Raw genomic sequence first — 57,671 nt, 5'->3', positions numbered from 1 at the left:
CTGATGCTGCGCCGCACCAAGGAGCAGGTCGCGATCGACCTGCCGCCCAAGCAGATCCAGGTCATGGCCCTCGACCCGCACCCGGTCCACCGGCACATCTACGACCAGCACCTCCAGCGCGAGCGGCAGCGCGTCCTCGGCCTGCTCGACGACGCCGAGTCCAACCGCGTCGCGATCCTCGCCGCGCTCACCCGCCTGCGTCAGCTCGCCCTCGACCCGGTCCTCGTCGACGAGGTCCACGCCGGCAAGGCGACCGCTGCCAAGATCGAGTTCCTCGTCGACCAGCTGCGCGAGCTCGCCGCCGAGGGCCACCGGGCCCTCGTCTTCAGCCAGTTCACCGGCTTCCTGCGCCTCGTCGAGGCCGCGCTGACACGCGCGGGGCTCGACACGGCATACCTCGACGGGTCGACGACCGACCGTCAGGCGGTCGTGCGCGGCTTCCGCGAAGGCGACGCCGTCGCCTTCCTCATCAGCCTCAAGGCCGGCGGCTTCGGGCTGACGCTCACCGAGGCCGACTACGTCTACGTCCTCGACCCGTGGTGGAACCCCGCCGCTGAGGCCCAGGCGATCGACCGCGCGCACCGCATCGGCCAGAGCCGCCCGGTCACCGTCTACCGCCTCGTCTCGACGGGCACCATCGAGGAGAAGGTCGTCGCCCTCCAGGAGCGCAAGCGCGACCTCTTCCAGCGCGTCGTCGACGAGGGCGGCTCGCTGTCCGGTGCGATCACGGCCGACGACGTGCGCGACCTGCTCGGACTCGCCTGAACCGAAACATGATTCGCATCCGGCCCCGCGTCCGGGGCTGAGGCCCTAGCGTGGACGTGAGCCGCTTCGGATGGGCGGCGCGTGCACGGCTCGAGACAACTCACCCCCTCGGAGGTCCGCATGAGCACCGTCAGCCCCAGCATCACCGCCACGTCCGACCGACTCCGCTCGGTCGCCCTCATCGGGACGATCATCATCGTCATCGGCGTCATCATGGCCTTGGCCGGGGGCATCACCTGGTTCCAGGTGCAGTCCCAGCTCGCCAGCGAGAAGATCACTGTCTCGGAGGACGCCGCGAGGTTCGCCGGGCAGCCCGTGAACTCGCCCTGGACCGCGTACTCGGAGGCCGAGACCATCGAGAAGCACGCCCTCGCGGCGAGTGGCGGCAAGACGTACGCCGAGCTGCCCAAGGATGACCCGAACCGTCAGGTCGTCATGACCGGCTCGTTCCTGCGCGCCTCGCTCTTCACGTCGGTCCTGGCCTTCGGCGTCGCGTTCATGGCGTTCGGCGTGGGCATCGTCCTCGTCCTGGTCGGCTTCGCGTTCCGGCGGATCGCCCGCGCGTGACCGAGCACCCGGTGCTCGACGAGCTGGCCGCCCAGGAGGCGCGACTCGTCTTCGACCGCTTCGACGACGACACGGCATGGGCGTTGGGCGTCGCGCTGCGCGACGCGGCCCGGGCCGCAGGGTCGCCCGTGGCGATCTCGATCCGCCGCAACGGGCAGCGCCTCTTCCACGCGGCGCTGCCCGGGGCGACGGCCGACAACGACGGGTGGCTCGAGCGCAAGAGCGCCGTCGTCGACCGCTACGGCCACTCGTCCCTCTACGTCGGCGAGGAGTTCCGCGCCGCCGGCAAGACCTTCGAGGAGAGCTCGCGCCTCGACCCGGCAGGGTATGCCGCCCACGGTGGTGCCTTCCCGGTCATCGTCCGCGACGTGGGCTGCGTCGGCACCATCGCCGTGTCCGGCCTGCCGCAGCGCGAGGACCACCGGCTCGTGGTCGAGACGCTCGAGGCCTTCCTCGGACGTGCGTGACCTGCGCCGTTTGACCTCAAGTCGGGTTGAAGTCGGAGGGTGGGCCAAGTGGGTACGTGACCCACAGCCCGTGCTCACGGACACCCTGTCGACGCCGTTCCGGTGCGGCATAGAGTGGTCGGAGCCGGATGGTCTCCAGAAAGGAACGACAAGTGGCTTACACGCTTCCCGAGCTCGACTACGACTACGCCGCCCTCGAGCCCCACATCAGCGCCCGCATCATGGAGCTGCACCACAGCAAGCACCACAAGGCCTACGTCGACGGCGCCAACGCCGCCGTCGCCAAGCTTGAGGAGCTGCGCGATTCGGGTGACTACGCCGCGGTGAACGGTGTGGAGAAGAACCTCGCGTTCCACCTCGGCGGTCACACCAACCACTCGGTGTTCTGGAAGAACATGAGCCCCGACGGTGGTGGCCAGCCCGAGGGTGAGGTCGCCGCGGCGATCACCGAGTACTTCGGTGGCTTCGAGAAGTTCCAGGCGCACTTCAACGCCAACGCCAACGCGATCCAGGGCTCCGGCTGGTCGATCCTCGCGTGGGACACCCTCGCCGAGCGGCCGCACATCATGCAGCTGTTCGACCAGCAGGGCAACATCCCCGTCGGCCAGATCCCGCTGCTCCAGCTCGACATGTGGGAGCACGCCTTCTACCTTCAGTACGAGAACGTCAAGGCCGACTACGTCAAGGCCTGGTGGAACCTCGTCAACTGGGAGGACGTCGCCGCCCGCCTCGAGCGCGCCAAGGCCACCAAGGGACTCATCATCCCCGCCTGATCTCCAGCACCGCACGAGAGGCGGTCATCCCTGCCCGGGGTGGCCGCCTCCGTTGTCCCCGGTCGGACGGGCCAGCCGGTCGACGACCCCGAGCAGGAGCACCTCGCGCAGGGCCGTCGGCAGGGCGTCGAGCAGCGCGTTGACCGGCGCCATCCGCTCGGGCAGCACGAGCCCGCCGTCGCCACCCGCGAGACCCGCGGCGGCGAGCAGCCCCGCGAACGTGGCCTCGTCGAGGGTCGCGGGGTCGATGGCGGCGGCCATCGCGACGAGCTCGGCCGGCGGGGTGGCCGGGCCGGCAGCGCGGGCCGCCTCGGTCGCGGCGGCGAGGTCGGTCGCGATGAGGTCGGACGACGACGCCGTCGCCGCGCTGAAGGTGAGGTGCAGCGTGGCCGGCAGGTCCCGGAAGCGCATCTGCGGCTGGACGAACCAGCCACGGTCGAGCATCTCGTCGCTGATCGTGAAGACGTCGCACGAGCCGTCGGTGACGAGGGAGAGCAGCGTCGAGTCCGGGGGAGCCGCCACCGACAGGCCGGGTATGCCGTCTACCGCGGCTGCGAGGTCGAGCGTGGCCGTGCGCGCGTCATGGGCGAGCGACGTGTAGCGGTCCGCGCCGATGTGGTGCACGACCGCCCAGGCCGCGGCCACCGGGCCGCCCGACTTCGTCGACTGGGCCGTCGTGTTGAGCATCGTGTAGCCCGGCCAGCGGGCCGACGCGAAGAGGTGCGCGCGGCGCAGGTCGGCTGACGCATGGAGCAGCACCGAGACGCCCTTGGGGGTGTAGGCGTACTTGTGCAGGTCGAGCGACAGGCTCGTCACGCCCTCGACGGCGAACGTCCACGGAGGCTGCCCGGGCTCGGAGTCGCGCAGGTGTGGCAGCACCCAGCCGCCGATGCACGCGTCGACGTGGCAGCGCACCCCGGCGGCCGCGGCTGCTGCGGCGATCGGCGCGACGGGGTCGATGACGCCGTGCGCGTAGGACGGGGCCGAGGCGACGACGAGGACCGTCCGGTCGTCGATCGCGGCCGCCATCGCCTCGGGGTCGGCGCGCTTCGTCACGGGGTCGACGTCGACGAGGACGGGCTCGACCCGCAGCCAGTGCGCAGCCTTGTGGAAGGCCGCGTGCGCCGTCGTCGGCAGGACCATCCGTGGAGCGGTGACGTCGGGCCGCGCGTCGCGGGCGGCGAGGACCGCGAGCAGGATCGACTCGGTGCCGCCAGAGGTGACCACACCTGCGAATCGCGCCGGCGCGTCGACCAGTCGGCCGGCGATGCCGACGAGGTCGTTCTCCATCTGCAGCAGCGACGGGAAGGCGGTCGGGTCGAGGCCGTTCGTCGACGCGAACGCCGCGAGGGCCTCGCGGCCGATGGCGTCGGCGGAGGCCAGGCCGGAGTCGTAGACGTAGGCGAGGGTGCGCCCGCCGTGGGTCGGCAGGTCGCGGGCGCGCATCGTCTGCAGGGCGTCCCGGATCTCGTCGTGGTCCATCGTCACAGGGATCCATCTCCTTCGGATCGATGTATCTGGCTGTCACCTGTGATCGCGGAATACATCGAACCAGGGGAGGGGAAGGCTCGGAGGGAGAGGAACGAGAGCGCGACGAGGACGGCGGGCACGAGGGAGAAGCCGATCCCGATCGCGACCAGGGCCGACTCCGACTGCGGGACGGTCGATCCCGTGGAGGACACGTAGCCTCCGAGGGCCAGCACGGCGGCATACGTGGCCGGTCCGAGCGCCAGGCCGAGCGTCTCTCCCGCGGTCCACACTCCGGTGTAGAGGCCGACGCGCGTGCGCGCCTCCTCCGTGCGGCTCGCGACGTCGGCGAGCATCGCGAGCGGAAACATCTGGGCGCCGGCGTAGCCGACGCCCACGACGGCCACGCACGCGTAGACGAGGCCCTCGGGCAGTGAGCGCAGCAGCACGAGGGCGAGGGCGCCGCCGCCGAGCAGGAGCGAGGCGACGAGGTAGCCCGGCTTCTTGCCCCGGCTCGTCCCGAGGCGCTGCCACAGCGGGGTCACGACGAGGGCGGGGGCGACGAAGCAGACGAAGAGCAGCGTCGCGGACAGCGGGGTGCCGATGATCCAGCGGGAGACGTAGTCGACTCCCGCGAGCATCGCCCCGGTGGCGAGCGCCTGGAGGACGAACGTCGTCAGCAGCAGCCGGAACGGCTTGTCGGAGCGGATGATCCGCAGCTGGTCGCCGAAGGTGGCGCTCGTCGTCGCGCCCATGCGGACCGGCGCCGACCGGGTGCCCCGCCACGCGCCGAACGCCCCGAGGGCGATGAGGGAGGCGACGAAGAAGCCGACGACGCGGTAGCCCCAGTCGGGACCGAACGCGTCCCGGATGGCGGGTGACGCCCCGCCGCTGACGAGGATCGCGAGGGCGAGGATCGCGACTCGCCACGTCATGAGCCGGGTGCGCTCGTCGTAGTCGTCGGTGATCTCGGCCGGCATCGCGACGTAGGGCACCTGGAAGAAGCTGTAGGCCGTCGCGCAGGCGAGATAGGCCACGGCGACCCACCCGGCCGCGAGCCACTGCGGCGCGGTCGGACCGAGGAAGAGCAGGGCGAAGGCCGCGGCGAGCAGCAGGCCGGCGCGGATGAGGAAGGGCCGGCGCCGCCCGTCGGGATGGGTCGACCGGTCGCTGATGCGGCCGGCGACGGGGTTGAGCACGACGTCCCAGGCCTTGGGGGCGAAGACGATGACCCCGGCGGCTGCGGCCGGCACGCCGAGCCGGTCGGTGAGGTAGGGGAGCAGGAGCAGCCCCGGCACCGTGCCGAAGGACCCCGTCGCCACCGAACCGAGGCCGTAGCCCCGCCGCACGGCAGCGGGCAGGGCGGGGCTCGTCGCGGGCGGCGTCGCCGAGGTCATGGACGCACCCTAGTGAGCGCGCAGCCTCAGCGGTCGCGGTCGGCCGAACTCGACGCGGTCACCGTGAACGACACCGGGGGCGTGAAGCCCTCGGCCTCGAAGGCTGCCGTGACCGCCGCGGTCACGGCGTCGGCGTCGGAGGCGCGGACGATGGCGATGCACGAGCCGCCGAAGCCGCCCCCGGTCATCCGGGCACCCAGTGCACCGTGCGAGCGGGCCGTCTGCGTCGCGACGTCGAGCTCCTCGCACGACACCTCGTAGTCGTCGCGCAGCGACGCGTGCGAGGCGTCGAAGAGCCGCCCGACCTCGTCGAGGTCGCCGCGCTCGAGAGCCGCCACGGTGAGCGTGACGCGCTCGATCTCGGTGACGACGTGGCGCACCCGGCGCCGCACCTCGTCGGACCCGAGCCGCCCCAGGGCGGCCTCGAGCCCGGCGGGGTCGATCTCGCGCAGCGTCTCGACGCCGAGGTCCTCGGCGGCGGCTTCGCAGGCCTCGCGCCGGGCGGCGTACTGCCCGTCGACGAGCGCGTGCTCGGCCCTGGTGTCGGTGACGAGCAGGACGTAGCCCGCCGAGTCGAGGTCGAAGGGGACCTGGCGCGTCTCGCCCGACCGGCAGTCGAGCAGGAGCGCGGCGGCGGCGGCGCAGAGCAGCGAGGCCGACTGGTCCATGCCGCCCGTCGGGGCGCCGGCGATGACGTTCTCGGCCTCGACGCAGCGTGCGGCGAGGCGTGCGCGGCCCTCGGCCGAGCCGAGCAGGTCGAGGTCGAAGAGGTCGCTCGCCGCCGCGGCGACGGCGCACTCGAGGGCCGCGGAGCTCGAGAGGCCCGCACCGAGCGGCACGGTGGAGTCGACGAGGACGTCGAGACCGTCGACGTCGAGGCCGTCGCGGCGCAGGGCCCAGAGGACGCCCGCGACGTAGGAGCCCCAGCCACCGGGCTGCTCGGGCGAGATGTCGTCGAGGGCGACCTCGACGACGCCGTCCTGCTGGGCGGAAGCCATCCGGAGGACGCCGTCGTCGCGTCGGGACACGGCGGCATACGTCCGGTGCGGCAGGGCGATCGGCAGGCACAGGCCGCCGTTGTAGTCCGTGTGCTCGCCGATCAGGTTGACCCGGCCCGGCGCCGACCACACGCCCGCGGGGGCGTCGCCGAACCTCCGCTCGAACGCGCGCGACACCGACTCGACGACCTCGTCGGGGGTGCGCTCGCTCATCGGGCGACCTCGCGGAGGCGGGCGGCCGCCTTCTCGGGCGCCACGTCGTTGACCCAGCCACCGACGCCGGACTCGGAGCCGGCGAGGAACTTCAGCCGCCCCGGGCCGCGCAGCACCGACATGAGCTGCAGGTGCAGCCGCGAGACGTCCCGTCCGGTCCTGGCCGGGGCCTGCTGCCACGCGGCGATGTAGGGCAGCGTGACGGGCGAGCCGTCCTCGGCGACGTAGTAGCGGTCGAGGCGACCGAGCAGGTCGCGGTAGATGACGGCCAGCTCGTCGCGCTCGTCGTCGTCGAGCGCGACGAGGTCGGGCACGTCGCGGTGGGGGGCGAGGTGCACCTCGACCGGCCAGCGCGCCGCGAAGGGGACGTATGCCGTCCAGTGCGTCCCCGAGACGACGACCCTCGAGCCGTCGGCGCGCTCGGCGGCGAGGATGTCGGCGCCGAGGAGCCGGCCCGTGCGCTCGTGGTGACGGCGGGCCGCGTCGAGCAGCGCCTTGGTGCGGTCGGGCAGGTAGGGGTAGGCGTAGATCTGGCCGTGCGGGTGCGGGAGCGTCACGCCGATCTCGCGGCCACGGTTCTCGAAGGCGAAGACGTGCTCGACGTCGGGCAGGGCGCCGAGGGCCGCGGTGCGCTGCGCCCACGTGTCGATGACGGTGCGCACCCGGTCGACGGGGAGGTCTTTGAACGACGACTCGTGGTTGCTCGTGAAGCACACGACCTCGCAGCGGCCGACAGCCGGACGGGTGCCGAAGATCCCCGTCGGGTCGGGGACGTCGGCACCGAGGGAGGTGACGGCATACGACGGGAAGCGGTTCTCGAAGACGACGACCTGGTAGTCGCGCTCGGGGATCTCGGACGGCGCCGAGCCGTGCCCGGCGGGGCAGAGCGGGCACTCGTCCTTGGGCGGCATGAAGGTGCGGTGCTGGCGGTGCGCGGCCACCGCCACCGAGTCGTCGACGAGGGCGTCGTGGCGCAGCTCGCCCGACTGGACGCGCGGCTCGACCGGGCGCGGGTCCACGGCGGTGCGCTCGGGCGTGCCGGGCTCGTCGACGTAGATGATCTCGCGCCCGTCGGCGAGGTGCCTCGTCGTGAAGCGGGCGGCCGTCCGGCTGTCGGTGGGCATCATGCCTCCACGATCTCGAGGGAGCCGACGCTCTCGCGCGCAGCGTCTCGCGCGCGCTCCGGGAAGGCGTTGTCGGTGACGAACAGGTCGACGTCGGCGAGGTCGGCGAAGGTGCTGAGGCCGATGGTGCCCCACTTCGAGGAGTCCGCGAGCAGGCAGACGTGCCGGGCCGACGCGACGAGGGCGCGGTTGGTCTCGGCCTCGACGAGGTTGGGTGTGGTCAGGCCCGTGCGGCCGTCGACGCCGTGCGCGCCGAGGAAGAGCAGGTCGACGTGGAGGTTGCGCAGGGCCGACACCGCGACCGGGCCGACGAGGGCGTCGGAGGGCGTGCGCACTCCACCGGTCAGCACGACCGTCTGGCCGGGCGCTCCCGACTCGTGGAGCAGCTGGGCCACCGGCACGGAGTTGGTGACCACGGTCAGCTGCGGGATGTCCTTGACGGCGCGGGCGAGCTCGTAGGTCGTCGTGCCGGCCGAGATGCCGATGGCGCTGCCGACCTCGACCCGCTGCGCGGCAGCGCGGGCGATGGCCTGCTTCTGCGCGAGCTGGAGCAGGGACTTCGCCGAGAAGCCGGGCTCCTCGCTGCTCCGGGTGCCGCCGAGCGCCAGGGCGCCGCCGTGGACCCGCTCGAGGAGGCCGTCGGTCGACAGGCGCTCGATGTCGCGACGGATCGTCATGTCCGAGACACCGAGGCGCTCGACGAGGTCCGAGACCTTGACGGCACCCGACTCCTCGACGAGCTCGAGGATGACGGACCGCCGCTGGCTGGCGAGCATCGTCAGTCCTCCCTGAGCACGGCCACGCCACCGGGGGCGAGGCGGACGCTGCCGTCGACAGGGGCGTCCGCGACGAGGTCGTACCCACTTGCGGTGATGGTCTGCTCGGCACCGGTGTGGTTGAGCAGGAAGAGCCACGAGCTGCCGCCGCCGCGGCGCCGGGTCGTCTCGACGCCGCGGGGGAGGTCCGCGACCGTCGGCTCGACGCCGGCTGCGTCCAGGACGTCGTCGAGAAGGGCGCCCAGGGTGGTGTCGTCCGGGAGTGTGCTGACGTACCAAGCGGATCCGGCGCTGCCCGTGCCCGCGCGACGGGTGACCGCGGGTCGGCCGGTGAGCGGCCCGGCGGCATACGTCGCCAGCACGTCGGTGCCGGGGAGGGCGGTGACGTCCTCGCTCCACCACGTGCCGGTGCCGTGGGCGAGGGCGACGCTCTCGTCGGGGCCGAGCGGGAAGAACTCCTCGACGCGCACCCCGAGCAGGTCGCGGAACGCGCCCGGGTAGCCGCCGAGCCGGACGTGGTCGTTGTCGTCGCTGATGCCGGAGAAGTACGTGACGAGGACCTCCGCGCCGGCCTCGGCGGCCGCGGAGACGGCGGCCGCGTGCGCGTCGGTGACGAGGTAGAGCTGCGGCACGACGACGAGGGCGTATGCCGTGAGGTCGGCCGACGGGTGCACGACGTCCGCCGTGACCCCGCGGTCGTGGAGCGCCCGGTGGATCGCCTGCGCGGCGGTCAGGGCGTCGAGCTCGGAGCTCGGCATGCAGGGCCCCTCGGCGGCCCAGATCGCTTGGTAGTCATGGAGGATCGCGACGCGGGAGTCGACGCGGCTGCCGACGAGCTCGCCGAGGCGACCGGCGATGCGGCCGAGCTCCTCGACCTCGCGGAAGCGGGCGCTGTCGGGGCCGGCGTGCGGCACGAGGGCGCTGTGGAACTTCTCGGAGCCGGCGCGCGACTGGCGCCACTGGAACCAGCCGATGGTGTCGGCGCCGCGGGCCACGTGGGCGAGGGCGTCGCGGATCGTCTGGCCGAAGTCCTTGGCGTGGTTGGTCGGCTGCCAGTTGACGGCGCTCGTCGAGTGCTCCATCAGCATCCACGGCGCGCCGTCCGCGAGGCCGCGGGTCAGGTCGCCGCTGTAGGCGAGCTCGGCGCGCGGGTGCTCGAGGGCGTCGACGATGTAGTGGTCGGTGCTGACGACGTCGACGGTGGGGGTCCACTGCGAGTAGTCGAGGTGGCGGAAGTGGTCGAGCGTCATGAAGTTCGTCGTCACGGGGACGCCGGGGGAGAGCTCGTCGAGGACGGCCCGCTCGGCCCACATGTGGTCGAGGAGGGCATCGGAGCTGAAGCGCTTGTAGTCGAGCACGTGGGTCGGGTTGTTGAACGTCGTCGACCGGCGCGGCGGGAGGATCTGCTCCCAGTCGGTGTAGCGCTGGCTCCAGAAGGCCGTGCCCCACGCGTCGTTGAGCACCTCGAGCGTGGTGTAGCGACGTCGGAGCCAGGTGCGGAAGTGCCGGGCGCACTCGTCGCAGTAGCACGGCAGGTTGTGGCACGCGTACTCGTTGGACACGTGCCACATCGCGAGGGCCGGGTGCTCGTGGTAGCGGGTCGCCAGCTGCCGCGTGAGGGCGACGGCGTACTCGCGGAAGACCGGCGAGGTGGGGCACCACGTCTGCCGGCTGCCCGGCCACAGGGTGTGGCCGTCGACGTCCACCGGCAGGATCTCCGGGTGTGCGGCCGAGAGCCACGGCGGCGGGGTCGCGGTCGCGGTCGCGAGGTCGACGGCGATGCCGCCGGCGTGGAGCTTGTCCATGATCGTGTCGAGCCACTCGAACGCGTACTCGCCCTTGGCCGGCTCGAGCCAGCTCCACGAGAAGATGCCGAGGCTGACGAACGACACGTTGGCGCGCCGCATCAGCTCGATGTCCTCGTCCCAGACGTGGCGGGGCCACTGCTCGGGGTTGTAGTCGCCACCGAGTGCCAGGGTCTTCGTCGGCCATGAGCGCATGGGACACAGGGTGTCTCCTCGTTCGACGCGATGTCAACAATTTCAAACACATCGGACGTGGCGATGTTCGGACGTCGCGTGGCGGTCTCGCGCTGTGGGACGCCGCAGGGGCCGATGTCCGCCGTCCGGCGACGTGGCCTCGCAGAGGGCGCGAATCCCTTTACAACGGTGTAAAACCGGAGGTCAGCGCTGTTTCGAGGTCTCGGTTCGGTCGCGGACGTCTGTGGGTCTGGACGAATCCCTTGACAGCGCCACCGGGCGCCGACATCCTCTGTTTGTTGTTGAAGGTTTCTGGTGGCAGATGTTCGACTCTGTCGCCTCCTGTCGACAACGAACCCGGCACAGCGTCAAAGGAGACCGCAATGACCCGCCCCTCGAGCGAGGCCGAGTACCTGGCCCGCATGGTTCCCCCCTCCGTCCGCGGCGTCGACCGTCGGACCCTGCTGCGCGGCGCCCTCGGCGTCGGCACCCTGCTCGGAGCGGGCGGCCTCGCCGCGTGCAGCTCCGACAGCACGGGCAGCACCGGCGTGCCGACGGGGGCCGTCACCGGCACCGTCACCGTCGGCTCCAACCAGTCGGACGCCGTGCCGAAGGCCGCCGTCCAGTCCTACATGGACGCCTTCTCCAAGGCGAACCCCGGCACGACGGTCAAGATCAACACCGTCGACCACAACTCCTTCCAGGAGAACATCAACAACTACCTGCAGGGCTCGCCCGACGACGTCTTCACGTGGTTCGCCGGCTACCGCATGCAGTTCTTCGCGGAGAAGGGCCTCGTCGGCGACATCTCCGACGTGTGGAAGAACATCACCGGCATGCCCGACGCCCTCAAGAAGGCCTCGACCGCCGCCGACGGCAAGCAGTACTTCGTGCCGATCACCAACTACCCGTGGGCGGTCTTCTACCGCAAGAGCGTCTTCCAGGAGAAGGGCTACGAGGTCCCCAAGACCCTCGACGACCTCAACGCCCTCGGCGCCCAGATGAAGAAGGACGGCCTCGCCCCGATCGCCTTCGGCGACAAGGACGGCTGGCCCGCCATGGGCACGTTCGACCAGATCAACCTGCGCGTCAACGGCTACGACTTCCACGTCAGCCTGATGGCCGGCAAGGAGGCCTGGACCGACCCCAAGGTCAAGAAGGTCTTCGACACCTGGGCCGGCATCCTGCCCCTCCACCAGGCCGACTCGCTCGGTCGCACGTGGCAGGAGGCGGCGCAGTCGCTCCAGCAGAAGAAGTCCGGCATGTACGTCCTCGGCTCCTTCCTCGCCCAGCAGTTCAGCAAGGGCGCCGAGCAGGACGACCTCGACTTCTTCACCTTCCCGGAGATCGACTCGACGATCGGCACCGACGCCATCGAGGCGCCCATCGACGGCTACATGATGAGCGCCAAGCCGAAGAACGAGGGCGCCGCCAAGAAGCTGCTCAAGTACATCTCTGAGCCCGAGGCCCAGCTGCTCGCGCTCAAGGCCGACCCGAGCGTCATCGCCACGAACCAGACGGCCGACACGAGCGGCTACACGGCCCTGCAGAAGAAGTCGCTGGAGTACGTGAAGTCGGCCAAGTCGATCGCGCAGTTCATGGACCGCGACACCCGCCCCGACTTCGCCTCGACGGTGATGATCCCGGCGATTCAGAGCTTCATCAAGAACCCGAAGGACATCGACGGTCTCCTCACCAGCATCGAGGCCCAGAAGAAGAGCATCTTCGGTTCCTGACGGGAGGCGAGCCGCCATGGCGAGCAAGCGCAAGTACAGAGGTATCGACCAGCTGTCGACACGCGACAAGGTCGTCGTGTCGTTCATGGTCATCGTGCCGACCCTCATCGTCCTGTGGCTCGTCTGGCTGCCGGCGATCGGCTCGGTCCTGCTCTCCTTCACCAACTGGGACGGGATCGGGCCGCTCTCCGGCATCAAGTCGGTGGGCCTGCAGAACTACCGGGACATCGCGACGATCTACCCGCCGTTCTGGCCGGCGATCCAGCACAACCTGATCTGGCTCGCCGTGATGTTCCTCGTCGCGACCCCGCTCGGCATGCTCTTCGCGGTGCTCGTCGACCGAGGCGTGGCCGGCACGCGGTTCTACCAGACGAGCATCTACCTCCCGGTGGTGCTGTCCCTGGCCCTCATCGGCTTCATCTGGCAGCTGATCTACTCGCGTGACCAGGGCCTGATCAACGCGATCACGGGTGGCACGACGGACTGGTACGGCGACCCGAACGTCAACCTGTGGGCCGCGCTCGTGGCCGCGAGCTGGCGCCACGCGGGCTACATCATGCTGCTCTACCTGGCCGGCCTCAAGGGCGTCGACCCGTCGTTGCGCGAGGCGGCCAAGATCGACGGTGCCAGCGAGTCGCAGACGTTCTTCAAGGTCGTCTTCCCGGTCATGCGGCCGATCAACATCATCGTCCTCGTCGTGACCTTCATCGAGTCGCTGCGTGCCTTCGACCTCGTGTGGGTCATCAACAAGGGCCGCAACGGCCTCGAGCTCATCTCGACCCTCGTGACCCAGAACGTCGTCGGCGAGGCGAGCCGCATCGGCTTCGGGTCGGCGCTCGCGACGATCATGCTGCTCATCTCGAGCGTGCTCGTCTTCGTCTACCTGCGCATCGCCATGAAGGAGGACTGACATGTCCGTCACCGCCGACCCGGTCCAGGAGCGCAGCGAGGCACTGCTCAAGCCGCGCGAGGGGGGCCCGCAGTCCGGCCGTCGCTGGCTGCTGCCGGTCATGCTCACCCTGATCTCGCTGATCTGGCTGTTCCCGCTGCTCCTCGCCCTCGTCAACTCGTTCCGCGACTACGCCTTCACGGCGAAGAACGGCTACGTCTCGTGGGGCGGCTTCACATTCGACAACTACACGAACGCGTGGCAGCAGGCCGACTTCGGCCTGCACTTCATGAACTCGGCGATCATCACGATCCCCGCGGTCATCCTCACCCTGTTCCTGTCGTGCTGCGTGGCGTTCGTCGTGGCGCGCTTCTCGTACAGGTTCAACCTCGCGCTGCTGGGCTTCTTCCTCGCGGCGAACCTGCTGCCGCCCCAGGCGCTCCTCATCCCGGTCTACCGGATGTTCCGCGCCATCGAGGTGCCGCTGTGGATCAGCGACTCGGGCACCCTGCTCAACAGCTTCGTCGGCCTGATCCTCGTCAACATGGCCTTCCAGATCGGCTTCTGCGCCTTCGTGCTGAGCAACTACATGAAGGCGCTGCCGAAGGAGCTCTACGAGTCGGCCGTCATCGACGGTGCGAGCGTGAGCCGGCAGTTCTTCCAGATCACGCTGCCGCTCTGCCGTCCGGCCCTGGCTGCGCTCGCGGTGCTGCAGACGACGTGGATCTACAACGAGTTCTTCTGGGCCACGGTGCTGCTCCAGCAGGGTGACAAGTTCCCGGTGACGAGCTCGCTCAACAACCTCCGGGGCCAGTTCTTCACCGACAACAACCTCGTGGCCGCCGGGTCGATGATCGTCGCGATCCCGACCCTGGTCATCTTCTTCGTGCTCCAACGACACTTCGTGGCCGGCCTGACGCTCGGCGCGACCAAGGGATGACGTGACCGACCTGACCGACCAGTCCGCACCGTCCACCGTCCACCTGGAGTCCGCCGGGACCGCGCTCGTGCTCGAGCCGCGTCCCGGCGGCTCGGGGCTGCCCGAGGTGGTCCACTGGGGCCCCGCGCTCGAGGGCGGGGCGAGCACGTATGCCGCCCTGTCCGCCGTGACGAGGGCCCCCGTCACCCACAGCGCGCTCGACGTGCCGTGGCCGCTCACCGTGCTGCCCGGCGAGGCCGACGGCTGGTCGGGCACGCCCGGCTGGTCCGGGCACCGGGCCGGCGCCGCGGGCGCCGTGCGCTGGGGCGACGTGACGTGCGTGGCCGCGGACGGCGCCGTCGTGACGCGTGCGAGCTCGCCGGACGGCATACGCCTGGAGGTGCGGCACGCGCTCGACGAGCACGGCGTGCTCCGCGTCGACGCGTCGGTGACCAACACGAGCGACGAGACCACACCCCTCGACGTGTCGGCGCTGCGGGCGATCCTGCCGCTGCCCGTGCGCGCCGACGAGGTGCTCGACCTCACCGGCCGCTGGTGCCGCGAGCGCTCACCGCAGCGCAGCCGACTCGACCACGGCACCCACCTGCGTGCGTCACGCCGCGGGCGCACCGGGCACGACGCGACCCTGCTGATGATGGCCGGGACGTCCGGCTTCGACTGGCGCTCCGGTGAGGTCTGGGCCGTGCACACCGCGTGGAGCGGCAACCACGAGCACCTCGTCGAGGCGCTGCCCGAGGGCGCCGGGCGCCACCACGCCGTCATCGGCGGCGGCGAGCTGCTTGCTCCCGGCGAGGTGCGCCTCGCGCCGGGGGAGTCGTATGCCGCCCCGACCGTCGTCTTCGTCCACTCGACCGACGGCCTCGACGGCCTGTCCCGACGGCTGCACCGCAGCCTGCGCGCCCGTCCCGGTCACCCGTCGCGCCCGCGCCCCGTCGTGCTCAACACGTGGGAGGCCGTCTACTTCGAGACCGACCTCGAGCAGCTGAAGTCCCTGGCCGACACGGCCGCCCGCATCGGGGTCGAGCGCTTCGTCCTCGACGACGGCTGGTTCGGCGGCCGGCGGCACGACCGCGCCGGGCTCGGCGACTGGGTCGTCTCGACCGACGTGTGGCCCGACGGCATGGGCCCGCTCGTCGACCACGTCAAGGGCCTCGGTCTCGAGTTCGGGCTGTGGTTCGAGCCCGAGATGGTCAACGAGGACAGCGACCTCGTCCGCGAGCACCCCGAGTGGGTGCTGCGCCCGGCTGCCGGCTCGCCGCGCGAGTGGCGCTGGCAGCAGCTGCTCGACCTCACCGACGACGACGCCTCCGCCCAGCTGCTCGAGCGGATCAGCGGCCTCGTCGCCGACATCGGCATCGACTACATCAAGTGGGACCACAACCGCGACCTCCTCGAGGCCGTGCACACCGTCGACGGCCCGTCCGGTCGGCTCGTCGACGCCCCCGCCGTGCACGCGCACACGCTCGCCTTCTACCGGCTCCTCGACGACCTGCGGGCCCGCCACCCGCGGCTCGAGATCGAGTCGTGCAGCAGTGGCGGCGCGCGCGTCGACCTCGCCGTGCTCGACCGCACCGACCGCATCTGGACGAGCGACTGCAACGACGCCCTCGAGCGTGCGAGCATCCAGCGCTGGACGAGCCTGCTCGTGCCGGCGGAGCTCATGGGCACCCACGTCGGCCCGGCGACCGCGCACACGACTCACCGCACGGTCGACCTCGGCTTCCGCATGCTCATGGCCCTCCAGGGCCACGCGGGCCTCGAGTGGGACATCACGCAGTGCTCCGACGACGAGCTCGAGGCGCTGACGGCGTGGACGGCGCTCGCACGCGAGCTGCGGCCGCTGCTGCACACCGGTGACCTCGTGCGGTCCGAGAGCCCCGACGGGACCGTGCTCGTGACGGGCACGGTCGACGCGGACCGCCGCCGGGCGGCCTACACGGTCGCCAGGCTGGTGACCGGTCGCGACGCGGTGACCGGGGCGCTGCCCCTGCCGGGCCTCGACCCCAGCCGGTCGTATGCCGTCCGCGTCCGTCCCGAGGCCGGGCTCCCTGCCGTCGTGCAGAACACGCCGCCGTCCTGGTGGGACGGGGCGCTCGGCGACGACGGCGTCGTCGTGCCCGGTGCCATCCTGAGCCGGGTCGGGCTGCCGGTCCCGGTGATGGGCCCTGCCCAGGGCTACCTCCTCGACCTCCGGGCCGTCTGACGGTCGGTCAGGGGGTCCGGCAGTCGCGGCAGGTGCCGAGCAGCGCGGCGTGGCCGGTGTCGAGGACGAAGCCGAGGTCGTCGCGCAGCCGCGCTGCGACCCCGTCGAACACGTCCGGTGCCACGTCGAGCACACGCCCGCAGACGTGGCACTGGACGTGGGCGTGCCCGTGCTCGTGGTGGTGCTCGGGCTCCGGGTCGGCGAGGTGGTAGACCGTGGCCGACCCGCCGAGGTGGACGTGCGAGAGCACGCCGGTCTCGGCGAGCGAGGTCAGCGTGCGGTAGACGGTGGCCCGGTGGACGCTCGGCTCGACGTCGGCCACCCGCGTGCCGATCTGCTCGGCCGTGAGGTGCTCGTCGGCGAGGCCGGCGGCGTCGAGGACGTGCAGGACGGCATACCTCGCCGGGGTGACGCGCTCACCGGCGGACCGCAGCCGCGCGACGGCGGCGGCCACCCGGGGGCTCAGTGCGGGGCTCGGTGCGGGGCCCGGTGCGGGGCTCGGTGCGGGGCTCTCGGCGGAGGGGGGCACGCTCCCATTATCGGCAGTGGCAGACTCTCCCCGTGCGCGCACTCACGAAGCTGACCGCAGGCCCCGGCCTCTCGCTCGTCGACCGTCCCGAGCCCGAGTGCGGGCCCGCCGACGTCAAGATCCGCGTCCTGCGGGCGGGCCTGTGCGGCACCGACCTGCACCTCGCGGGCTGGGACGACTGGGCCCAGTCCACCGTCAAGCCGCCGCTCGTCATCGGCCACGAGTTCTACGGCGAGGTCGTCGAGGTCGGCGAGGACGTCACGGGCGTCGCCATCGGTGACCGCGCGTCGGGCGAGGGCCACATCGTGTGCGGCCGCTGCCGCAACTGCCGGGCCGGCCGACGCCACCTCTGCATCCGCACCGAGGGCATCGGCGTCAACCGCGACGGCGCCTTCGCCGACTACGTCGTCATCCCGGCGAGCAACGCGTGGATCCAGCCCGCCGACCTCGACCCCGACCTCGGCGCCGTCTTCGACCCGCTCGGCAACGCGACCCACACCGCCCTGCAGTGGCCGATGGTCGGCGAGGACGTCGTCATCACCGGCGCCGGCCCGATCGGCGTCATGGCCGCCGCGATCGCGCGCCACGCGGGCGCCCGCTACGTCGTCGTCACCGACGCGAGCGACTACCGCCTCGCGCTCGCCGAGCACGCCGGCGCCGACCTCACGATCAACGTGACGCGCGAGAGCCTCGCCGACGCGCAGGCCCACCTCGGCATGAAGGAGGGCTTCGACATCGGGCTCGAGATGTCGGGTGCCGCGCCGGCCGTCACCGACATGATCGCCAACATGAACCACGGCGGCCGCATCGCGCTGCTCGGCCTGCCGCACCAGTCCTACGAGCTCGACTGGGGCAAGGTGATCACCCACATGATCACGCTCAAGGGCATCTACGGCCGCGAGATGTACGACACCTGGTACGCCATGTCGCAGATGATCGCGACGTCCGAGCGCTTCCGGTCGGCCGTCGCGCAGGTCATCACGCACCGCTTCCCCGCCGAGCAGTGGGAGGAGGCCTTCGAGACCGCCCGGTCCGGCCAGTGCGGCAAGGTCGTCCTCGACTGGAGCTGAAGGGCTCTCGTATGCCGTCCGCTCCCGACCCGGGTGACCGTCCCCGTCCGCTCGTCCTCCTCCACGGCCTCGGCCAGTCGCCGATCGCGTGGCAGGACTTCGTGTCGGCCTACGGCGCCGGACGCCCGATGACGGCGCCGTGGATGAAGGGCCTCAAGCCCAAGGACCCCGTCGGCTTCGACCTCGGGGCGGCAGCGTCCGGCGTCGCCGACGAGCTCGAGCTGCAGGGCGTGCGGCAGGCCGACTTCGTCGGGGTGTCGGTCGGCGCGAGCGTCGCGCTGCGCCTCGCCGTCGAGCGGCCTGAGCTCGTCGGACGGCTCGTCCTCGGCGGCGCGCTCGTACGGCCCGGCAGGGGTGCGCTGCGGATGCAGCGCCTCGCCATGCGGCTCGTGCCGGAGGGCCGGCTCGTGGACGCGGGGGTCTCGCGTCCGCGGATGCTCGCCGTGCTCGACGCGCTCAAGGGCTTCGACGGCACCGAGTCGCTGCGCACGGTCACGGCGCCCGTGCTCGTCGTCGCCGGGTCGAGGGACAAGGCCGGGATCGCCGCCGCGCAGGAGCTGTCGCGGCACCTGCCGACCGCCCACCTCCAGGTCATCGACGGCGCCGGAGCCCTCGTCAACACCGAGTCGGCGCGCGAGCTCGCGGACCTCACGCACGCCTTCCTCGACGAGCCGGACCCGTGACCGCGCGCTCCGTCGCCGGCGTCAACGCGAATGACGTCGTGGCCTTCGGCGTCGAGGTGCTGGCCGTCGTCCTGCTCGCGGTCTGGGGAGCCACGCTCGGGACCACCACCGTCGCCCACGTGCTCGGCGGGGTCCTCGTACCGACGGCCGCCGTCACCCTCTGGGGACTCTTCGCGGCGCCACGGGCCGTCGTGCAGGTGCCCGTGCTCGGCGTCCTGACGAAGGTCGTCGTGCTCGGTGGCGCGGTGGGTGCGGCCTTCGTGGTCCTGCCGGTCGCGTGGGCGCTGGTCGTGGCTGGACTCGTCGTCGTCAACACCGTGCTCACGTGGTTCGGTCCCTTCGCGCACCGGGGCGCGGGTCCGTCCTCGTTCTAGGGTGCGAGGGTGGACGGACGTGTGCTGGCCCTCGTGGTGGTGGTTGGCATCATCGTGCTCACTCCGTTGGCCGACCGGATCCGGGTGCCGCAGCCGGTCCTGCTGACGATCTTCGGCCTGCTCCTGGCGTGGGTGACGCCGGCCAACCCGCTGTCCTTCGACCCCGCTCTCATCCTCCCCGTCGTCCTGCCCCCGCTGCTCTTCGCCGCGACCCAGCGCACGACCGTCAACGAGTTCAGGGAGCACGCCGGTGCCGTCTTCGTGCTCGCGGTCGGCCTGACCCTGGCCACGGTGGCCGTCGTGGCCGTCGTGGCCCACGCGGCGGGGCTGCCCTGGGCGGTGGCCTGGGTGCTGGGTGCCATCGTGTCCCCACCCGACCCGGTCGCGGCGACGGCCGTGGCTCGTCGGCTTCGTCTGCCGCACCGGCTGGTCACCATCCTCGAGGGCGAGGGGATGTTCAACGACGCGACGGCCCTCGTCGCCTACAAGGTCGCCATCGCGGCCGCGGTGACGGGCGACATCACGGGGGCTGACATCGCGATCGATCTCGTCGAGGCGGTCGTGCTCGGCGTGCTGGTCGGGCTCGTGCTCGGACATCTCTCCACCATCGTGCTGGGCCGCATCCACGACGGCTACACCGAGACGACGGTGACCGTGCTCGTGCCCTTCGTCGCCTACGTGGGTGCGGAGCACCTCAACGGGTCAGGCGTGCTGGCCGTCCTCGTGCTCGGTCTTTACCTGCGCACCTTCGGACACGACGCCACCACCTCGGCGGGCTGGCTCCTCGGCCGCGCCGTCTGGTCGTTCTCCGACTTCCTCATCACCAGCCTCGTCTTCGCGCTGCTGGGCTTCGAGCTCGTCGCGGTGATCCGCTCCACCGAGACGAGCTCGGGAACCATGGGTCTGGCCGCCCTCGTGGTCGGCACGATCATCGTCTTCCGGGCGGCCTGGATCTATCCGGCCGCGTGGCTGGCCCGCTTTCGGGCCCGGCGTCGCGACTCCCCCCTGCCCACCGGCTGGCGGGAGTCGACGGTCGTCGCCTGGGCGGGCATGCGCGGTGTCGTCACCGTGGCCACGGCCGTCGCGCTGCCGACCGTCGTCGCGACGGGTGAGCCGCTGCCCGCCCGCGACGAGGTGGTCACCGTCGCACTCGTGGTGGTGCTGGTCACCCTCGTCGTGCAGGGCCTGACGCTGACCCCTCTGACGACGTACCTCCGCGTCGGCAGCGACGTCGACGAGACGGCCGAGATCGCGCAGCTGCGGATGCGCGCCACCACGGCAGGTCTGGCCCGGATCAGGCAGGAGGAGGCGTCCCTCGACGAGGACGTCCGTCGTGCCGCGATCGCGCAGTACGAGGGGTACCTCTCGGCGCAGGAGACGATCGCCTCCGCCCGGGCGCGCGACGACGAGCACGCCCGACGGGGAAGGGCACTCGAGTCCGTCCTGCGACGTGCCAGCGATGCCGAGCGCCGGCACGTGCTCGACGCGCGTCGACGCGGTGACGTGAGCGCGGCGAGTGCCGACGAGGTCCTGCGCGACATCGAGAACCGGGCGTTGCGGGATTTCGACTGACCGGCTCTCAGCAGAGGTTGATGCCACCGGCGTCGAGCAGCTTGGCCACGACCTGCTCGTCGCTGACGGCCGGGACCATCCAGTCCTTGCCGGCCACCGACTTCACGCCGGGCTTGCACTCGAAGGTGCTGACGCGACGGTCGAGCTCGACGGACTGGTCGTAGAACGCGGCCTCCACAGGCTTGCCCTGGGCGCCCGTGCACGTGATCCGGTGGTCGGCCAGCGACCCCTCGGAGTCACCGCTCGACGGGCAGACGAGCTCGGCGACGACGGCCCAGCCGGGGTGCGCGGCGGCCTCGGGCGACGAGGCCGGAGTGCTGCCACCGCAGGCGGCGAGGGGGAGGGCGAGGGCGGCCGTGGCGCAGGCGAGGGTCAGGCGTCGGAGCACGAGAGCGTTCCCTGAGGGTGGGGGATGGAGGGGGGTCGCGCCCGGGGTGGCCGGACGCAAACCCCGGTCATGCTAGACCTCGGTCCGGCCCCGGACCCACTCGAACCGGGTGCCCTGAGCGTGCACGAGTGACAGAGTCAACACATGGCTCGCCTCATCTACACGACCATCGCCTCCCTCGACGGCTACGTGAACGACGCGAGCGGAGGATTCGAGTGGGCGGCCCCCGACGCCGAGGTGCACGCCTTCGTCAACGACCTCGAGCGCGACGTCGGCACCTACCTGTGTGGCCGTCGCCTCTACGAGGTGATGGTCTACTGGGAGACCGCCCCGACCGACGACCCCGACGGCGACATCGGGCACGACTACGCCCGCATCTGGCAGGCCGCCGACAAGGTCGTCCACTCCCGCACGCTCGGCGCCGTGACGAGCGCGCGCACCACGCTCGTGCGCGAATTCGACCCCGAGTCGGTCGCCCGGTTCGTCGCCTCGGCCGACCGCGACGTCAGCATCGGAGGGCCCACCCTCGCGGCCGTCGCCCTGCGAGCCGGCATCGTCGACGAGCTGCGGTTGCTGACGGTGCCCGTCGTCGTGGGCGGTGGCACGCGGAGCCTGCCGGACGGCATACGCCTCGACCTCGAGCTGCTCGACCAGCGCCGTTTCGCCGCGGGCGCGACGTACACGAGGTATGCCGTCAGGCGGTGACCGTGCCCGCCGTGTCGTCCGTGCCGGTCGGGGGTGCGTCGAGCGCCACGAGGCCGTCGCGCAGGGTCTGGAGGAACTCGACCCGGCGCTGCGCCTCGGTGCCGGCCATGACGATGAGGAAGTCGACCTGGTCGCGGACCTGGCGCAGCTGCTCCTCGCTGCCGAGGTCGCTCGCGCGCCGGTAGAGGTCGAGGGCGTCCTGCGCCTCCTCGGCCGTGGCCCGCGGGCTCCACAGCGCGTCGAGGACGAGCAGGTCGGCGTAGACCGTGACCGTCCAGAACGTCGGGGCGAGGTAGGCCTCCTCACGTGCGGGGCCGAGCGACTCGCCGATGAGCCGTCGCGCCTCGGCCCGGTCGAGCATCGCGCGACCCTCGACCGGCCGCCAGCGCAGGGCGAGCTCGGCAGCGAGCCAGTTGGCGAGGGCGCCGTGCCGACGCCGGTCGGTCGCACCCGACGCGGTGCGCGCCGCGGCGTACCACCCGGACATCTTCGTCAGGGCGTCGTGGGTCTGCGACCAGTCGCCCGCCCGCGTCGAGCCGGGCCGGTCGGGACACGTGACGAGGGCGAGCCGCTTGTAGGCGCTCGCGACCCGCCAGAGCCGGTCGATGCCGACGCCGCCGGACGGCTCGTGGGCGTCGCCGGGCAGGAAGGCCGCGCGTTCGGGCGCGTGCTGACCCAGGACGAGCGACGCCGGGTTGTCGAGGAGCGAGCGCAGCCGGTCGATGGCCGACTCGATCGTCGCGACCGCGTCGTCGACGGCGTCCTCACTCGCGGCGGCCGCCCGGACCACCTGGTCGATCCAGACCTCGAAGTCGCGCACGGTCAGGGCCGCCCCGCCCCGCTCGAGGGTCTGCTCGAAGTACTGCGTGGCGTGGGCGAAGTCGCCGAACTTGTTGTACGTCCGGGCGATGAGCACCTGGAGCGCGTCGTCCTCGCGGTCCTCGGGGGACAGCGCCTCGTAGAGCTCGCGCAGGCGGTCGAGCCCGAAGCGGGTGTTGCGGCTGACGTCCACCGACTGGCCGAGGTTCTCGATCTCGACCCGCGCCTGCTCGGCGCTCGCGGGTGCGCGGCGCACCGTCGTGGCGCGGTGCACGGCCGCGTCGGGCGCGAGCCGGTAGTCCGGGTCGCCGTAGCACTGGTAGGCACCCCACGTGTTCACGGCGGGGTGGTCGTTCCACGTCTGCCAGCGCGCGGCGGCGATCGCCTCGCCGAACGTCAGGCCGGAAAGCAGCCGGTCGTAGAGCGTCGCCGCGAAGGTCGACGCGGCCGCGTCGTCGACGGCCCAGCCGCACGCGACGACGGCTCGCACGCCGATGTCGATGAGCTCGGTCGCGAAGCTCGCCGCGAGCCGGTGGTAGTTGCCGGTGTGCTCCGTCGGAACTCCCGGGCCGCCCGTGCCCCCCGGACCGACGGGCCCGCTCGGGCCCATCGACCCGAGGTGGCAGCAGTTGACGACGACGAGCTCGGGCACCTGCCGCATCTGGCCGACCTCGCCGGCGGTGAGGTACATCCCGTTGCCGAGCACCATGCCGGTGACCGTGGCGTCCGTGCCGTCGCCGAGCGGCCACTCGAAGACGCCGTGACCGGCGAGGTGGACGACCCGGTAGGACGTGGCGAAGAGGGCCTGGATGACCTTGGTGCCGCTCTCGGCGATGAGGGGCTCGGCGTCGAACCCACTCTGGCGCAATGCATCCGCGACACCTCGGGCCTCCTTCTGCGCGGCCGGGAGGGAGCTGAGCCCGCTCGCGGTGTCGCCGACGACGAGGGCGCGGCTGCTCGTCGCCGACAGCACGTGGCTGCGCATCGACGAGCCCTCGAGCTGGCGCACGAGGCCGCGGCGCACCCCGAGCGGTTCGCGGTCCTCCTCCGTGCCGTGGTCGTCGAGCAGCTCCCACGGGTAGTGCGCCGAGCCGCGGTCGACGAGGAGCACGAGGTTGTCCGTGTCGGGGGCCTGCGCCTTGAGGTCGTTGGGGAAGAGCAGCTCGAAGAGCGTGCGGGAGGCCGACGGGTCGGGCGACGGCGAGTCGACGAGCGACTCGACGAGCCGGTCGACGAGGGCGCGCTGGGTCGGCACGGTGCGCGTCGGCGTGCCCGCCCGGCGCATCGACGCCTCGAAGGTCAGGCCGCCGTCGGCCTCGCTGCGCACCCGCACCTGCTGCCACCAGCCGGTGGGCTCCTGGAAGAGCAGCCGGCGCTGGCGGCCCGGACGCTCCTCGAGGCGGAGGTCGGCCGTGAAGGAGTCGGCGAGCTCCCCGCTCGTCAGCGACGACCCGAGGGCCTCGACCGCCTGGAGCGCGCGGTCCTGCCACAGCTCGATGATCTCGAGCTCGGCGATGTGCACCCCGAGGTCGGTGTCGGCGAGCCGGTCGTTGGCGCGCTGCACGCCGGTCAGCAGGGCCTGCACGCTGTCGCGCACGGGGAGGCCGCCCTGCCCGGTGCCGATGAGCAGGCTCGAGAGGCTCAGCTGCCGCACCTCGGTGCTCGTCGCCGAGGCGCCCGCGGTCAGGTGGCCGAGGGCCGAGGTCAGCACCGCGTGGGCGGTGGCGCGGGCCAGCGACGCGGCGCTCAGGCCGCCGATCGGACCGAGCCCTGCGACGACCGCCCCGGGAGGGCGCGTCCACTCGTCCGGGTCGGTGAAGACCTGGCACGTCTCGATCGGGCCCGGGTAGATGCCGAGCAGCGCGGCGCGAGAGAGCCGCCCGTCGAGCAGCTCGTCGAGGGCGCCCTCGCCGCCGACGAGGGTGCTGCCCGGGTAGTGGCCGACGAGGACGTGGTGGCGGGCGAAGCGCAGGTCGCCGTGTGAGATCCGGACCCGCGTCAGCGGCCGCGACGGGTCGACGTCCGCGTCGACCGCGTCCACCACGACCGGTGCGACCGATGCGACCGGCGCGACCGGCGCGACCGGCGCGACCGGGGCGACCGGTTGAGCGCTGGGCGGGTCGGGCAGCGGCTGCTCGGGGAGGACACGTGCCTCCTCGACGGCCGGGACGGCATACGGCTCCGGCTCGGCCGGCGGCGCGGGGTGCCCGTTCGGCGACGGGTCAGGGTCTGCCGGGGGCGTGCTGCCCACGAGGGCCGACACGGCTCAGCCCGCCCCGGACAGGAAGGTCTCATCGAGGCGTGGGGCTCGGCCCTCGAGCTGCGGCACCTGGTCGTAGTTGCCCTGCAGGCCGGCCAGGGTCCGGGTGTGGAGGGCTCGGTAGGTCGACTGCGGGTCCTCCCGCATGGCGCGCACGAGGTAGTAGGTGAGGGCGCCGTTGTAGTCACCGTCGATGTGGGCGTCGGCGGACGTCTGGTTGTCGCGGCACCCGCTGACGAGGGTCTCGGCGATGTCGACGACGTGGACGTCCTCGTCGCGGCGGCGACGTCGGGCGCGACGCGGTGTGCCCGTGAAGCCGCCACCGCGGGTCTCGTCGTCGGGGTTGGGCAGGAAGCGCGAGACGACCTCGGGCGGCGGCCCGCCGAGGAGCACCGGCTCACGGGTGTTGCTGCCGGAGTGGCAGCAGTCCATGACGACGGTGAGCGACGCGCCGGGGTCGAGCCGGTCGAACGTCGTGCGGAGCCAGTCGTCGGTGAGCGGGTCGTTCCAGTCGAGGTCGTGCGGGCACAGGATCTCGTCGCGATGGTCGGTCGTCTCGTCGCCGTCGGTGTCCGGGACGTTGGAGCCGTGCCCCGAGTAGTGGAGGTAGAGCACGTCGCCGGGCTTGGCCGAGTCGACGAGGTCGGCGATGCCGTGCGTCATCGCGGCTTTCGTCGCGGCGCCGTCGAGGACCATGGTGATGTCGGATTCCGCGAAGCCGTAGAGGTCGGTCAGGGCGGCGGCGATGTTGTGGACGTCGTTGACGCACCCGCGGAGGTTGGCCCCCGGGATCGCGTACTCGTTGACCCCGATGAGCAGCGCGCGCTTGGACATGGTGGACTCCTTCGCCCCGGGCCGCGCAGTGGGCGCGACGGCCCCTGCGATCCAGTGTTCTCCTGCGGGGCTGCTGATACAGCCGGTTCAGGAGGAACGTCTGGGGCTGGTCCTCGGGGTCCGCCCGCTCAGGCCGTGACGGTGATCTCGTGGATCTCGTCCGCGGGGTGGCCGGTGCGCTCGTGGATGCGCCTCACGGCGTCGGCGCTCGGTCCCTCGGAGAGGCAGAACACGTGGCCGCTGTTGGGGTCGGCCCAGGCGTGCTTGAAGACCACGCCCTCGTCGTCCTGGATGTCGAGGTCGGCCTGGTGGGCCTCCATCAGTGCTTGCGACGTCACACCCGGCATGTTGGTGTGAACGTCCATGAACTCTGGCATGTGATCGCCTCGCTGGATCGTCGATCCCCCGAGGAACGGATGCGACCACGCTACGCCGGGTCGCGTCCTCCGGCAGGAACTTCGGCGAGGTCCTTCAGGCGCTCGCCGCGTCCTCCATGGCCCGCTCGATCGCACTCGGGAAACGCGTCTCGAAGTCGAGGATCGCGACCCACTCGGGTCTGACGAAGACTCGGCTCAGGGCATCTCGTCCGTGTCGATGGACACGGCCACGCGGTCACCGTCCCTGAGGACCTTCATCTTGGGCGCATCTGGTGGCGTCCCGAACACGAGCTCCTCCCCGTTCCAGTGGAAGCCGATCGGCACCACCCGTGGTGACCCGTCGGTCCACGAGTACGCCAGGCGCGCGGGCAGCCGAGACCGCAGCAACCGCTGCGCCACCTCGTCCTCCCACCCGCGGACGCGGGCGTGCTTCCAGCGTCCTCCGACGCCGCGCAGGACGTCAGCGGTTTCGCGAACGTGGCCGGGCATACGCTGGGTGGCGCCACACGCCTCACCGACCCGCGAAGGACACCGATGTACGGCTCAGTCAAGGACGAGATCGCCGCGACGCTGCAGGAGATCAAGGACGCCGGCCTCTACAAGAACGAGCGGGAGCTGACGTCGCCGCAGTCGGCGCACGTCACGACGCTCAAGACGGAGGCGCTCAACTTCTGCGCCAACAACTATCTCGGTCTCGCCAACGACCCGGGCGTCGTCGCAGCCTCGAAGCAGGCGCTCGACGAGTGGGGCTTCGGCATGGCGTCGGTGCGCTTCATCTGTGGCACCCAGACGCTGCACACCTCGCTCGAGCACCAGATCAGCGAGTTCCTCGGGACCGAGGCGACGATCCTCTACTCGTCGTGCTTCGATGCGAACGGGGGCGTCTTCGAGGTGCTCTTCGGGGCCGAGGACGCCATCATCAGCGACGAGCTCAACCACGCCTCGATCATCGACGGTGTGCGGCTGTCCAAGGCGATGCGCTACCGCTACAAGAACGCCGACATGACCGACCTGCGGGTGCAGCTCGAGGCGGCCCACGATGCCAACGCGAGGCGGACCGTCGTCGTCACGGACGGCGTCTTCTCGATGGACGGCTCGTACGCCCCGCTCGATGAGATCTGCGACCTCGCCGACGAGTTCGGGGCCCTCGTCCTCGTCGACGACTCCCACGCCGTGGGCTTCGTCGGTGACGGCGGCCGCGGCACGCCCGAGCTCTTCGGCGTCATGGACCGCGTCGACATCATCACGGGCACGCTCGGCAAGGCCCTCGGCGGTGCGTCGGGTGGCTACGTCTCGTCGCACCAGGAGATCGTCGACCTCTTGCGCCAGCGCTCGCGGCCCTACCTCTTCTCCAACTCGGTGGCGCCGTCCGTCGTCGCGGGCTCCATGGCCGCGCTCGAGCTCGTCGAGAGCTCGGCCGAGAAGCGCGAGACCCTCAAGGCCAACACGGCGCTCTTCCACTCGCTCATGACCGAGGCCGGCTTCGAGCTGCTGCCGGGCACGCACCCGATCCGCCCGGTCATGTTCCCCGGCGAGGACGGCGCCCGTCAGGCCGCGCAGATCGCCGACCACATGCTCGGCAACGGCGTCTACGTCATCGCCTTCAGCTTCCCCGTCGTCCCGCGCGGGAAGGCGCGCATCCGCGTGCAGCTCTCGGCGGCGCACTCCGAGGCCGACGTACGCGCGTGCGTCGACGCCTTCGTGGCCGCCCGGGACGCCGTCGGCTGAGCTCGTCGGACGCTCGCCTCGGTGTCACCGGGTCCGGCGCGTGCACCTGCGTCAGTGCTGCACCGGGTGCAGCACTGACGCAGTGATCGGCGGGTGGCGGGCTCAGTGCTCGGCCGAGCGGCCACCTGGAGGCAGCCGGTCAGCCGGTCGGCAGGTCCCGCAGCCAGGGTCGGGTGAGGTCGAAGCGGCGTCCCGAGATCTCGTCGACCTCGATCGCGACGACGACGGACTTCGGGGTGTCTATCCACGGCCGCACGGGGAGGCGCTCGACGACGTAGGCCGCCTGCCCCTCGAGCGTGCGGGCCCGTCCGCGACAGATGACGCTCGTGGCACGCTCGCCGACGATCTCGTCGACCTCGAAGGCGACGTCGGGGTTGGCGGTCACGCCGAAGAGCTTGCTGCCCTCGGCCGTCATGAAGACGATGTGCTCGCCGTCGAGGGCGTAGTTGATCGGTGTCAGATGCACCTCACCGACGAGGTGGAAGGCCAGACGGCCGAACTCGTGCTCGCGAAGGAAGCCCCAAGACTCCTCCGGGTGAAGGACATGGACCGGGTTCTGGTCCGACATGGTGACCTCCTCGGGATGCGCGTCGGACGGGGTGTCCGGCTACTACTGATGGTAGTAGGGATGGGTCGGACACGCCCGCGCTCGGCGAGAGTCCCGCGTCACACGCGCAGCCCGAACGGCCGTGCGATTGACTGTGCCCATGGACTTCTACAGCTCCTGGGCCCAGGGCTTCGCCCGCGTCGCCGCGTGCACCCTGCCGATCGTCGCGGTCGACCCCGAGCGCAACGCCGACGCCGTCATCACGCAGCTGCGCGAGCTCGACGACGAGGGCGTCGGTCTCGTCCTCTTCCCCGAGCTCTGCCTCTCCGGCTACGCCATCGACGACCTGCTCCTGCAGGACCCGCTCCTCGACGCGGTCGACGACGCGCTGGCCCGGATCGCCGATGCCACCGCCGACCTGCGTCCCGTGGTCATCGTCGGCGCCCCGCTCGAGAAGGGCTCGCGCGTCTACAACTGCGGCGTCGTCATCCACGCCGGTCGCATCCTCGGCGTCGCACCGAAGTCCTACCTGCCGAACTACCGCGAGTTCTACGAGCGGCGCCACTTCGCGCCCGGCGACGACCAGCGCGGCCAGACCGTCGACGTCGCCGGCGACCGCGTGCCGTTCGGCCCCGATCTGCTCTTCCGGGCCACCGACGTGCCGGGCTTCGTGCTGCACGTCGAGGTCTGCGAGGACATGTGGGTCCCCGTCCCCCCGAGCCACGAGGCGGCCCTCGCCGGGGCGACGATCCTCACGAACCTCTCCGGGTCGCCGATCACCGTCTCGCGCGCCGAGGACCGCCACCTCCTCGCCCGCAGCGCCTCCGCCCGCTGCCTCGCCGCCTACCTCTACTCCGCCGCAGGCGAGGGTGAGAGCTCGACCGACCTGTCGTGGGACGGCATGACGATGGTCTACGAGAACGGCGCCCTGCTCGCCGAGAGCGAGCGGTTCCCCGAGGGGGCCCGCGCGTCCATCGCCGACATCGACCTCGACCTGCTGCGCCAGGAGCGCCAGCGGCAGGGCACGTTCGACGACAACCGGCGCACCCTCGCCGCACGCACCGACGGCTTCCGCACCGTCGAGCTCGAGCTCGACCCCCCGACCGGCGACCTCGGCCTGCTCCGCAAGGTCGACCGCTTCCCTTTCGTGCCCGACGACGAGGACCGCCTCGCACTCGACTGCTACGAGGCGTACAACATCCAGGTCTCCGGGCTCGAGCAGCGGCTCCGGGCCATCGGTCAGCCCAAGATCGTCATCGGCGTCAGCGGCGGTCTCGACTCGACCCACGCCCTCATCGTCGCCGCCAAGGCCATGGACCGGCTCGACCGCCCCCGCAGCGACATCCTCGCCTTCACGATGCCCGGCTTCGCCACGAGCGACCACACGAAGAGCAACGCCATCGCGCTCATGGAGTCGCTCGACGTCACGTGGGAGGAGCTCGACATCCGCCCGGCGGCCACGCAGATGCTCGAGGCGATGGGCCACCCCTTCGGCACGGGCGAGGAGGTCTACGACGTCACCTTCGAGAACGTCCAGGCCGGCCTGCGCACCGACTACCTCTTCCGCATCGCCAACCAACGTGGCGGCATCGTCCTCGGCACCGGCGACCTGTCCGAGCTCGCCCTCGGGTGGTGCACCTACGGCGTCGGTGACCAGATGAGCCACTACGGCGTCAACACCGGCGTGCCCAAGACCCTGATGCAGCACCTCATCCGGTGGGTCGTGTCGTCGAGCCAGTTCGACGAGGAGGTCTCCGGCACGCTGACCTCGATCCTCGACACCGAGATCACGCCCGAGCTCGTGCCGACCAAGGAGGGGGAGAAGCCGCAGAGCACCGAGGCGATGATCGGGCCGTACGCGCTCCAGGACTTCACGCTCTTCCACGTGCTCCGTCGCGGCTACCGGCCGTCGAAGATCGCCTACCTCGCGTGGAACGCCTGGCGCGACAGCGAGGCGGGGGAGTGGCCCGCGGGCTACCCCGAGGCCGAGCGGACGGCATACGACCTCGCGACGATCCGGCACTGGCTCGAGGTCTTCGTCAGGCGCTACTTCGCCAACCAGTTCAAGCGCTCCGCGCTGCCCAACGGCCCGAAGGTCGTGGCCGGCGGCTCGCTGTCGCCGCGCGGCGACTGGCGTATGCCGTCCGACGCGACGTCGGTGGCGTGGCTGAGCGAGCTCGACGCTAATGTCCCCGAGAAGTAAGGCGATCCGCGTGGCTTCGACGATCAGTGTCCGCGACTACGACGATGCCGACTGGCCGCTCGTCTGGCCCGTCATCGAGGAGGTGGTCCGGGCCGGTGACACCTTCCCCTTCCCGACCGACCTCACCGAGATCGAGGCGCGCGGCATCTGGCTCGAGAACGGCCCCGGTGGTCGCGTGACCGTCGCCGTCGACGGTGACCGCGTCCTGGGCACGGCGAAGATGGGGCGCAACCGTCCCGGCCCCGGGTCGCACGTGGCGACGGCGAGCTACATGGTGTCGGCCGAGGCCCGAGGTCTCGGCGCCGGGCGTGCGCTCGTCGTCGACTCCCTCGACTGGGCCCGCGAGTCCGGGTATGCCGCCATGCAGTTCAATGCCGTCGTCGCCACCAACACGGGGGCGGTCCGGCTCTACGAGAGCCTCGGCTTCACGGTCGTCGGCACCGTGCCGCGGGCCCACGAGCTCCCGACCGGGGAGCGCGTGGGCCTACGGATCATGCACCTCGACCTCTGACCGGGCGTGAGGGGGTCGACGCCCGGCCAGGGTCGAGCCTCAGCTCGTCAGCACGACCTTGAGGGCTCCGGTCTCGGCCGCGCGGGCGAACGTGTCGTAGGCGTCGAGGAAGTCGCCCATGGCGAAGCGGTGCGTCACGAACCGCGCCAGGTCGACCTGGTGCGTGGCGAGCAGCTTGAGCAGGGTGGGTGTCGAGTAGGTGTCGACGAGCCCGGTGGTGATGGTGACGTTCCTGATCCAGAGGTCCTCCAGGTGCAGGGTGGCCGGTCCTCCGTGGACGCCCACGTTGGCGACAGTGCCACCCGGCCGCACCAGGGCCGCGCACTGCTCGAACGTCGATGCCACCCCGACCGCCTCGATGGCGACGTCGGCGCCGAGGCCCTGGGTCAGGCCCCTGACGATCGCGACGGCGTCCTCGCGCGAGGGGTTCACCGTGATGTCGGCCCCGAACTGCTTGGCCGCCTCGAGTCGGGCATCGGCCAGGTCGATGGCCACGACGTGCGCCGGACTGAAGAGCTTGGCACCCATGATGGCGGAGAGCCCGACCGGGCCGGCGCCCACCACCGCTACGACGTCACCGGGTGATACCCGGCCGTTCAGCACACCGACCTCGTAGCCCGTGGGCCCGATGTCGGCGAGCATGAGCACTTCCTCGTCAGTCACACCTTGGGGGACGGCATACGTCGAGGTGTCCGCGAAGGGGACCCGGACGTACTCCGCCTGTGTGCCGTCGATCTTGTGGCCGAGGATCCAGCCACCGCCGCCGATGCACTGGCCGTAGCTGCTCTCACGGCAGTAGCGGCACGCACCGCACGCGGTGATGCAGGAGACGAGCACGCGGTCGCCGGGCTTGACGTTCTTGACGCCCGGGCCGACCTCCTCGACCGTGCCGACCGCCTCGTGACCGAGGATCCGCCCGTCGGTGACCGCTGCGACGTCACCCTTGAGGATGTGCAGGTCGGTGCCGNCCTCGTCCCAGGCCTTCCGGCCGGGTCCGTGGTAGACGATCGCGTGCATGGTGGTGCTCATGTCTCCTCCTCGTGACCGCAGGCAGCGGCACGCGTCCAGTCCATCGCGGGAACCGGTGCGGAGGTAGGGCCCTTCGTCCCGCCCCGGAGTGCCGGGGCGGGACGAGGGTCCCGGGTCGCTCGGCCGTCAGACCTCGGTCAGGACCTGGCGCAGCAGCTCGACGAGGGCGTCGAGCTGGAGGGTGTCGCCGGAGGTGACGTCCTCGTCGCTGCCGTCGAGGGCGCGCGCGGCGAGCCCCTGCTTGGCGTCGATGAGCTCGGCGATCTTGGAGTCGATGGTGCCGGACGCGAGGATGCGCCACGCCGTGACGGGCTCGTCCTGGCCGATGCGGTGGACGCGGTCGATGGCCTGCTGCTGCTCGGCCGCGGTCCACGACAGCTCGGCGAGCACGACGTTGGACGCGGCGTGCAGGTTGAGGCCGACGCCGGCGGCCGTCAGCGAGCAGACGGCGACGGCGACCTCGGGGTCCTTCTGGAAGGCGTCGATCGCCTCCTGGCGCTGCTTCGAGGTCTGCTCGCCGCGCACCGAGACGGTGCGCAGGCCGGCCGAGGCGAGCACGCGCTCGGCGGCGTCCATGACGTCGATGTGCTTGGCGAAGAAGACGACCTTGCCGACCGAGTGCGAGAGCTGTACGGCGTAGTCGGCAGCGAGTGCCGACTTGGCCTGGCCGATCCGGCGCACGAGCGAGAAGACGTTGTCGGTACCCTTCTCGGCCGATGCGGCCCGCAGCTCCGCGGCGGCGACCCGACGCATGAGGGAGGTGTCGGGCTCGCCATCCTCCTCCCGGCCGTCGCCGGCGGCGAGGAGCGAGCGGTAGCGCTCGGCCAGGCGGCGTCCGAGGGCGCGCTCGGCCTCACGGATCGAGCGACCGAGGTCGTCGTCGAGCTCGACGGTGATGTCGGCGATGCGCTTGTCGGGCAGGTCCTTGGCCACGTCGACCTTGCGACGGCGCACGATGCCCATGTCGATGACGGCGCGACGGGCCTCGGGGTAGAAGGCGCGGTCCGCGGGCGTGTGGCCGGTGTCGTCGAGGCGCCGCACGATCTCGGCGGTGGGCTTGCCGTCCTTGATCCAGCCGAGGAAGCGCCAGATCGCGTCGAAGTCCTTGACGTCGTTGATGAGTGGTGTGCCGGTGAGGGCCATGAGGAGCGGGTCGCCGCCGGGTGTCGTCGACCGGAGCCGGTCGCCGAGGGCCAGGACCTGCTGAGAGCGCTGCGACTGGAGGTTCTTGATGAAGTGGGCCTCGTCGACGACCATCGAGCGGAAGCCGAAGCTCGAGAGCCACCCGAAGTGCCGGTCGAGGATCTCGTAGTTGACGACGAACACGTCGGCGAACGCGTCGACGTCGTTGCCGTCGCCGTGGATGACGGTGACGCGTCGCTGCGGCGTCCACCGCTCGACCTCACGGGCCCAGTTGATCTTCACGACGTTCGGCACGACGGCGAGCATCGGGTAGGCGCCCGCGATCGAGGCGGCCATGACCGACTGGGCCGTCTTGCCGAGGCCCGGCTCGTCGGCGAGCAGGAAGGTGCGGTGACCCTCCTGGACGCTCTGGAGAAAGCGGGACTGGTGGACCATGAGCTGCGACCCGGGCGGGGAGAAGCGGTCGATCTGCGGCGTCGGCGGGAGGTCCATCGACGCTGCCTCGCCGCCGGCACCCTGCTCGAAGGCGCGGTAGAGCGGGCTGAGCAGGTCCCAGCCGGCCAGGCGGTTCGGGAGGTAGTCGCTCTGGACGCGGCCGACGTCCGGCGTGAGGAACGGGTTGGCGAGCGCCCGAGAGGGCACCGACTGCGGCATCACCTGACGGGCCGCGATCTGCGGCGGGACGACGGGCCGCGGCGGCTCGGGCGCCTGGATGACGAGGTCCTCCTCGGCGAGCTCGGCGCCCGACTCGAGGAGCCAGTCGCGGCGCATCTGCTGGGCCGCCGGGCCGGGCTTGGCGTCGGCGTCGAGCAGGGTCAGCAGGCTCGTGTCGCGGGCCGCGATCTGCGCGAGGATCGTCGCGATGCCGTCGAGGCGCTTGAGCAGGTCGGCGCGCGTGGCCGACGGGATCGACGCGTCCTCACGGACGCGGGCGCGCTCGGACCGCATGAGCAGGGCCACGACGAGGAACTTGGTCCGGTTCGTCGGGCTCGCCTTGCCCTTGNCGTCCTTGCGCTGGGTGGCCTTCCGCTGGCCGTGGTTCTGGCCGTTCTGCCCCTGCTTCGGGCCCTGGCCGTCGGTCGGTCGGCGGCGGACGCGCGTTGCCATGTTCCTCCTGATGACGCGGAGGACGTCGAGCGGGCTGGGCCCCCGGACGACACCGTGTCGGGGTGTCGGCGGCGGACTCGGCTCGAGTCCCGGTGGACGCGCATCACGCGCCCCGTGTCCCGAGCGCCGGATCGGCGGTTGCGCCACGGACGGGCGCTTGGGACACCCCGACTCTACAGCCCGGAGCGGGCTCATCGGGTCGTATGCCGTGTGCTCGCCGTGAACTCGCCGCGAAGTCAGCCGATGTTGACCCCGACGAGCGCGCCGATGGCATACGTCACGCCCATGGCGAGCAGGCCGCCGGCGACGTTGCGCAGGACCGCCCGGGTGGCCGGGCTCCGGCCGAGGCGGGCGCTGACCGCGCCGGTCAGCGCCAGGGCCGCGGCGACGCTGACCACGGTGACGTGGATCCGGATCGACGCCGGGCTGTAGGTGATGGTGAGCATGGGCAGGACGGCGCCGACGACGAAGGCCAGCATCGAGGCGCCGGCCGCGTGCCACGGGTTCGTCAGCTCGGTCGGGTCGATGCCGAGCTCGGCCTCCGCGTGCGCGGTGAGGGCGTCGTGGGCGGTGAGCTCGCGGGCCACCTCGGCGGCGAGCTCGCGCCGCATCCCCTTCGCCTCGTAGAGCTGGGTCAGCTCCTCGAGCTCGCCGTCGGGGTCCTCGTGGAGCTCCTTGCGCTCGAGCGTCAGCAGGGCCCGCTCCGAGTCGCGCTGCGTGCTGACCGAGACGTACTCCCCGGCGGCCATCGACATGGCGCCGGCGGACAGCGCGGCGAGGCCCGCGAGGATGATCGCGGCCTTGTCGGCGGTCGCGCCGGCGACGCCGACGACGACGCCGGCGGTCGAGACGATGCCGTCGTTGGCGCCGAGCACGCCGGCGCGCAGCCAGTTGAGGCGGGCGCCCACGTTGGCGTCGTGCGGCTCGTCGCGGTCGTGGCCGGTGTCGAGGGGCGTGGGCTCGTCGGACGCGCGCACGTCGGACATGGATGGTGCTCCGATCGACGGGTGGGTTGTGCCATCGATCGTGGCACCCGCGGTGGACCGTGTCACGGTAGGTGAGGCTCACCTGAGGCCGGCCCCGGATCCCGCGTCCCGACATGACGGCCGCATCCGGGCGCCGTGGCCCGCAATGCGCGAGGATCAGGACATGTCGGGCATCGCGGGCGGACTCGAAGCGGCGGGGGACGACCTCTACCGATGGATGGTCGCTGCCTCGCCCGACGGGCTGTGGGTCTTCGACGAGAGCGGCCGCACGCTCTTCGCGAACGCCCGGATGGCCGAGATGCTCGGCCGCGACCCCGACGACATGGTCGGCTTCTCGGTCTTCGACGCCGTCGACGACATCGGCAAGGAGCAGTTCCGCCACCACCTGGACGAGCTCGCGGCCCAGGGGGTGCCGGGCGACAACATCGAGTGCAGCCTCCTCGACGCCCGCGGCGACCGCTTCTGGGCGCTCGTGTCGCACACCCCGCTCGTCGACGGCTCGGGCACGCGGCGCGGGTGGCTGCACCGGGTGAGCGAGCACAGCGCCCAGCGCAAGCTGCTCGACCAGCTCGCCGAGGCCCAGTCGATCGCCAAGATCGGCAGCTGGGAGTGGGACGTCGCCGCCGACCGGGTCTCGTGGTCCGACGAGCTCTACCGCATCTACGGCCTGGACCGCACCGACCTGACACCGACCTACGAGGGCTTCCTCTCGCGCATCCACTCCGACGACCGGGCCCTCGTGTCCCGGGTCGTCGGGGCCGCGCTCGTGTCGGAGGATGCGTTCGAGTTCGACGCCCGCGTCGTGCGCACGTCCGGCGAGATCGCGTGGATCCGCGGTCGGGGACTCGTGACCCGAGACCCCGAGGGCCGGGCGATCCGGATGGGTGGCACGACGCAGGACATCACGGAGAAGAAGGACGCCGAGCAGGCGCTCGGGCTCGTCACGGCGATGGCGACCGCGGCCAACGAGTCCGCGACACTCGACGAGGCACTGCCTGTCGTGCTCACGGAGGTGGCGCGCCACACGACGTGGCGCCCGGTGCTCGGCGCCGTCGTCGATGCCGAGGGCGTCCTCGGGACGCCGGTCCGGGCGCCCGAGGGCACCGAGTCGAGCACCCTGCCGGTCGCGGTCGGACTGGACTTCGCGGCCCGCGCCGTCTCGAGCCGGTCGGTCGTGGCCGAGCCCTCTCCGGAGGGGTCGACGATCGTGGCCGTGCCGATCATCAACGAGGGCAGGGTGGCCGGCGTCGTCGTGCTCGACATGCGCAGCGCGGCGCCCCCGGTCGAGTCCGACGCGGTGACGATCCAGCAGATCACCGCGCTCTTCGCTCGGGTCGCCGACCGCGAGTGGACCGCCGAGCACCTCGCCGCCGCCCGCGACGCAGCCATGGCGGCCTCACGCGCCAAGTCGGAGTTCCTCGCGACCATGAGCCACGAGATCCGGACGCCCCTCAACGGCGTCATCGGCCTCAGCGAGCTGCTCGGGCGCACCGAGCTGACCCCGCACCAGCGACGGCTCTCCGACGGCATCGTCCAGGCGGGCCACGTGCTGCTCGAGCTCGTCAACGACATCCTCGACCTGTCCAAGATCGAGGCCGGGCGGCTCGAGCTCGAGTCGGTCGACTTCGACCCGGCCGCGGTGCTCGAGCGGGGCGTCGCCCTGCTCGCCGAGCGGGCCCGCGCCAAGGCCCTCGACCTGTCGGTGACGCACGGGCCCGACGTACCCTTCATGGTCTCGGGCGACCCGGTGCGCTTCGGCCAGGTCGTCGCCAACCTCACGACCAACGCCGTGAAGTTCACCGACTCGGGCAGCGTCGCCATCCACCTGACCCTCGACCACGTCACCGACACCGGTCCCGTCCTGCGGGTCGAGGTGAGCGACACCGGCGCCGGCATCGCCCCGGAGGTCCGCTCGCGGCTCTTCGAGTCCTTCTCCCAGGGCGACTCGTCGACGACGCGCGAGTACGGCGGCACCGGGCTGGGCCTGGCCATCAGCCGGCAGATCGTCACGGCCTTCGGCGGCGAGATCGGCGTCGAGAGCGAGCCCGGGGAGGGCAGCACGTTCTGGTTCACCGCGGCGTTCGAGCCGGCCTCGGCGCGCAGCGTCGGTCGCTCCGAGTCCCAGGCGGCGGCCGTGTCGGGCCTGCGGGCGCTCGTCGTCGGCGCCAACCTGGCCCACCGCGTCCGGGTCGAGGAGCAGCTGGCGGCGTGGTCGATGTCCGTCACGTCGGCCGCATCCGGCGTCGACGGCCTCGTCCAGCTCGACCGGGCCGACCGCGGAGGCACCCCGCTCGACGTCGTCGTGCTCGACGACCCGGGCTCGGGCGCCGGCGGCCTGCAGATCGCCCGGATGATCCGTTCGGACGAGCGCTTCGCGGGCGTACGCGTCGTGCTCGTGTGCGCGCACGTGCCACCTCCCGACGTGGCGACGCTCGAGGAGGCCGGCGTCGACGCGACGCTCACGGCCCCCGTCATGCCGTCCGCGCTCTTCGACGCGATGGCCGACGTCGCCGGGCGGCACCTCGTGCCCGAGCCGGTGCCCGCGCGTCCCGTCGACGCTGCCGACGCTGCTGACGGCCGCCTCGGCACGGTCCTCGTCGTCGAGGACAACGAGGTCAACCAGCTCGTCGCCCAGGGTGTGCTCGAGAGCCTCGGCTACGCCGTCGTGCTCGCCGGCAACGGCATCGAGGGGGTCGCGGCCCACCGGGCCCGGAGTGATGACGTCGTCGCCGTCCTCATGGACTGTCAGATGCCGCAGATGGACGGCTACGCCGCGACCCGGGCGATCCGCGCCCAGGAGGAGCCGGGCCGACGCCTCCCGGTCATCGCCATGACGGCCTCGGCCATCGCCGGCGAGCGGGAGCGCTGCCTGCAGGCGGGCATGGACGACTTCCTCACCAAGCCCGTCGACGTCGCACTGCTCGCCTCGACCCTCCAGCGCTGGACCGGTTCGGGACCCGTGCCGCGGTCACGCCCGGCGACCACGCCTGCCACGTCCCCTGCCACGGAGCTCGACGACCTCGACGTGCTCGACACCGGTCGGCTCGACGAGCTGCGCGACCTCGAGCCGGGCGACCCCTCGCTGCTGCTGCGCTTCATCGACCGCTTCGGCACGGGCGCGCGGCAGCGCCTCGCCGACCTCGCCGGCGCGCGGGACGAGGGCGACGCTCAGACGCAGGGCCGGATCGCCCACGGGCTCAAGGGAACCGCGTCCAACCTCGGCGCCACGGNCCTCGTCGCCCGGGTCGAGGACGAGATCGACCGGGCGACGAGGGCGCTCGAGGAGTACGCAGCCGCGCTGCGCGGCTGATCAGGTCGTCGTGGCGCTGCCCGACGTGCCTGAGCCCGAGTCGTCCTGGCCCGGGTCGGAGAACGGGTCCTGACCCTGGTCGTCCCCGAACGGGTCGACGCCCAGACCCAGCTGCTGGAGCAGGTCCTGCGGGTCGAGCTGGCTGAGCTGGTTCGGGTCGATCCCGTTCAGGCCGCCTCCCGGGACGCCGTTCTGCAGGTTGGGCAGCTGCTGCGGGCTCGTGCCCTGCTGGTTCGGCGGCACCTGCTGGTTGGGGTTCGTGAGCCCCTGCTGCCCCTGCTGGCCGCCGGGGAACTGAAAGCTCCGGCCGCCGCCCGGACCGCGGAAGCCCGTGTCGCCGCCCGTCGCCCCGGCCGGCATCGCGGCCGCGGCACCGATGGCGCCGGCGGACGTCAGAGCGAGCGCGAGCCCGGCGGTGACGGCGGTCTTCTTCGCGTTCCAGCGCGGCCCGTCACCGGCGGTGGCGGCGCCGGCCGGCTTCTCGCGCACCGGGAGGCCGGTGGGGGAGAGCGGCACGTCGGGACCGGCGATGGGGGCCGCGGCACCCGGCGACACGGCATACGCGTACGGCGTGGCCGGTGGCGTCACGGGCATCTCGGTCGTCGTGGCAGACGGGAGCTGCTGGGTGTCGTCGGTGGCGGGGCGGGCGACCGGCGCGTTCGGGTCGAACTGCGGCAGCCCGGACGTCGGCTGTTCGGCCGGGACCTGTGGCGTGGACTCGTTGCTCATAGGGGCAACGCTCGGGCGGCTGCCTGTGCAGGTGCTGTGCCCGAGCCGTCGAGCCGCTGGGACTTCGGGACAGTCACTCCACAGGAATCGCACAGGGATGTACTGGTCATCGCACAGGCCGAGGGGTTTCACTGGATGACATGACCGAGAAGACCAAGCCCGCAGCAGCGCGACTCCAGCGACTCGACGGCTCCCCGGTGCGGGTGCTCGTCGTCGACGACGAGGCCAACCTCACCGAGCTGCTCGGCATGGCCCTGCGCTACGAGGGCTGGGAGGTGCGCGCCGCCGGCACCGGCATGGATGCCGTGCGCGCGGCCCGCGAGTTCGACCCCGACGCGGTCGTGCTCGACATGATGCTGCCCGACTTCGACGGCCTCGAGGTGCTGCGACGCATGCGCTCCGACAACAGCAACGTGCCGGTCCTCTTCCTCACGGCCAAGGACGCCGTCGAGGACCGCGTCTCGGGCCTGACCGCCGGCGGCGACGACTACGTCACCAAGCCCTTCTCCCTCGAGGAGGTCGTCGCCCGCGTCCGTGCCNCCCTCGACGAGGACAGCCACGAGGTGATGCGCGGCAGCGAGGAGATCCACCTGACCGCGACCGAGTTCGAGCTGCTGCGCTATCTCATGCGCAACCCCAAGCGGGTGCTGTCCAAGGCGCAGATCCTCGACCGCGTGTGGAACTACGACTTCGGCGGCCAGGCCAACGTCGTCGAGCTCTACATCTCCTACCTGCGCAAGAAGATCGACGCGGGGCGTGAGCCGATGATCCACACGATGCGAGGAGCTGGGTATGTCCTCAAGCCGGCCGCCTGAGACGGGCACCGAGCTGCCGGACCGCGCGGACCTGCCCGACGACGACGGCGCGAGCCCGCTCGACCTCTTCCACGAGGGCGTCGGTTTCCGCGACGACCTCGACGACGACACCGACGACCGGATGACGTATGCCGTGCCGGTACCTGCCGCGGCCACGGGGCGTCCCGAGGACGGCGAGGACGGCGAGGACAGCGAGGACGGCGATGCCGAGGCCCGGGTGCCGCTGAGCCGGCGACTTGCCGACGCGCGCGACCAGGTCCGGCCGTGGTCGGCCTGGACGCTGCGCGCCAAGCTCGTCGCCTCGATGCTCGCCCTCTTCACCCTGCTCAGCCTCGCCACGGGCGCCTTCACCGTCGTCGCGCTCGAGCGGCAGCTGACCGGACAGGTCGACGACCAGCTGCGCTCCTCGATGGCTCGGCAGATCAGCGACCCTCGGGGGGTCGATTTCGGAACGACGACCGACGATCACCGGACTCGCGGACCGGGCGACGAGGGCCTCGTGGCCTTCCTGCCCACCAGGCAGACGACCACCTCTCCCGGGTCGATCGGGAAGGTGAGCACGGGCGGTCAGCAGCCCGTCGCAATGACGACCGCGCAGCTGGGGGAGCTCCAGAGCGCTGGACTGCGTGGTGTGCCCACGAACATCAACATCACGGGTCTCGGCACTTATCGCGTCCAGTCGACGCCGGTGGTGGACGGCGGCGCGCCCGTCGGCGTCTTCGTCGTCGGTCTTCCGATGGGCCCCACGGAGCGGACGATCAGCCAGATGGTGGTCCTGGCGATCAGCACGGTCGTTTCCGGCATCATCCTCGTGGCCCTGGTCGGGACGTGGCTCGTGCGACGCAACCTCGAGCCGCTGCGCCGGCTCGCGGCGACGGCCACGAAGGTCTCGCAGACGCCGCTCGACTCGGGCAAGGTCGCGCTCGGGGCCCGGGTCGACCCCATCGACACCGACACCCGCACCGAGGTCGGCCAGGTCGGCGCTGCCTTCAACGAGATGCTCGACCACGTCGACGAGGCCCTCAACGCCCGGCACCAGAGCGAGCAGCGGGTGCGACAGTTCGTCGCCGACGCCTCGCACGAGCTGCGCACGCCGCTCGCGTCGATCAAGGGCTACGCCGAGCTGTCGCGTCGCGAGCCCGACCCCGTGCCGCCGACGGTCACCCACGCGATGGGTCGCATCGAGTCGGAGGCCGACCGGATGAGCTCGCTCGTCGAGGACCTCCTCCTGCTCGCGCGTCTCGACGCCGGCCGTCCCCTCGATGAGGCCCCGGTCGACATGTCGATGCTCGTCATCAACGCCGTGAGCGACGCGCACGCGGCCTCGCCCGGTCACCGGTGGGACCTCGACCTGCCGCCCGAGCCGGTCGAGGTGACCGGGGACGGCGCCCGACTCCACCAGGTCGTGGCCAACCTCCTCGCCAACGCGCGCACGCACACTCCCGACGGAACCCGCGTCACGACGTCGGTTCGCCCGGAGGGCGAGTGGGTGCGGGTCGCCGTCCACGACGACGGGCCCGGTGTGCCGGTCTCCTTGCAGCCCAACGTCTTCGAGCGGTTCGCCAGGGGCGACGACGCCCGCGTGCGGGCCGGCGGCAGCACCGGCCTGGGACTGTCGATCGTCGCGGCCGTCAGCAAGGCCCACGGGGGTCGGGTGGAGCTCGACAGCCGCCCCGGCGACACGACCTTCAGCCTGCTCCTGCCCGCCGCCCCGTGACCGACCCGCCGCACACGCGGTCGTGTGCGGCGGGTCGGGAAACGCGCGGGACCTCATGCCGGCACCAAAGTCGGGTCATAGGAACGGCACAGCGACCGGCCCGAACGTTGAGCCATGGACACCATGACCCTCACCAGCACGGGCCCCGCGGGCAGCGCCGCACCGGCGCCCGTCGGGCCGGCGGACGCCCGCCCCGACACCACGCAGTCGCCCGCAGCCCGTGCGGGTCGTCCCGGCCGTCTCCAGCGCCTGTGGCGCGGCGCCGACGCCGACCCGTCGTGGGCCCGCCCCGCGCTCCTGGCCCTCCTGCTCGTCACGCTCGTGCTCTACACGTGGAACCTCACGGCGAGCGGCTACGCGAACTCCTTCTACTCGGCGGCGGTCCAGGCGGGCAGCGACAGCTGGAAGGCCTTCTTCTACGGCAGCTCCGACGCCGCGAGCTCGATCACCGTCGACAAGCCGCCGGCCTCCCTCTGGGTGATGGCCCTCTCGGTGCGCCTCCTCGGGCTCAGCTCCTTCGCGATCCTCCTGCCGCAGGCGCTCATGGGCGTCGCGACGGTCGGTGTGGTCTACACGACCGTGAAGCGCCAATTCGGCGCCGCGGCCGGCCTCATCGCCGGAGTCGTCCTCGCCCTGACGCCCGTCGCCGCCCTGATGTTCACCTTCAACAACCCCGACGCGCTCCTGACGCTCCTCATGGCGCTCGGTGCGTGGGCCACGATCAAGGCGATCGAGCAGGCCTCGCCCAAGTGGATGATGATCGTCGGTGTCTTCATCGGTCTCGGCTTCCTCACCAAGACCCTCCAGGTCCTCCTCGTCGTGCCCTTCTTCGGGCTCGCCTACCTCATCGCGGCCCCGACCACCCTGCGCAAGCGGATCGTCCACTCGCTCCTGGCCGTCGGCACGATGGTGCTCTCGGCCGGCTGGTGGGTCGCGATCGTCGAGCTCGTGCCGGCCTCGGCCCGTCCCTACATCGGTGGCAGCCAGACGAACTCGTTCCTCGAGCTGACCTTCGGCTACAACGGCCTCGGTCGCCTGAGCGGTGACGAGACCGGCTCGGTCGGTGGCGGCGGCGCGGTGGCCGGTGGCGGCATGTGGGGCTCGACCGGCCTCTTCCGGATGTTCTCCTCGAGCGTCGGCGACCAGGTCTCCTGGCTCATCCCGAGCGCTCTCATCCTCCTCGCGGCCGGCCTCTGGCTGCGCGGCCGTCGCCCGCGCACCGACCTGCGCCGCGCGGCCTACCTCGTCTGGGGTGGCTGGCTCGTCGTGACGATCCTCGTCTTCTCGTTCATGGCCGGCATCTTCCACGAGTACTACACCGTGGCCCTCGCCCCCGCCATCGGTGCCGTGGTCGGCATGGGTGCGGTCGAGGCCTGGCAGCGCCGCTCGATCGCGGTCGGCACGATCGCCCTCGCGGCCGCGACGGCAGCCGCCGCGACGTGGAGCTTCATCCTCCTGTCCCGGACGACGGCCTACGGCGACTGGCTGCGCATCTCGGTGCTCGCGGTCGGCATGGCCGCGGCCCTGCTCATCCTCGCGACCCGCTGGATGCACGCCCGCGCCGTCCCGTTCGTCCTTGCCGCTGCGCTGGTCGCGAGCCTTGCCGGCCCGGGGGCGTATGCCGTGTCGACCACCGCCCAGGGCCACAGCGGCTCCATCGTGACGGCCGGTCCTGCTGGCTCGAGCGGTGGTCCCGGTGGCGCGGGCGGCATGGGTGGCACGCCGCCGCAGATGCCCGGCCAGACCGGCACGACGCAGGGCGGCCCGCAGACCGGTGGTGGCGGCGGGATGGGCGGTCTGCTCGACGCCTCCACGCCCAGCACGGCCGTCGTCGCGGCACTGTCGGCCGACGCCGACAGCTACACGTGGGTCGCCGCGGCGGTCGGCTCGCAGACGGCAGCCGGCCTCCAGCTCGGCACGCAGCTGCCCGTCATGGCGATCGGCGGGTTCAACGGCTCCGACCCGAGCCCGACGCTCGCGCAGTTCCAGCAGTACGTCGCGGACGGCCAGATCCACTACTTCGCCGGTGGCGGAAGGGGATTCGGCAACCAGAACGGTGGCAGCAGCGCCTCGTCCGAGATCAGCTCGTGGGTGCAGGAGAACTTCACCGCGGTGACGATCGACGGCTCGACGTTCTACGACCTGACCCAGCCCCTCCGGTGACGACCATGTCGGCCTCCACGTCGGTGCCACGAGTGCGCCTCTCGCAGCAGCTCATCCGCTTCGCCGGCGTCGGAGTAGTCTCCACCGCCCTGCACCTCGGCCTCTTCGCGGCCCTGGTGCGGGGCGGTGCCCCGTCCCAGCTGGCCAACGGGGTGGCGCTCGTCATCGCGACGGTCCTCAACACCGGGCTCAACCGGGCGTGGACCTTCGGGGTGTCAGGTCGGCGCAACCTCGTGGCTCACCACGGCCAGGCGCTCGTCATCTTCGGGATCACGTATGCCGCCACGACCGTCGCCCTCGCCGTGCTCGGGGCGGTGGCGCCGGACGCGGGGACGCTCGTCCAGACCCTCGTCGTCGCGGTGGCCAACGTGCTCTCGACGGCGGCGCGGTTCGTGGCCATGCGTCGCTGGATCTTCCGCACGCCGGCGTCTCCCGACGACACCACGGCGACACCGGTCGGGCCGACGGACCGCCACGACCCGGCATACTCCGAGGGTGGCGTGCTCGAGAGCCCGCAGGGCGAGCGCTGACGGCGGTCCGTCGGGACGCCTTGGGCTCCTAGTCGCGGTCCTCGGCTGCGGCGCACGCCTCCCACCACGGGTCCTGGTGCGCGGCCACGACCTCGTCGACGTCGTTGTCGCTCAGCTGGATCCGGGAGCCGACGCGCGGTGCGACCAGCCGCACGCCGCGCTCGGCGGCAGCCCGTCGCGCCCAGCGGATCGGCTCGCTCCACCAGTGCGTCGCGAGGTTGAAGGTGGCCCAGTGGATGGGCAGCAGCACCGAGCCGGTCTCGCCCTTGTTGAGGTCGAGGTGCGCCTCGATCGCCTCCTCGGGGTTGAGGTGGATGTCGGGCCAGTGCACGCTGTAGGCGCCGATCGGGATGATCGTGAGGTCGAAGGGCCCGAGGTCGGCGCCGATGTCGGCATAGCGGTGCGTCGGTCCCGAGTCACCCCCGAAGAAGACCGCGTGGCGCGGTCCGCGCAGCGACCACGCAGCCCACAGCGTCTGGTTGCGCACGAAGCCGCGACCCGAGAAGTGACGGGCCTCCGAGCACGTGATGCGGATGCCCGCGATCTCGGTCTCCTCGCGCCAGTCGAGGCTCGTGATGCGCCCCGCGGGCACGCCCCACGACCGCAGGTGCTCGTCGACCCCGAGGGGGACCACGTAGTGCGGGCGGTGGGTGCGCTCCAGCTGCACGATCGACGGCTCGTCGAGATGGTCGTAGTGGTCGTGGCTGATGACGACGGAGTCGAGGTGCGGGATCTCGGCGATGCGGCCCGGGACCGGGTGCAGGCGCTTGGGCCCGGCGACGACGGACGGCGAGGCCCGCTTGCCGAAGACGGGGTCGAGCAGGAAGCGCCGCCCGTCGAGCTCGACGACGCTGGTCGCGTGGCCGTACCACGTGACCGCGAGGTCGGCGGGCTCGTGCGGGTGCCGCGGCCTGACGAGCGGCACGGTGCCGCGCGGCCGTCCCCGGCCGAACTCGCGGACCATCGTCGTGAGCATGCTGCCCGGGCCCTCGGCCTCGGACGTCGCGACGACGTGCGTCGGCTCGTGGGATCGGAACTCGCCGTCACGGTAGTTGGGTGACGCGGCGGCGCGCTGTCGCTGCGTCGCGGTCGACGCACCCATCCGTCGGAGGATCGGGAGCTGCACGGGCTTTCTCCTGCCTGTCGTGCCTCACGGCTCGGACGGCCACGCGAGTGCGGGCTGCCGTCATTCTCGTCCAGCGCCGGGGAGAGCGCCCGAGTTCCCTCACCGCTCAGTCGTCGCGGTCCTCGGGTGCCGCGCACTCCTCCCACCACGGCTCCGCGTGCGCGGCCGCGACCGCGGTGGCATCACCGGTCGTGACGTCGACGCGCTCGCCGACGCGGGGGAAGGCGACGGGCACCCGCGCCTCGAGCGCGGCCCGCCGGATGCGGCGTACGGGCTCGGCCCACCAGTGCATTGAGAGGTTGAAGGTGGCCCAATGGATCGGCACGAGGAGGGACTCGCGAGCGGCCGTCTGCACGGTGCGGGTCGTCTCGGTGGGCTCACCCTCCTCGTGGGTGCCGCCGGGGGTGTCGATGCGCTGGTCGCCCTCGATGAAGTCGTCGGCGACGCCCGCGTGGTCCTCGGTCAGGGCGTGCGCCTCGTCGCCGATGCGGTTGACGTCGCGGTGCGCGGCGAGCGCCTGCTCGGGGTCCATGTGGATGTCGGGCCAGAACGAGTCGTAGGCCCCGACCGGCATGAGGGTCAGGTCGAAGGGGCCGAGGTCGGCGCCGATGGAGGCGAAGCGCTTGGACGTGCCCGAGTCGCCGGCGAAGTAGGCGCTGTGGCGAGCGCCGTGCAGGGCCCAGCCCGCCCACAGGGTCTGGCTGTCGACGAGCCCGCGACCGGAGTTGTGCCTCGCCTCGGTGCAGGTGACCCGGATGCCGGCGACCTCGGTCTCGCCGCGCCAGTCGAGCGCGGTCATGCGCGCCTCGGGGACACCCCAGGCGAGCAGGTGCGCGTTGACGCCCAGCGGCACGACGTAGTGGGGGCGGTGGGTCTCCTCGAGCCGCACGATCGACGGCTGGTCGAGGTGGTCGTAGTGGTCGTGGCTGATGAGCACGGCGTCGATGCTCGGGAGGTCGGCGATCGACCCCGGCACGGGGTGCATCCGCTTGGGTCCGGAGTGCCGGATCGGCGAGACGCGCTCGCTGAAGACGGGGTCGATGAGGAATCGGGCGCCGTCGATCTCGAGAACGCTCGTCGCGTGGCCGTACCACGTGACGGCGAGGTCGCCCGGCTGCTGCGGTGGCCGGGCGGGGACGACGGGGACGGTGCCGGCCGGCTGGCCCCGGCCGCTGACCCGGATGGCGGCGATGAGGGCGCTCGTCTGTGCGCGGACGCGCGGGCGCAGCGACGGCTCCTCGCCCTCGAAGCGACGGCTCGTGAAGTTCGGGGAGTCCTGCACGAAGGGCAGGATCGCCGCGGGGGAGGCGCCCATCCGGTTCATGACCCGCACGAACTGGCGGGCCCGGGTGCGCGAGGAGACCTTCTCGATGGCGGACGAGACGGCGCGGACGGAGGGGCGGTCGGAGGTTCCGAGGCTGCGCATCGGGCACCTTTCACGAGGGGCGAGGGGCATGGGGAACGTACCCGGCTACGTCCCGGCGTCATCATGGTGTTGACGTGACACCACAGTGGTGTCATGATGATGCACATGGACATCACCGAGTACGTCGACGCACTGCGTCGGGATCTCGCCCAGGCGGCCAGGGCGATGGGTCCGGAGACCGAGCAGGCCGCCGAGCGGATCGGCTTCGCGCTCGACTCGTCCGCACGTCTGGCGCTGATGGATGCGCTCTCGCACGCTGCGGCCGAGATCACCAACGAGCTCGAGGGGGCCTCCGTCGAGGTCCGCCTGCAGGGCCGTGAGCCCGTCTTCGTCGTCGTCGGGGCCGGCCCGTCGGCTGTCGCCGACGACACCCAGGCCATCGACACCGCTGACACCACCGTGGTGTCACCCGACGACGAGGGCGCCGAGACGTCGCGCATCACGCTGCGCCTCCCCGAGGCCCTCAAGGTCCGGGCCGAGGATCTCGCCACCGGCCGCGGCCAGTCGCTCAACACGTGGATCGTCAACGCGGTCCGCGCCGCCACGGGAGCCGGCGTCCCGCCGATGCCGGGCTTCCCGCCGATGCCGCCCGGCCCGCAGTTCGGGCCCGGCGCACCCGGCCGCAACCGCTCCTCCAACAAGCGCGTGCAGGGCTGGGTCCGATGACCGGCCCTGACACGCCCACCAGCCAGCGCACCGACCTCACGACCATCACCGAGCAAAGGGGACTTCCCATGGGCACCACCCTCGAGACCCGCTTCGACACGACGGGTCCCATCACCCTCAAGGCCGAGCTCCTCGTCGGCGACCTGACGCTGACGGTCGGCGACGGCCCGACGACCACCGTCCGCCTGCACCCGCACGGCAAGAACGGCGCCGAGATCGCCGAGAAGTTCACGGTCGAGGCCCACGGCAACGACGTCTCCGTCCTGGCGCCGAAGCTGCGCGACAGCTTCTTCTCCCTGGGCACCAAGGGCTCCGTCGACGTCGAGGTCGAGCTGCCGGCATCGAGCACGGTCGACGCCAAGACCGGGGCCGGCGACGTCACCGCGGCCGGCCTGCTGGGCGAGGTCCGCGCGGGCACCGGCGCCGGAGACCTGACCTTCCACGAGGTCGGCTCCGCCCGGCTCAAGTCGGGCTCGGGCGACATCACGCTCCAGTCCGCGAGCGGCGACCTCGACGCCAGGACCGGCTCCGGCGACATCACCGTCGGCACGGGCGGCGGTCGTCTCGACCTCACCTCGGGCAGCGGCGACATCTCGCTCCGTCGCTCCGACGCCGCCGTCAAGGCCAAGACCGGGTCGGGCGACGTCCACATCGGTGCCTCGACCGGCGACCTCGAGCTCACCACGGGCACGGGCGACGTCAGCCTCGACGGCGTGCACGGTGCGGAGGTCCGGGCCCGCACCGGCACGGGAGACGTCACCATCGCCGTCGCCCACGGGGTCGCGGCCTACCTCGACCTCAACACCGTCACCGGTGACGTCGACATCGACCTCGAGGAGACGTCGGGACCCGGGGACTCCGAGGCCCAGGCACGCCTCGTCGTGCACTCGGGCAGCGGCGACATCCGGGTCAAGCGGGCGCAGGTGAGCCTCGCATGAGCACCGGAACCCTGAGCCTCTCGCCGCAGGAGGCGATCGCCCGCGACCGCATCGTCGAGCGCGTCGCCTCCCGCCACCATGCGCCGAAGGTGGGCCGCATCCGCCGGCACGTCCGGGCCGCGCTGCTCCTGCGCAGCCTCGCCGAGCGCCTCGACCCCTCCGTCCAAAGTCCCCACCGCGCCGACCTGCACGTGGTCCCGGGCCCGCACGCCGGCAGCCCGCGTCCATGGACGGCGGCACCCCGCCGGGCACCCCACCGGCACAGCTGAGCCCACTCCTGCCCCTCCCCACGGAGCCCGTCGACACCGTCGGCGGGCTCCGTGTCCGCGGTGCCGCCCACCGGGCGCGTGGCACCATCGGAGGATGTACGTGCCCAAGGCGAACGTCATGGCCGACCCAGGCGTCGCGGCCTTCCTCTCGGCCCACCCGGCTGCCCGCCTCGTGACCGTCGGCCCTGACGGCCGGCCGGACTCCACGCTGCTGCCGGTCATCGTCGACGGCGACCGGGTCCTCGGTCACCTGGCCCGGGCCAATGAGCACTGGACCCGCATCGCGCCGGCCTCGCCCGCCCTCCTCATCGTGAGCGGCGCCGACGCGTACGTCTCCCCGGCCTGGTACGCCAGCAAGGCCGAGCACGGTCGTGTCGTCCCGACGTGGAACTACAGCGAGGTGCAGCTGCGGGGCGCCGTCACCGTGCACGACGACCCCGACTGGGTGCTCGACGTCGTCACCCGGCTGACCGGACGCCACGAGGCCGGGCGCGATCGCCCGTGGGCGGTCACCGACGCCCCGGCCAAGTACGTCCGGGGCCGGCTGCGCGCCATCGTCGGCATCGAGGTGTCCGTCGAGTCCGTCGAGGGCAAGGCCAAGCTGAGCCAGAACCGGTCGGACGCCGACCGCGAGGGTGCGATCGCGGGCATGAGGGACGAGGGTGACGCCCCGGCCCGAGTGGTCGCGGACGAGATGGAGCGTGCCCTGCGGGACTGAGCGCCCTTGCGGCACAGCGGTCCTCCACCCATGCCGAACGCATTCCCTCGGCACAGACGGCCGACAGCCGCGGCCGCGACGGTGGGGACATGGACACGACACCCCGCCCCGGAAACGCTCCCTCGACCTTCCGTTCCACGCTGCGTCGTGGCCTCGGCGCGGCCGGTGCCGCCGTCGCCGTCGCGTTCGTCGGCACCATGGCCCTCGGGGACGGGCAGGCCCAGGCGGCAGGCGTCGCCGGTGGCCTGACGCCCGTGCGCGCGGCCACCGAGCCGGCCCCGCACCCGCACCGGCACCATGCGACGCACCCCGCCAACCTGCCGGCGGCCACGACCGCGGCCTACCGCTACTCGTTCCGCGACGGGCAGCTCATCCAGCTCTGACGAGGGTGCCCGTCAGCGGCCGTAGGGCGCCCCGCGCAGGGACATCAGGTGCGTCGCCCGCAGCGTGCTCGCGGACGCAGCAGCTCCGGCGCCTCGGGCGTCCGCCGCCGCCGGCGGGGCGAGCGGGTCGAGATCCTGGCTGAACCTCGCCCCGACCGCCGGCAGGGTGCCGTCGAGCAGGTAGGCGGCCACCGCCGCGTCGGCCGCCGCGGAGAGGAAGAGGGTCGTGTGACCCCAGCCCTCGACCGTGAGCAGCCGGGACCCGGGCAGCAGGCCCGCGACCCGTTGGGCGCCGTGCAGCGGCGTCGCCGGGTCGAACCTCGTGCTGGCCACGAGCACGGGGTTCGCGGTCCGCGCGGTCCACGGTCCGACGAAGCGGTCCTGCTGTGAGCCGGGCCAGTCGTTGCACACCGAGCTGACCCAGGTCCAGAGCGGCCCGAATCTCGACACGAGGGCCCGATCCGCTGCCGCGGCAGACCACGCGGCCACGGAGGTGGGGTTGTCGCTGTCGGCGCACGCCACGGCCGCGAAGCCCTCGTAGCCGGGGTAGCGCGGGAAGCCGCTGTGGCCCGAGCCCACCGAGCGGCGCTTCTCCTCGAACGCCGCGCGTTGCGATGCCGAACCACCGGCGGACAGCTCGTCCAGGGTCGCCAGCAGGTCGGCGAGGGTCCACCACTCCGGCGACGAGTAGAGGAAGCCGAGTGTGTCGCCGACGAGGAAGCGGTGGTCGTAGGCGAAGCCGTCGAGGTCCACCGGGTGAGCCCGCAGGCGAGCCTCCAAGGCGTCGTAGCGCGCGCTGGAGCCCCCCGGGGCGGCGAACGGGCAGCCGTCACCGGCCTCGTCGCAGAGCCGGAAGAACTCCGCGAGCGTGTCGCGGGAGCCGACGTCGCTGCGCAGGCGGGTCGAGAAGGGCTCGACCTGCTGACCCGGGTCGCCGGTCGACCACGCGACGGGGTCCAGGACGCCATCGACGACGAGGGCACGGACGCGAGACGGGAAGAGGTTCGCGTACGTGACGCCGAGGTAGCTGCCGTACGAGTAGCCGGCATACGTCAGCTGCTCGTCACCGACCGCGGCGCGCAGCAGGTCGAGGTCCCGCGCCACGTCCGCGGTGGACATGTGGTCGAGGATCCGGCCGCCTCGCTGGTCGCAGTCCTCCTGCAGGGCGGCGTCCGACAGCGCCCACGCGTCCGTCTCGGCGGCACTCTCGGGCCACACCAGCGGCACGAACCACGGACCCTGTTGACGGGGGCTGCCGGTGCAGCGCAGCTGGGTGCTGCGGGCGATGCCGCGCGGGTCGAAGCCCACGATGTCGAAGCGGGCGCGGAGCTCGGGCGTGTACAGGTACGGGCCGGCGAAGAGGGCGAAGTCCACCCCGCTGCCGCCGGGGCCGCCCGGATTGAGGAAGAGCGATCCGATCCGGTGGGCTCGGTCGGAGGCGGGGATCCGCACGACGCTGATGAGGACGGAGGCGCCGCGCGGGTCGTCGTGGTCGAGGGGGACGGGCACCGTGGCGCACTCGTAGATGATGGGCGGCTCGCCGGGGGGCACGTTGTCGCCGAGCCATCGGTAGCAGCCCGACCACGCCACCGCCGAGGCAGGAGCGGAGCGGGTTGACGGGGCACCCTGCGCGAGAGGGGCCGCGGCGATCCCGGCGATCCCCGCAAGGGCGACGGTGACTGCGGCGGCGAGGCGGGACGCCGTGGACAGGGGGCGACGTGAAAGCAGTGAAGGCGTCATGGGTGACTCCGGCGATGAGCAGGACGCGGCGGTGGGTCGCCCTCCCATAGTCCTCGCGACGCCCTGGCGGCGCAGCCGAATCCGGTGGACCGACGACTCGTCCGTCCTGCCGCGGATGTCCTGTCGGTGTCAGCGGGTCGGGTCGAGCCAGGCGTGCACGAGCGGCACGACCGACGCGCCCTCACCGCTCGCCGCGGCCACGCGCTTCATCGAGCCGGCGCGGATGTCGCCCGCTGCGAACACACCCGGCACCGTCGTCTCGAGGCTCTCGGGCGGCAGTCCCCCACGCCACCGGTCCTGCGGCACGTCGCGGCCCGTCAGCACGAAGCCCCGCTCGTCGCGCGCGACCTCGTCGGGCAGCCAGTCGCAGTGGGGCGCCGCCCCGATGAGCAGGAAGAGTCCGCGGCACTCGCGTCGCTCCGCGGTGCCGTCGGCGGTGTTGCGCACCGTGACCCAGCCGAGGCGGCCGTCGTCGCCGGGTCCGCCCTCGATCACCTCGGAGCACGCGAGGACGGAGATCCGCGGGTTGTAGGCGATCTCGCCCACGAGGTAGCTCGACATCGTCTCGGCCAGGGACTCGCGGCGCACGAGGATCGTCACCGTCCGGGCGAACCGGGCCAGGTGGATCGCGGCCTGCCCGGCGGAGTTGCCGCCGCCCACGACGACGACGTCGGCGCCCTCCATCTCACGGGCGGCCGTCATGGCACTGCCGTAGTGCACGCCGAGCCCGACGAGCCGCTCGATCCCCGGGGCGTCGAGGCGGCGGTACTTCACCCCCGCCGAGACGACGACGGCACGTGCGTGCACGTCACCGCCCTCGGTGCACAGGACGTGGGGCGTGGGCGCGCCGTCGCCGTCGAGCCCGCCGGGCGTGAACGACGTGACCGGCCAGCCGGTGAAGAACTCGGTGCCGAAGCGGATCGCCTGGTTGCGCGCCCGCTGGGACAGGCGCATACCGCTGATGCCGCGGGGGAACCCGAGGTAGTTGCGGATCATCGACGAGGTGCCGGCCTGGCCCCCGATCGCCTCGGCCTCGAGGACGACCGTCGACAGTCCCTCCGACGACGCGTAGACGGCGGCGGCCAGTCCCGCCGGCCCGGCGCCGACGATGGCCACGTCGACGACCCGGTCGACGTCGACGTCGGCGGGGCGGCCGTAGATGCGGGTCGCGACGTCGCGCACGCTGTGCACCGTCGCGACGCGCTTGCCGAGGTCCATGACGAGCGGGTAGTCGGGCTCGCCGCCGTCGCCCTCGACGTGCCCGAGGATGGCGCGCCCCTCGTCACTGTCGGGCGCGTAGACGCGGTTGGGCATGCCCATCCGGTCGAGGTAGTCGCGGATGCCCAGCGTCAGGGCGTCCTCGACCGGGGAGACGATGGCCACGGTCACGACCTCGGGCTCGGCCACCGTCGAGCCCCAGTCGGACAGCAGCTCGCAGATGGCCGTGTGGAACTCCTCGTCGCGCGCGCCGCGAGGTGCGAGGAGGTAGGCGTCGTACTTGCCCTTGGCCAGGCCGCCCCGCAGCTGCACGGCATCCTCGCGGAAGGTCGAGACGTGGGCGGCGATGACGCGTCGGGCCGTCGGGACGGTGGCGCGCCACCAGTGGAAGGCCTCGAGCACCTCGGCGTCGGGCAGCCGCGACTCGGTGACGAACATCGCCACCTGGCCGCCGTCGGCGACCACCCCCTTGGCTGCCTGCTTCGCCTCGTGGGCGGAGGTCGCGGTGGGCAGCTCGTAGTCGCGGGCATAGCGCCCGAACTCGTCGAGCAGCTCGTCGCAGCGGGTCTCGGACACGAGGATGATCGCTGGCTTCACCCTGTCGATCCTAGGAGCCGGAGGCCCGATGGAGTATGCCGTCGCGTCAGTCGGCGACGACCGTGACGTCGTCGGGTGCGCTGAGCACCTCGACCTCGCCGTCGGCCGAGACCTCGAGGTCGACGCGGCCACCGCAGAACCGCAGCCCCTCGATGCGGAGGGCACCATACGGAGCCGGCGTGACGGGGGAGAGGCGCAGGGTGCGTTTCGTCGCGTCGGGCTGCGGCCGCAGCGCCACCGTGAGGAGTGCGACGGCGGACGCCGCCGACCAGGCCTGCGGGCGGCACGACGCCGGGTAGGGCGTGGGTGCGCCGGCGAGGGCGAGGCCGGAGTAGAGCTCGGGCCAGCGGTAGGAGAAGGCCTCGGCAGACGCGAGCAGGGTGCGGGCGACCGCGCTCGCCTCGGCCGCGAATCCCTGGCGGGACAGGCCGATCGCGGTGATGGCGGTGTCGTGGGTCCAGATCGAGCCGGTGTGGTAGCCGATCGGGTTGAAGCCGCCGTTGCCGGTGCCCAAGGTGCGCACCCCGAAGTCGTCGAGCAGCTCGGGTCCCGTGACCGTCGCCGCCACCGACGCAGCCTCCGCGGGGGTGAGGGCACTCGTGCCGAGCACGTGCCCCATGTTGGAGCCGAGCCCGTCGACCGCCTGCCCGGCGCCGTCGAGGGCGATGGCGAGGTGGTGACCTGCGTCGGTGTCGACCCAGAACCGCTCACGCAGCCGGCTCTCGAGAGCGGCCGCGGCGGCGTCCGCGAACTCCGCCTCCGTGCCGTCGGTGCCGTCGGCGCCCAGCCACCGGTGGAGACGAGCGGCCGCGCGGAGGGCCTCGACGGCATACGCCTGCGCCTCGACGAGCGCGATGGGGGCGTCGGCGACGGTGCCGTCGCGCCATCGGATCGAGTCGCCGGAGTCCTTCCAGCCCTGGTTGGCGAGGCCGGTGCCGGTCGTGTCGAGGTACTTGAGCAGGCCGTCGTCGTCGGGCTGCCCGTCGCCCGTGAGCCAGTCGGCCGCCGAACGGAGTGCGGGCAGAAGGGTGCGCGCGCGCTCGCGCGGGAGGCCCCAGTCGCAGGCCTCGGCGAGGAGGCAGACCCAGAGGGCGGTCGCGTCGACCGTGCCGTAGTAGACCTGCGGGAGGGTCATGCCGGTGTTGGTGTCGCGGTGGACGTGGCGGCGCAGCTCGTGCGGGATCTTGCCCGGGGCCTCGCCGGTGACGGGGTCGTGCCGGGTGCCCTGGCGTCGGGCCAGGGTGTGCAGCGTGCCCTCGGCCAGCTCGGTGCCGAAAGGCAGCAGCAGGCGCGCGGTCCATAGCGAGTCGCGACCGAACAGCGTGAGATACCAAGGGGTTCCGGCTGCAGCGAAGACGTGCTCCGGTGATGCGGGGTCACGCAGGACGAGGTGGCGCAGGTCGTCCAGACCGCGCTCGACCGTGCGCCCGAGCCGGTGGTCCTGGGCCGTCACCCGCACGTCGTCCCACGTCACGGCCTCGGCGCCGGCGTCGGCGTCGAAGGCGGAGGGCCGCAGCCGTTCGGTGGTCACCCGGAGGCACACCGACACGGTCTGCCCGGGTTCGACGACGAGCGTGACCGCGATCGCGACGGCGCCGTCGTCACGGGCCTCCACGGTCGGGCTCGCTCCCGGCGGCAGGTCCTCGAGCGCCACCGTCGTGCGGTGCCAGTCGTCGGCGAGGACGAGCCCGTCGGCCGTCGGGGTGGCCGCGGTGGCCGGGCCGGTGACGTGACCGGACTTCACGGCACCGATGTCGAGACCGTCGCCCGCGACGAGGATCCGCAGGGGGGCGTGGACGGTCTGCGCGGCACGCGAGGTGATGCTGACCTGCTCGGTGAGAGTGCGTGTGCCGCTCCCGAGGAGGCGCCTCGACCGGAGCACCTCGACGGTCGGGTCGGGGCCGGGGTTGCCCAGCCCGCGAGCGGCCGCGGCGTACTCCGCCGTCGCGCCGGAAGCCCGCTCGGCCACGAAGTCCGGGCTCTCGCCTGCCACCTCGAGACTGAGCGTGCCGACGATGCGCCGGTCGTCGACGTAGAGCCCCTGGGTGGTGCCGGGGAGCACGTCACCCGAGCGGTCCGAGAGCACCGTCGCGTTGCCGTCGACGACGATGGACAGCTCGTGCAGCCAAGGCTGGCGTGGGGGCGGCGGCGCGGCGCGCTCGGACACCGAGGGGTCTTCGTCGAAAGGCACTTGGCCTTTAGGCGCGGTCTTTCGTGGATTAACAGCCTTCATCCGGCTAGATCGACCTCACGTTTGGCTGGGGGATGAACTTGCGGTGGCGCTTCTCGTGCTGGCAAACGTTTCGGCCGTGAGGCGCATGGCGCAATCCGCCACTAGGTTTCGGAATGCTTCATAGCGCTCAGACTTGCGGAGTTTCAAGGCGTTCTCGACGACGAGATAGACGATCAAGATTGCCAGGGCGGCCGCCAATGGCCAAGTGACGTAATGTGGGGCGTCCACGATTGAGGCAATGATCGGCGCTGAGACGACGATGGGGAGGATGCTCGCGCAGAGGATGTTCACTTCCACCTCAACGGAGTCGATGTTGAGCGGCGGAGCCATCCGACGCAGCCACAACTTCGCATATACGAACACTTCGTCAAAGCGCCTGTCTCTGAGCAACTCTGACGGATCAGAGGGTTTAAGGATTGGTGCCATCGCGGGGTGGAGACGCAGGGCTTCTCGGCAAACCTCAGAGCCGTAGCCCTTTTGGAGCGACTCATGGGCCTTGCCGCATGTGTCGCCATCAAGGGCGCTCCGCCATAATCTCTCTGAACTCCACGAACCGGCCCTTCGAACGCCATCGCCAAGTTTGTTCTTCCCCTTGAGCCTCAGCGGGCTCTCTATCCTTCTAATGATTCTGAACCCGAGAGCGCGCCCTGTGTATCCAAGAATGAAACTGATGCTAATCGCTCCCGCTAGAAACAGCGAACTGAAAGGGCCGCTTTCTCCGAGTGCACTTGAAATCGCAGGTAGATTCACAGTATCCGAATGTGAGAACCAGAGGATGACGAGAGACAGAATGATGGCTCCCGGAGCGAACACGCTGACCGCCATTACCAAGATGTACAGCGCCAAACGACGCCAGCCCGAATCATCAGCATCTAGAGCGTTCATACGTGCACCCTTCCGAGGTTTGGGCCTTCATCACTACGTGCAGCCTAGGCGCGGCGCCGACGTGCGAGCTGCCGTAGGCCGCCTCAGTCAGGCCCGGGCCGTTCACGCAGAGTGAGCCAGAGGCGGTGCGCGGTGATGACGGCGAGGGCCCAGGCGAGGCCGATGAGCCAGCCGGCGAGCACGTCGGTGAGCCAGTGGTGCCCGAGGAAGACGCGGGAGAGTCCCATCGCCAGGACGAAGAGCGTGCCGAGCGAGACGGCAACCGTGCGCTGCCACGCCGCGGTCGTCTCGATGAGGACCAGGTAGACGACGACCGTCGTCAGCACGGTGGCGTTGAGGGTGTGTCCGCTCGGGAAGGACGGCGACACCTCGAGCGGGGGCACCGCGAGCGAGGCCGGCGGGCGGGCTCGGTCGACGACGTTCTTGCCGACGATGGTCATGGCGAGCGAGCCTGCGGCGGCGATGAGGGTGAGGACGATCGGCGTCCACCGGCGGCGGCGCCACGTGATGATCGCGACGGCGACCAGGGCGAGGATCGGCATGCCGATCGGGCCGCCGATGTCCGTGAAGGCGGTGACGGCCGAGTCGAGGCCGGGGGAGCGGAGTGTGATCGCCGCGTCGAGCACCGGTTGGTCGATCGCGGTCAGCCCGTCGCGACCGACCACCCCCTCGTAGACCGTCTCGATCCCCTCGACGAGGACGACCATGACGACGAGGGCGACGGCGGCAAAGACGACGAACGCCAGGTGTGCCGACGACCAGCGCGCGACGCGCCGCGCGGCAGGGCTGGACGCCCGCGCGAGCGCGGCGAAGACGTCGACGAGCCAGCGGCCGAAACGCGTGTGCCAGGCGGTGAGGTCCCGCGCGCCGATCGTGTCGTCGGGCGTCGGCGGGCGGGTGGGCACGGGCATGCCCCATCCTTACCCATGAGTGGCCGTCCGGCCGCTGACGTATGCCGTCCGGCGAGTCCCGTTGAGTCATAAACCGTTGCGGGACAGTGGTTTTCGTGTGGACAAGTCTTGTCGGGTCGTTCGAACACCTGTACGATC

Annotated in this window: 48 protein-coding genes and 3 pseudogenes (1 of these 51 running past the window's edge); 27 read left to right on the top strand and 24 right to left on the bottom strand. The window is 71.8% G+C overall.

Features of this window, described 5'->3' with window-relative positions; all coding sequences use genetic code 11:
- From ASG96_RS22380 to ASG96_RS22365, 4 genes are all read left to right on the top strand, one after another.
- On the top strand, nt 1–765 hold the final stretch of the coding sequence (locus ASG96_RS22380) for a DEAD/DEAH box helicase (RefSeq protein WP_235509275.1). Its footprint begins 2,646 nt before the window's first position; only the last 765 of its 3,411 coding nucleotides appear in the window; the start codon falls outside the window, past its left edge; its stop codon occupies nt 763–765.
- 120 nt (nt 766–885) lie between these two features.
- Complete coding sequence (locus ASG96_RS22375) at nt 886–1,332, top strand: hypothetical protein (protein ID WP_056751418.1); 447 nt, start codon at nt 886–888, stop codon at nt 1,330–1,332.
- Complete coding sequence (locus tag ASG96_RS22370) at nt 1,329–1,799, top strand: heme-degrading domain-containing protein (protein ID WP_056751421.1); 471 nt, start codon at nt 1,329–1,331, stop codon at nt 1,797–1,799. The genes ASG96_RS22375 and ASG96_RS22370 overlap by 4 nt, the downstream gene beginning before the upstream one ends.
- A gap of 152 nt (nt 1,800–1,951) precedes the next feature.
- Entirely contained in the window at nt 1,952–2,572 is a 621-nt protein-coding gene (locus tag ASG96_RS22365) for a superoxide dismutase (protein WP_235509274.1), read from the top strand.
- Between the two features lie 24 nt (nt 2,573–2,596).
- Here ASG96_RS22365 and ASG96_RS22360 read toward each other — a convergent pair whose 3' ends face one another.
- From ASG96_RS22360 to ASG96_RS22335, 6 genes are read right to left on the bottom strand one after another with little or no spacing between them, the layout of a single operon-like run.
- Nucleotides 2,597–4,054 (bottom strand): aminotransferase class V-fold PLP-dependent enzyme, encoded by a 1,458-nt coding sequence (locus tag ASG96_RS22360; RefSeq protein ID WP_057589445.1) that lies wholly within the window; start codon nt 4,052–4,054, stop codon nt 2,597–2,599.
- Nucleotides 4,055–4,056: 2 nt separating this feature from the next.
- Nucleotides 4,057–5,436, bottom strand: coding sequence for an MFS transporter (locus ASG96_RS22355; RefSeq protein ID WP_057589444.1), 1,380 nt, complete (start codon nt 5,434–5,436; stop codon nt 4,057–4,059).
- Between the two features lie 26 nt (nt 5,437–5,462).
- Complete coding sequence (galK, locus tag ASG96_RS22350) at nt 5,463–6,647, bottom strand: galactokinase (protein WP_057589443.1); 1,185 nt, start codon at nt 6,645–6,647, stop codon at nt 5,463–5,465.
- A complete protein-coding gene (galT, locus tag ASG96_RS22345) occupies nt 6,644–7,771 on the bottom strand; it encodes a galactose-1-phosphate uridylyltransferase (protein WP_056751435.1) in 1,128 nt (375 codons plus the stop codon). Before galT ends, galK begins: the two co-directional genes overlap by 4 nt.
- A complete protein-coding gene (locus ASG96_RS22340) occupies nt 7,771–8,547 on the bottom strand; it encodes a DeoR/GlpR family DNA-binding transcription regulator (RefSeq protein ID WP_056751438.1) in 777 nt (258 codons plus the stop codon). Before ASG96_RS22340 ends, galT begins: the two co-directional genes overlap by 1 nt.
- A 2-nt stretch (nt 8,548–8,549) precedes the next feature.
- Nucleotides 8,550–10,547 (bottom strand): beta-galactosidase, encoded by a 1,998-nt coding sequence (locus tag ASG96_RS22335; protein ID WP_057589442.1) that lies wholly within the window; start codon nt 10,545–10,547, stop codon nt 8,550–8,552.
- A gap of 362 nt (nt 10,548–10,909) precedes the next feature.
- Between ASG96_RS22335 and ASG96_RS22330 the strand changes: the two genes are divergently transcribed.
- Genes ASG96_RS22330 through ASG96_RS22315 form a run of 4 tightly spaced genes read left to right on the top strand, consistent with a single transcriptional unit; the run spans nt 10,910 to nt 16,294 of the window.
- Nucleotides 10,910–12,262 carry an ABC transporter substrate-binding protein gene (locus ASG96_RS22330; RefSeq protein ID WP_056751443.1) on the top strand — a complete coding sequence of 451 codons (1,353 nt, stop codon included), beginning with the start codon at nt 10,910–10,912 and terminating at the stop codon, nt 12,260–12,262.
- A 16-nt stretch (nt 12,263–12,278) separates the two neighbouring features.
- Entirely contained in the window at nt 12,279–13,172 is an 894-nt protein-coding gene (locus ASG96_RS22325; RefSeq protein WP_056751446.1) for a carbohydrate ABC transporter permease, read from the top strand.
- 1 nt (nt 13,173) lies between these two features.
- The gene (locus ASG96_RS22320) at nt 13,174–14,091 is read left to right on the top strand and encodes a carbohydrate ABC transporter permease (RefSeq protein WP_200958521.1); all 918 of its coding nucleotides are present in this window, start codon (nt 13,174–13,176) and stop codon (nt 14,089–14,091) included.
- Nucleotide 14,092: 1 nt separating this feature from the next.
- Nucleotides 14,093–16,294 (top strand): alpha-galactosidase, encoded by a 2,202-nt coding sequence (locus ASG96_RS22315; RefSeq protein ID WP_082591972.1) that lies wholly within the window; start codon nt 14,093–14,095, stop codon nt 16,292–16,294.
- 7 nt (nt 16,295–16,301) lie between these two features.
- Here ASG96_RS22315 and ASG96_RS22310 read toward each other — a convergent pair whose 3' ends face one another.
- Nucleotides 16,302–16,823: a Fur family transcriptional regulator gene (locus ASG96_RS22310; RefSeq protein WP_235506365.1), complete on the bottom strand. Its 522-nt coding sequence runs from the start codon at nt 16,821–16,823 to the stop codon at nt 16,302–16,304.
- Nucleotides 16,824–16,855: 32 nt separating this feature from the next.
- On the opposite strand from ASG96_RS22310, the gene tdh reads away from it, so the two are divergent.
- From tdh to ASG96_RS22290, 4 genes are read left to right on the top strand one after another with little or no spacing between them, the layout of a single operon-like run.
- A complete protein-coding gene (gene tdh, locus ASG96_RS22305; RefSeq protein WP_057589441.1) occupies nt 16,856–17,893 on the top strand; it encodes an L-threonine 3-dehydrogenase in 1,038 nt (345 codons plus the stop codon).
- Between the two features lie 11 nt (nt 17,894–17,904).
- The gene (locus ASG96_RS22300; protein ID WP_056751456.1) at nt 17,905–18,576 is read left to right on the top strand and encodes an alpha/beta fold hydrolase; all 672 of its coding nucleotides are present in this window, start codon (nt 17,905–17,907) and stop codon (nt 18,574–18,576) included.
- Nucleotides 18,573–18,950, top strand: coding sequence for a YrdB family protein (locus ASG96_RS22295; RefSeq protein WP_057589440.1), 378 nt, complete (start codon nt 18,573–18,575; stop codon nt 18,948–18,950). The genes ASG96_RS22300 and ASG96_RS22295 overlap by 4 nt, the downstream gene beginning before the upstream one ends.
- 9 nt (nt 18,951–18,959) lie before the next feature.
- Complete coding sequence (locus ASG96_RS22290) at nt 18,960–20,522, top strand: Na+/H+ antiporter (RefSeq protein ID WP_082591971.1); 1,563 nt, start codon at nt 18,960–18,962, stop codon at nt 20,520–20,522.
- Between the two features lie 7 nt (nt 20,523–20,529).
- On the opposite strand, the gene ASG96_RS22285 is transcribed toward ASG96_RS22290, so the two are convergent.
- Complete coding sequence (locus ASG96_RS22285) at nt 20,530–20,910, bottom strand: hypothetical protein (protein ID WP_056751464.1); 381 nt, start codon at nt 20,908–20,910, stop codon at nt 20,530–20,532.
- A 144-nt stretch (nt 20,911–21,054) separates the two neighbouring features.
- On the opposite strand from ASG96_RS22285, the gene ASG96_RS22280 reads away from it, so the two are divergent.
- Complete coding sequence (locus ASG96_RS22280; RefSeq protein ID WP_056751469.1) at nt 21,055–21,615, top strand: dihydrofolate reductase family protein; 561 nt, start codon at nt 21,055–21,057, stop codon at nt 21,613–21,615.
- Here the strand turns inward: ASG96_RS22280 and ASG96_RS22275 are convergent.
- The 4 genes from ASG96_RS22275 to ASG96_RS22260 all read right to left on the bottom strand — a co-directional run bounded on the left by ASG96_RS22275 (nt 21,605) and on the right by ASG96_RS22260 (nt 26,394).
- Nucleotides 21,605–24,697, bottom strand: a complete 3,093-nt coding sequence (locus tag ASG96_RS22275) for a CHAT domain-containing protein (RefSeq protein ID WP_057589438.1) — start codon at nt 24,695–24,697, stop codon at nt 21,605–21,607. The two genes, ASG96_RS22280 and ASG96_RS22275, sit on opposite strands and share 11 nt — an antisense overlap.
- A gap of 3 nt (nt 24,698–24,700) precedes the next feature.
- Complete coding sequence (locus tag ASG96_RS22270; RefSeq protein WP_057589437.1) at nt 24,701–25,528, bottom strand: caspase family protein; 828 nt, start codon at nt 25,526–25,528, stop codon at nt 24,701–24,703.
- Nucleotides 25,529–25,656: 128 nt separating this feature from the next.
- Nucleotides 25,657–25,893: an SCO4226 family nickel-binding protein gene (locus ASG96_RS22265; protein WP_235509273.1), complete on the bottom strand. Its 237-nt coding sequence runs from the start codon at nt 25,891–25,893 to the stop codon at nt 25,657–25,659.
- A 207-nt stretch (nt 25,894–26,100) separates the two neighbouring features.
- On the bottom strand, nt 26,101–26,394 hold the full coding sequence (locus ASG96_RS22260; RefSeq protein WP_057589436.1) for a pyridoxamine 5'-phosphate oxidase family protein: 294 nt from the start codon (nt 26,392–26,394) through the stop codon (nt 26,101–26,103).
- A 45-nt stretch (nt 26,395–26,439) separates the two neighbouring features.
- On the opposite strand from ASG96_RS22260, the gene ASG96_RS22255 reads away from it, so the two are divergent.
- Entirely contained in the window at nt 26,440–27,633 is a 1,194-nt protein-coding gene (locus tag ASG96_RS22255) for a glycine C-acetyltransferase (RefSeq protein WP_056751489.1), read from the top strand.
- Nucleotides 27,634–27,772: 139 nt separating this feature from the next.
- Here the strand turns inward: ASG96_RS22255 and ASG96_RS22250 are convergent, their stop codons facing one another.
- Complete coding sequence (locus ASG96_RS22250) at nt 27,773–28,201, bottom strand: pyridoxamine 5'-phosphate oxidase family protein (protein ID WP_057589435.1); 429 nt, start codon at nt 28,199–28,201, stop codon at nt 27,773–27,775.
- A gap of 139 nt (nt 28,202–28,340) precedes the next feature.
- Between ASG96_RS22250 and ASG96_RS22245 the strand changes: the two genes are divergently transcribed.
- Nucleotides 28,341–30,383 (top strand): NAD(+) synthase, encoded by a 2,043-nt coding sequence (locus ASG96_RS22245; RefSeq protein ID WP_057589434.1) that lies wholly within the window; start codon nt 28,341–28,343, stop codon nt 30,381–30,383.
- Between the two features lie 10 nt (nt 30,384–30,393).
- Nucleotides 30,394–30,894 (top strand): GNAT family N-acetyltransferase, encoded by a 501-nt coding sequence (locus ASG96_RS22240; protein WP_200958523.1) that lies wholly within the window; start codon nt 30,394–30,396, stop codon nt 30,892–30,894.
- A gap of 39 nt (nt 30,895–30,933) precedes the next feature.
- On the opposite strand, the gene ASG96_RS22235 is transcribed toward ASG96_RS22240, so the two are convergent.
- The 3 genes and pseudogenes from ASG96_RS22235 to ASG96_RS22225 form a co-directional block, all read right to left on the bottom strand.
- Nucleotides 30,934–31,851 (bottom strand): zinc-binding dehydrogenase, encoded by a 918-nt coding sequence (locus tag ASG96_RS22235; protein WP_369813658.1) that lies wholly within the window; start codon nt 31,849–31,851, stop codon nt 30,934–30,936.
- Nucleotides 31,852–32,049: 198 nt separating this feature from the next.
- Nucleotides 32,050–34,069: pseudogene (locus tag ASG96_RS22230) on the bottom strand (DEAD/DEAH box helicase); the annotation flags it as partial.
- 340 nt (nt 34,070–34,409) lie between these two features.
- The gene (locus ASG96_RS22225) at nt 34,410–35,159 is read right to left on the bottom strand and encodes a VIT family protein (RefSeq protein ID WP_057589432.1); all 750 of its coding nucleotides are present in this window, start codon (nt 35,157–35,159) and stop codon (nt 34,410–34,412) included.
- Between ASG96_RS22225 and ASG96_RS24775 the strand changes: the two are divergent.
- A pseudogene (locus ASG96_RS24775) lies at nt 35,158–38,389 on the top strand (ATP-binding protein); the annotation flags it as partial. The gene ASG96_RS22225 and the pseudogene ASG96_RS24775 overlap by 2 nt on opposite strands.
- An 80-nt stretch (nt 38,390–38,469) precedes the next feature.
- Here the strand turns inward: ASG96_RS24775 and ASG96_RS22215 are convergent.
- Nucleotides 38,470–39,198, bottom strand: a complete 729-nt coding sequence (locus ASG96_RS22215) for a hypothetical protein (RefSeq protein WP_057589430.1) — start codon at nt 39,196–39,198, stop codon at nt 38,470–38,472.
- 140 nt (nt 39,199–39,338) lie between these two features.
- Here ASG96_RS22215 and ASG96_RS24420 point away from each other — a divergent pair.
- The 5 genes and pseudogenes from ASG96_RS24420 to ASG96_RS22195 form a co-directional block, all read left to right on the top strand.
- Nucleotides 39,339–39,737 (top strand): annotated as a pseudogene (locus tag ASG96_RS24420) (response regulator); the annotation flags it as partial.
- A gap of 1 nt (nt 39,738) precedes the next feature.
- Nucleotides 39,739–40,013, top strand: a 275-nt coding sequence (locus ASG96_RS24415; protein ID WP_235509272.1) for a winged helix-turn-helix domain-containing protein, incomplete at its 5' end; no start/stop codon positions are given.
- A complete protein-coding gene (locus ASG96_RS22205) occupies nt 39,991–41,730 on the top strand; it encodes a HAMP domain-containing sensor histidine kinase (protein WP_057589428.1) in 1,740 nt (579 codons plus the stop codon). The genes ASG96_RS24415 and ASG96_RS22205, both read left to right, overlap by 23 nt.
- A 114-nt stretch (nt 41,731–41,844) precedes the next feature.
- A complete protein-coding gene (locus ASG96_RS22200; protein ID WP_057589427.1) occupies nt 41,845–43,893 on the top strand; it encodes a glycosyltransferase family 39 protein in 2,049 nt (682 codons plus the stop codon).
- A 5-nt stretch (nt 43,894–43,898) separates the two neighbouring features.
- Nucleotides 43,899–44,423, top strand: a complete 525-nt coding sequence (locus ASG96_RS22195; protein ID WP_157611115.1) for a GtrA family protein — start codon at nt 43,899–43,901, stop codon at nt 44,421–44,423.
- 28 nt (nt 44,424–44,451) lie between these two features.
- Here ASG96_RS22195 and ASG96_RS22190 read toward each other — a convergent pair whose 3' ends face one another.
- On the bottom strand, nt 44,452–45,549 hold the full coding sequence (locus tag ASG96_RS22190) for an MBL fold metallo-hydrolase (RefSeq protein WP_235509271.1): 1,098 nt from the start codon (nt 45,547–45,549) through the stop codon (nt 44,452–44,454).
- A gap of 106 nt (nt 45,550–45,655) precedes the next feature.
- Nucleotides 45,656–46,975 (bottom strand): MBL fold metallo-hydrolase, encoded by a 1,320-nt coding sequence (locus ASG96_RS22185; protein WP_057589425.1) that lies wholly within the window; start codon nt 46,973–46,975, stop codon nt 45,656–45,658.
- A 93-nt stretch (nt 46,976–47,068) separates the two neighbouring features.
- Between ASG96_RS22185 and ASG96_RS22180 the strand changes: the two genes are divergently transcribed.
- From ASG96_RS22180 to ASG96_RS22160, 5 genes are all read left to right on the top strand, one after another.
- Entirely contained in the window at nt 47,069–47,641 is a 573-nt protein-coding gene (locus ASG96_RS22180) for a hypothetical protein (RefSeq protein ID WP_056751523.1), read from the top strand.
- On the top strand, nt 47,638–48,579 hold the full coding sequence (locus ASG96_RS22175) for a DUF4097 family beta strand repeat-containing protein (RefSeq protein ID WP_157611114.1): 942 nt from the start codon (nt 47,638–47,640) through the stop codon (nt 48,577–48,579). Before ASG96_RS22180 ends, ASG96_RS22175 begins: the two co-directional genes overlap by 4 nt.
- Nucleotides 48,576–48,848, top strand: a complete 273-nt coding sequence (locus ASG96_RS22170; protein WP_056751529.1) for a hypothetical protein — start codon at nt 48,576–48,578, stop codon at nt 48,846–48,848. The genes ASG96_RS22175 and ASG96_RS22170 overlap by 4 nt, the downstream gene beginning before the upstream one ends.
- A gap of 94 nt (nt 48,849–48,942) precedes the next feature.
- Entirely contained in the window at nt 48,943–49,566 is a 624-nt protein-coding gene (locus tag ASG96_RS22165) for an FMN-binding negative transcriptional regulator (RefSeq protein ID WP_056751532.1), read from the top strand.
- Nucleotides 49,567–49,655: 89 nt separating this feature from the next.
- A complete protein-coding gene (locus ASG96_RS22160; protein ID WP_056751535.1) occupies nt 49,656–49,949 on the top strand; it encodes a hypothetical protein in 294 nt (97 codons plus the stop codon).
- Between the two features lie 12 nt (nt 49,950–49,961).
- Here the strand turns inward: ASG96_RS22160 and ASG96_RS22155 are convergent, their stop codons facing one another.
- From ASG96_RS22155 to ASG96_RS22135, 5 genes are all read right to left on the bottom strand, one after another.
- Entirely contained in the window at nt 49,962–51,689 is a 1,728-nt protein-coding gene (locus ASG96_RS22155) for an alpha/beta hydrolase (RefSeq protein ID WP_162262069.1), read from the bottom strand.
- A gap of 129 nt (nt 51,690–51,818) precedes the next feature.
- Nucleotides 51,819–53,504, bottom strand: coding sequence for an FAD-dependent oxidoreductase (locus tag ASG96_RS22150; RefSeq protein WP_057589422.1), 1,686 nt, complete (start codon nt 53,502–53,504; stop codon nt 51,819–51,821).
- Nucleotides 53,505–53,550: 46 nt separating this feature from the next.
- Nucleotides 53,551–55,671: a glycogen debranching N-terminal domain-containing protein gene (locus ASG96_RS22145; RefSeq protein WP_057589421.1), complete on the bottom strand. Its 2,121-nt coding sequence runs from the start codon at nt 55,669–55,671 to the stop codon at nt 53,551–53,553.
- Between the two features lie 81 nt (nt 55,672–55,752).
- Entirely contained in the window at nt 55,753–56,622 is an 870-nt protein-coding gene (locus ASG96_RS23515) for a hypothetical protein (protein ID WP_157611113.1), read from the bottom strand.
- A gap of 83 nt (nt 56,623–56,705) precedes the next feature.
- Nucleotides 56,706–57,533, bottom strand: a complete 828-nt coding sequence (locus tag ASG96_RS22135; RefSeq protein ID WP_057589419.1) for a phosphatase PAP2 family protein — start codon at nt 57,531–57,533, stop codon at nt 56,706–56,708.
- Between the last annotated feature and the right edge of the window lie 138 nt (nt 57,534–57,671).

It is taken from the genome of Terrabacter sp. Soil810 (genome assembly GCF_001429645.1).
Taxonomy (GTDB): Bacteria; Actinomycetota; Actinomycetes; order Actinomycetales; family Dermatophilaceae; genus Terrabacter.
This window is presented reverse-complemented; position numbering and strand designations above follow the sequence as displayed.

Coding starts and splice junctions, on each gene's coding strand:
- ASG96_RS22330 (WP_056751443.1), top strand. CDS start 10,910: ATGACCCGCCCCTCGAGCGAGGCCGAGTACCTGGCCCGCATGGTTCCC.
- ASG96_RS22200 (WP_057589427.1), top strand. CDS start 41,845: ATGGACACCATGACCCTCACCAGCACGGGCCCCGCGGGCAGCGCCGCA.
- ASG96_RS22215 (WP_057589430.1), bottom strand. CDS start 39,198: ATGAGCAACGAGTCCACGCCACAGGTCCCGGCCGAACAGCCGACGTCC.
- ASG96_RS22325 (WP_056751446.1), top strand. CDS start 12,279: ATGGCGAGCAAGCGCAAGTACAGAGGTATCGACCAGCTGTCGACACGC.
- galT (WP_056751435.1), bottom strand. CDS start 7,771: ATGCCCACCGACAGCCGGACGGCCGCCCGCTTCACGACGAGGCACCTC.
- ASG96_RS22320 (WP_200958521.1), top strand. CDS start 13,174: ATGTCCGTCACCGCCGACCCGGTCCAGGAGCGCAGCGAGGCACTGCTC.
- ASG96_RS22170 (WP_056751529.1), top strand. CDS start 48,576: ATGAGCACCGGAACCCTGAGCCTCTCGCCGCAGGAGGCGATCGCCCGC.
- ASG96_RS22335 (WP_057589442.1), bottom strand. CDS start 10,547: ATGCGCTCATGGCCGACGAAGACCCTGGCACTCGGTGGCGACTACAAC.
- ASG96_RS22280 (WP_056751469.1), top strand. CDS start 21,055: ATGGCTCGCCTCATCTACACGACCATCGCCTCCCTCGACGGCTACGTG.
- ASG96_RS22245 (WP_057589434.1), top strand. CDS start 28,341: ATGGACTTCTACAGCTCCTGGGCCCAGGGCTTCGCCCGCGTCGCCGCG.
- ASG96_RS22155 (WP_162262069.1), bottom strand. CDS start 51,689: ATGACGCCTTCACTGCTTTCACGTCGCCCCCTGTCCACGGCGTCCCGC.
- ASG96_RS22225 (WP_057589432.1), bottom strand. CDS start 35,159: ATGTCCGACGTGCGCGCGTCCGACGAGCCCACGCCCCTCGACACCGGC.
- ASG96_RS22180 (WP_056751523.1), top strand. CDS start 47,069: ATGATGATGCACATGGACATCACCGAGTACGTCGACGCACTGCGTCGG.
- ASG96_RS22160 (WP_056751535.1), top strand. CDS start 49,656: ATGGACACGACACCCCGCCCCGGAAACGCTCCCTCGACCTTCCGTTCC.
- ASG96_RS22165 (WP_056751532.1), top strand. CDS start 48,943: ATGTACGTGCCCAAGGCGAACGTCATGGCCGACCCAGGCGTCGCGGCC.
- ASG96_RS22355 (WP_057589444.1), bottom strand. CDS start 5,436: ATGACCTCGGCGACGCCGCCCGCGACGAGCCCCGCCCTGCCCGCTGCC.
- ASG96_RS22375 (WP_056751418.1), top strand. CDS start 886: ATGAGCACCGTCAGCCCCAGCATCACCGCCACGTCCGACCGACTCCGC.
- ASG96_RS23515 (WP_157611113.1), bottom strand. CDS start 56,622: ATGAACGCTCTAGATGCTGATGATTCGGGCTGGCGTCGTTTGGCGCTG.
- ASG96_RS22135 (WP_057589419.1), bottom strand. CDS start 57,533: ATGCCCGTGCCCACCCGCCCGCCGACGCCCGACGACACGATCGGCGCG.
- ASG96_RS22205 (WP_057589428.1), top strand. CDS start 39,991: ATGTCCTCAAGCCGGCCGCCTGAGACGGGCACCGAGCTGCCGGACCGC.
- ASG96_RS22185 (WP_057589425.1), bottom strand. CDS start 46,975: ATGCGCAGCCTCGGAACCTCCGACCGCCCCTCCGTCCGCGCCGTCTCG.
- ASG96_RS22255 (WP_056751489.1), top strand. CDS start 26,440: ATGTACGGCTCAGTCAAGGACGAGATCGCCGCGACGCTGCAGGAGATC.
- ASG96_RS22300 (WP_056751456.1), top strand. CDS start 17,905: ATGCCGTCCGCTCCCGACCCGGGTGACCGTCCCCGTCCGCTCGTCCTC.
- ASG96_RS22260 (WP_057589436.1), bottom strand. CDS start 26,394: ATGCCCGGCCACGTTCGCGAAACCGCTGACGTCCTGCGCGGCGTCGGA.
- ASG96_RS22340 (WP_056751438.1), bottom strand. CDS start 8,547: ATGCTCGCCAGCCAGCGGCGGTCCGTCATCCTCGAGCTCGTCGAGGAG.
- ASG96_RS22250 (WP_057589435.1), bottom strand. CDS start 28,201: ATGTCGGACCAGAACCCGGTCCATGTCCTTCACCCGGAGGAGTCTTGG.
- ASG96_RS22270 (WP_057589437.1), bottom strand. CDS start 25,528: ATGTCCAAGCGCGCGCTGCTCATCGGGGTCAACGAGTACGCGATCCCG.
- ASG96_RS22195 (WP_157611115.1), top strand. CDS start 43,899: ATGTCGGCCTCCACGTCGGTGCCACGAGTGCGCCTCTCGCAGCAGCTC.
- ASG96_RS22175 (WP_157611114.1), top strand. CDS start 47,638: ATGACCGGCCCTGACACGCCCACCAGCCAGCGCACCGACCTCACGACC.
- galK (WP_057589443.1), bottom strand. CDS start 6,647: ATGAGCGAGCGCACCCCCGACGAGGTCGTCGAGTCGGTGTCGCGCGCG.
- ASG96_RS22265 (WP_235509273.1), bottom strand. CDS start 25,893: ATGGACGTTCACACCAACATGCCGGGTGTGACGTCGCAAGCACTGATG.
- ASG96_RS22360 (WP_057589445.1), bottom strand. CDS start 4,054: ATGGACCACGACGAGATCCGGGACGCCCTGCAGACGATGCGCGCCCGC.